At 41.7% G+C, this 56,890-nt stretch carries 60 protein-coding genes, 1 pseudogene and 2 other annotated features (1 of these 63 cut by a window edge); of the genes and pseudogenes, 49 read left to right on the forward strand and 12 right to left on the reverse strand.

Annotated elements, in window-relative coordinates:
* Positions 1–122: 122 nt before the first annotated feature.
* From DW738_RS00005 to recX, 3 genes are all read right to left on the reverse strand, one after another.
* The gene (locus DW738_RS00005; protein ID WP_023022377.1) at positions 123–440 is read right to left on the reverse strand and encodes a DUF960 domain-containing protein; all 318 of its coding nucleotides are present in this window, start codon (positions 438–440) and stop codon (positions 123–125) included.
* A 99-nt stretch (positions 441–539) separates the two neighbouring features.
* Positions 540–1,073: a DUF402 domain-containing protein gene (locus tag DW738_RS00010; protein ID WP_006596828.1), complete on the reverse strand. Its 534-nt coding sequence runs from the start codon at positions 1,071–1,073 to the stop codon at positions 540–542.
* Positions 1,074–1,160: 87 nt separating this feature from the next.
* Positions 1,161–1,937, reverse strand: a complete 777-nt coding sequence (gene recX / locus DW738_RS00015) for a recombination regulator RecX (protein ID WP_123159988.1) — start codon at positions 1,935–1,937, stop codon at positions 1,161–1,163.
* Between the two features lie 158 nt (positions 1,938–2,095).
* On the opposite strand from recX, the gene rlmD reads away from it, so the two are divergent.
* From rlmD to DW738_RS00095, 16 genes and pseudogenes are all read left to right on the forward strand, one after another.
* Entirely contained in the window at positions 2,096–3,451 is a 1,356-nt protein-coding gene (gene rlmD / locus DW738_RS00020) for a 23S rRNA (uracil(1939)-C(5))-methyltransferase RlmD (protein WP_123159989.1), read from the forward strand.
* Positions 3,452–3,468: 17 nt separating this feature from the next.
* Positions 3,469–3,920 (forward strand): annotated as a pseudogene (locus DW738_RS00025) (cytidine deaminase).
* Positions 3,921–3,963: 43 nt separating this feature from the next.
* Positions 3,964–4,197: a DUF1858 domain-containing protein gene (locus DW738_RS00030; protein ID WP_006596822.1), complete on the forward strand. Its 234-nt coding sequence runs from the start codon at positions 3,964–3,966 to the stop codon at positions 4,195–4,197.
* The gene (locus DW738_RS00035; protein WP_123159990.1) at positions 4,197–5,543 is read left to right on the forward strand and encodes a DUF438 domain-containing protein; all 1,347 of its coding nucleotides are present in this window, start codon (positions 4,197–4,199) and stop codon (positions 5,541–5,543) included. Before DW738_RS00030 ends, DW738_RS00035 begins: the two co-directional genes overlap by 1 nt.
* 2 nt (positions 5,544–5,545) lie before the next feature.
* Positions 5,546–5,800 carry a DUF1912 family protein gene (locus DW738_RS00040; protein WP_123159991.1) on the forward strand — a complete coding sequence of 85 codons (255 nt, stop codon included), beginning with the start codon at positions 5,546–5,548 and terminating at the stop codon, positions 5,798–5,800.
* Positions 5,801–5,981: 181 nt separating this feature from the next.
* Entirely contained in the window at positions 5,982–6,329 is a 348-nt protein-coding gene (locus DW738_RS00045; protein WP_048715836.1) for a helix-hairpin-helix domain-containing protein, read from the forward strand.
* A 258-nt stretch (positions 6,330–6,587) separates the two neighbouring features.
* On the forward strand, positions 6,588–7,151 hold the full coding sequence (locus DW738_RS00050) for a GNAT family protein (RefSeq protein ID WP_123159992.1): 564 nt from the start codon (positions 6,588–6,590) through the stop codon (positions 7,149–7,151).
* Between the two features lie 15 nt (positions 7,152–7,166).
* Positions 7,167–7,958 carry a DNA/RNA non-specific endonuclease gene (locus DW738_RS00055; protein ID WP_123159993.1) on the forward strand — a complete coding sequence of 264 codons (792 nt, stop codon included), beginning with the start codon at positions 7,167–7,169 and terminating at the stop codon, positions 7,956–7,958.
* On the forward strand, positions 7,951–10,602 hold the full coding sequence (locus tag DW738_RS00060; RefSeq protein ID WP_123159994.1) for a valine--tRNA ligase: 2,652 nt from the start codon (positions 7,951–7,953) through the stop codon (positions 10,600–10,602). The genes DW738_RS00055 and DW738_RS00060 overlap by 8 nt, the downstream gene beginning before the upstream one ends.
* Before the next feature lie 88 nt (positions 10,603–10,690).
* Positions 10,691–11,671, forward strand: a complete 981-nt coding sequence (locus DW738_RS00065; RefSeq protein WP_123159995.1) for a hypothetical protein — start codon at positions 10,691–10,693, stop codon at positions 11,669–11,671.
* A 10-nt stretch (positions 11,672–11,681) separates the two neighbouring features.
* Complete coding sequence (locus DW738_RS00070) at positions 11,682–12,203, forward strand: hypothetical protein (RefSeq protein WP_123159996.1); 522 nt, start codon at positions 11,682–11,684, stop codon at positions 12,201–12,203.
* Positions 12,204–12,373: 170 nt separating this feature from the next.
* Complete coding sequence (locus tag DW738_RS00075) at positions 12,374–12,958, forward strand: DarT ssDNA thymidine ADP-ribosyltransferase family protein (protein WP_123159997.1); 585 nt, start codon at positions 12,374–12,376, stop codon at positions 12,956–12,958.
* Positions 12,948–13,871: a macro domain-containing protein gene (locus DW738_RS00080; RefSeq protein WP_123159998.1), complete on the forward strand. Its 924-nt coding sequence runs from the start codon at positions 12,948–12,950 to the stop codon at positions 13,869–13,871. The genes DW738_RS00075 and DW738_RS00080 overlap by 11 nt, the downstream gene beginning before the upstream one ends.
* Before the next feature lie 56 nt (positions 13,872–13,927).
* Entirely contained in the window at positions 13,928–15,148 is a 1,221-nt protein-coding gene (locus tag DW738_RS00085) for a DNA cytosine methyltransferase (RefSeq protein WP_123159999.1), read from the forward strand.
* Between the two features lie 77 nt (positions 15,149–15,225).
* Positions 15,226–16,815: a hypothetical protein gene (locus DW738_RS00090; RefSeq protein WP_123160000.1), complete on the forward strand. Its 1,590-nt coding sequence runs from the start codon at positions 15,226–15,228 to the stop codon at positions 16,813–16,815.
* A gap of 225 nt (positions 16,816–17,040) precedes the next feature.
* Positions 17,041–18,330, forward strand: coding sequence for a DUF6161 domain-containing protein (locus tag DW738_RS00095; RefSeq protein WP_123160001.1), 1,290 nt, complete (start codon positions 17,041–17,043; stop codon positions 18,328–18,330).
* 215 nt (positions 18,331–18,545) lie between these two features.
* On the opposite strand, the gene DW738_RS00100 is transcribed toward DW738_RS00095, so the two are convergent.
* From DW738_RS00100 to DW738_RS00115, 4 genes are read right to left on the reverse strand one after another with little or no spacing between them, the layout of a single operon-like run.
* Complete coding sequence (locus DW738_RS00100) at positions 18,546–18,851, reverse strand: DUF5960 family protein (RefSeq protein WP_123160002.1); 306 nt, start codon at positions 18,849–18,851, stop codon at positions 18,546–18,548.
* Complete coding sequence (locus DW738_RS00105; RefSeq protein ID WP_123160003.1) at positions 18,832–19,203, reverse strand: hypothetical protein; 372 nt, start codon at positions 19,201–19,203, stop codon at positions 18,832–18,834. The genes DW738_RS00100 and DW738_RS00105 overlap by 20 nt, the downstream gene beginning before the upstream one ends.
* Positions 19,200–20,612 carry a Y-family DNA polymerase gene (locus DW738_RS00110; protein ID WP_123160004.1) on the reverse strand — a complete coding sequence of 471 codons (1,413 nt, stop codon included), beginning with the start codon at positions 20,610–20,612 and terminating at the stop codon, positions 19,200–19,202. The genes DW738_RS00105 and DW738_RS00110 overlap by 4 nt, the downstream gene beginning before the upstream one ends.
* Before the next feature lie 2 nt (positions 20,613–20,614).
* The gene (locus tag DW738_RS00115; RefSeq protein WP_061563659.1) at positions 20,615–21,292 is read right to left on the reverse strand and encodes an XRE family transcriptional regulator; all 678 of its coding nucleotides are present in this window, start codon (positions 21,290–21,292) and stop codon (positions 20,615–20,617) included.
* 182 nt (positions 21,293–21,474) lie between these two features.
* Between DW738_RS00115 and rsmD the strand changes: the two genes are divergently transcribed.
* From rsmD to trpB, 13 genes are all read left to right on the forward strand, one after another.
* The gene (rsmD, locus tag DW738_RS00120) at positions 21,475–22,014 is read left to right on the forward strand and encodes a 16S rRNA (guanine(966)-N(2))-methyltransferase RsmD (RefSeq protein WP_048715851.1); all 540 of its coding nucleotides are present in this window, start codon (positions 21,475–21,477) and stop codon (positions 22,012–22,014) included.
* On the forward strand, positions 22,004–22,477 hold the full coding sequence (gene coaD, locus DW738_RS00125; RefSeq protein ID WP_123160005.1) for a pantetheine-phosphate adenylyltransferase: 474 nt from the start codon (positions 22,004–22,006) through the stop codon (positions 22,475–22,477). The genes rsmD and coaD overlap by 11 nt, the downstream gene beginning before the upstream one ends.
* 77 nt (positions 22,478–22,554) lie before the next feature.
* Positions 22,555–23,589, forward strand: coding sequence for a SepM family pheromone-processing serine protease (locus tag DW738_RS00130; RefSeq protein WP_195563594.1), 1,035 nt, complete (start codon positions 22,555–22,557; stop codon positions 23,587–23,589).
* Between the two features lie 161 nt (positions 23,590–23,750).
* A complete protein-coding gene (ccdA2, locus tag DW738_RS00135; RefSeq protein WP_123160007.1) occupies positions 23,751–24,461 on the forward strand; it encodes a thiol-disulfide oxidoreductase-associated membrane protein CcdA2 in 711 nt (236 codons plus the stop codon).
* A gap of 26 nt (positions 24,462–24,487) precedes the next feature.
* Complete coding sequence (locus DW738_RS00140; protein WP_023026435.1) at positions 24,488–24,793, forward strand: hypothetical protein; 306 nt, start codon at positions 24,488–24,490, stop codon at positions 24,791–24,793.
* 65 nt (positions 24,794–24,858) lie between these two features.
* Entirely contained in the window at positions 24,859–25,419 is a 561-nt protein-coding gene (locus DW738_RS00145) for a TlpA disulfide reductase family protein (protein ID WP_023026437.1), read from the forward strand.
* A gap of 12 nt (positions 25,420–25,431) precedes the next feature.
* Positions 25,432–26,553 (forward strand): peptide-methionine (R)-S-oxide reductase MsrB, encoded by a 1,122-nt coding sequence (gene msrB, locus DW738_RS00150; RefSeq protein WP_023026439.1) that lies wholly within the window; start codon positions 25,432–25,434, stop codon positions 26,551–26,553.
* 58 nt (positions 26,554–26,611) lie between these two features.
* The gene (locus DW738_RS00155; protein WP_123160008.1) at positions 26,612–27,346 is read left to right on the forward strand and encodes a response regulator; all 735 of its coding nucleotides are present in this window, start codon (positions 26,612–26,614) and stop codon (positions 27,344–27,346) included.
* The gene (locus DW738_RS00160) at positions 27,343–29,055 is read left to right on the forward strand and encodes a sensor histidine kinase (protein ID WP_123160009.1); all 1,713 of its coding nucleotides are present in this window, start codon (positions 27,343–27,345) and stop codon (positions 29,053–29,055) included. Before DW738_RS00155 ends, DW738_RS00160 begins: the two co-directional genes overlap by 4 nt.
* Before the next feature lie 359 nt (positions 29,056–29,414).
* A complete protein-coding gene (locus DW738_RS00170; RefSeq protein WP_123160010.1) occupies positions 29,415–29,993 on the forward strand; it encodes a YutD family protein in 579 nt (192 codons plus the stop codon).
* 18 nt (positions 29,994–30,011) lie between these two features.
* Complete coding sequence (gene rlmN, locus DW738_RS00175; protein ID WP_023022438.1) at positions 30,012–31,100, forward strand: 23S rRNA (adenine(2503)-C(2))-methyltransferase RlmN; 1,089 nt, start codon at positions 30,012–30,014, stop codon at positions 31,098–31,100.
* Positions 31,078–31,611 carry a VanZ family protein gene (locus DW738_RS00180; RefSeq protein WP_023022440.1) on the forward strand — a complete coding sequence of 178 codons (534 nt, stop codon included), beginning with the start codon at positions 31,078–31,080 and terminating at the stop codon, positions 31,609–31,611. The genes rlmN and DW738_RS00180 overlap by 23 nt, the downstream gene beginning before the upstream one ends.
* 77 nt (positions 31,612–31,688) lie before the next feature.
* Positions 31,689–31,924: a binding site (T-box leader), on the forward strand.
* Between the two features lie 121 nt (positions 31,925–32,045).
* A complete protein-coding gene (trpB, locus tag DW738_RS00185; protein ID WP_123160011.1) occupies positions 32,046–33,233 on the forward strand; it encodes a tryptophan synthase subunit beta in 1,188 nt (395 codons plus the stop codon).
* Positions 33,234–33,239: 6 nt separating this feature from the next.
* Here trpB and DW738_RS00190 read toward each other — a convergent pair whose 3' ends face one another.
* Positions 33,240–33,899 carry an A24 family peptidase gene (locus DW738_RS00190; RefSeq protein WP_042507437.1) on the reverse strand — a complete coding sequence of 220 codons (660 nt, stop codon included), beginning with the start codon at positions 33,897–33,899 and terminating at the stop codon, positions 33,240–33,242.
* A gap of 152 nt (positions 33,900–34,051) precedes the next feature.
* Here DW738_RS00190 and DW738_RS00195 point away from each other — a divergent pair, with 152 nt between their 5' ends.
* From DW738_RS00195 to DW738_RS00210, 4 genes are all read left to right on the forward strand, one after another.
* Positions 34,052–34,579 (forward strand): Dps family protein, encoded by a 528-nt coding sequence (locus tag DW738_RS00195; RefSeq protein ID WP_006596795.1) that lies wholly within the window; start codon positions 34,052–34,054, stop codon positions 34,577–34,579.
* Between the two features lie 123 nt (positions 34,580–34,702).
* A complete protein-coding gene (locus DW738_RS00200; protein WP_023022447.1) occupies positions 34,703–34,921 on the forward strand; it encodes a YqgQ family protein in 219 nt (72 codons plus the stop codon).
* 38 nt (positions 34,922–34,959) lie between these two features.
* Positions 34,960–35,304 (forward strand): rhodanese-like domain-containing protein, encoded by a 345-nt coding sequence (locus DW738_RS00205; RefSeq protein ID WP_123160501.1) that lies wholly within the window; start codon positions 34,960–34,962, stop codon positions 35,302–35,304.
* 75 nt (positions 35,305–35,379) lie between these two features.
* Positions 35,380–35,613, forward strand: a complete 234-nt coding sequence (locus tag DW738_RS00210; protein ID WP_023022451.1) for a hypothetical protein — start codon at positions 35,380–35,382, stop codon at positions 35,611–35,613.
* A gap of 193 nt (positions 35,614–35,806) precedes the next feature.
* Here the strand turns inward: DW738_RS00210 and DW738_RS00220 are convergent, their stop codons facing one another.
* Positions 35,807–36,529 (reverse strand): 16S rRNA pseudouridine(516) synthase, encoded by a 723-nt coding sequence (locus DW738_RS00220; RefSeq protein ID WP_123160012.1) that lies wholly within the window; start codon positions 36,527–36,529, stop codon positions 35,807–35,809.
* A 238-nt stretch (positions 36,530–36,767) separates the two neighbouring features.
* Between DW738_RS00220 and typA the strand changes: the two genes are divergently transcribed.
* From typA to DW738_RS00295, 14 genes are all read left to right on the forward strand, one after another.
* Positions 36,768–38,615: a translational GTPase TypA gene (gene typA / locus DW738_RS00225; protein WP_123159429.1), complete on the forward strand. Its 1,848-nt coding sequence runs from the start codon at positions 36,768–36,770 to the stop codon at positions 38,613–38,615.
* 22 nt (positions 38,616–38,637) lie between these two features.
* On the forward strand, positions 38,638–38,904 hold the full coding sequence (locus tag DW738_RS00230; protein ID WP_023026447.1) for a DUF3165 family protein: 267 nt from the start codon (positions 38,638–38,640) through the stop codon (positions 38,902–38,904).
* Between the two features lie 178 nt (positions 38,905–39,082).
* Positions 39,083–40,435, forward strand: coding sequence for a UDP-N-acetylmuramoyl-L-alanine--D-glutamate ligase (gene murD, locus DW738_RS00240; RefSeq protein WP_123159428.1), 1,353 nt, complete (start codon positions 39,083–39,085; stop codon positions 40,433–40,435).
* 1 nt (position 40,436) lies between these two features.
* Complete coding sequence (locus tag DW738_RS00245) at positions 40,437–41,507, forward strand: UDP-N-acetylglucosamine--N-acetylmuramyl-(pentapeptide) pyrophosphoryl-undecaprenol N-acetylglucosamine transferase (protein WP_123159427.1); 1,071 nt, start codon at positions 40,437–40,439, stop codon at positions 41,505–41,507.
* Positions 41,504–42,721: a cell division protein FtsQ/DivIB gene (locus tag DW738_RS00250; RefSeq protein WP_123160013.1), complete on the forward strand. Its 1,218-nt coding sequence runs from the start codon at positions 41,504–41,506 to the stop codon at positions 42,719–42,721. Before DW738_RS00245 ends, DW738_RS00250 begins: the two co-directional genes overlap by 4 nt.
* 140 nt (positions 42,722–42,861) lie before the next feature.
* The gene (gene ftsA, locus DW738_RS00255) at positions 42,862–44,214 is read left to right on the forward strand and encodes a cell division protein FtsA (RefSeq protein ID WP_023026449.1); all 1,353 of its coding nucleotides are present in this window, start codon (positions 42,862–42,864) and stop codon (positions 44,212–44,214) included.
* Between the two features lie 15 nt (positions 44,215–44,229).
* Positions 44,230–45,507, forward strand: coding sequence for a cell division protein FtsZ (gene ftsZ, locus DW738_RS00260; protein ID WP_120701160.1), 1,278 nt, complete (start codon positions 44,230–44,232; stop codon positions 45,505–45,507).
* Between the two features lie 2 nt (positions 45,508–45,509).
* Positions 45,510–46,178 carry a YggS family pyridoxal phosphate-dependent enzyme gene (locus tag DW738_RS00265; protein ID WP_042507438.1) on the forward strand — a complete coding sequence of 223 codons (669 nt, stop codon included), beginning with the start codon at positions 45,510–45,512 and terminating at the stop codon, positions 46,176–46,178.
* A gap of 9 nt (positions 46,179–46,187) precedes the next feature.
* Positions 46,188–46,817, forward strand: coding sequence for a cell division protein SepF (locus DW738_RS00270; protein ID WP_123160014.1), 630 nt, complete (start codon positions 46,188–46,190; stop codon positions 46,815–46,817).
* 1 nt (position 46,818) lies between these two features.
* Positions 46,819–47,079 (forward strand): YggT family protein, encoded by a 261-nt coding sequence (locus DW738_RS00275; protein ID WP_006596781.1) that lies wholly within the window; start codon positions 46,819–46,821, stop codon positions 47,077–47,079.
* Positions 47,076–47,864 (forward strand): YlmH/Sll1252 family protein, encoded by a 789-nt coding sequence (locus tag DW738_RS00280; protein WP_023022477.1) that lies wholly within the window; start codon positions 47,076–47,078, stop codon positions 47,862–47,864. The genes DW738_RS00275 and DW738_RS00280 overlap by 4 nt, the downstream gene beginning before the upstream one ends.
* Before the next feature lie 9 nt (positions 47,865–47,873).
* Positions 47,874–48,719 carry a DivIVA domain-containing protein gene (locus DW738_RS00285; RefSeq protein WP_023022479.1) on the forward strand — a complete coding sequence of 282 codons (846 nt, stop codon included), beginning with the start codon at positions 47,874–47,876 and terminating at the stop codon, positions 48,717–48,719.
* Positions 48,710–48,926, forward strand: a binding site (T-box leader). Its footprint overlaps the gene before it by 10 nt.
* Before the next feature lie 51 nt (positions 48,927–48,977).
* The gene (gene ileS / locus DW738_RS00290; protein WP_123160015.1) at positions 48,978–51,770 is read left to right on the forward strand and encodes an isoleucine--tRNA ligase; all 2,793 of its coding nucleotides are present in this window, start codon (positions 48,978–48,980) and stop codon (positions 51,768–51,770) included.
* Between the two features lie 215 nt (positions 51,771–51,985).
* Positions 51,986–52,420 (forward strand): GNAT family N-acetyltransferase, encoded by a 435-nt coding sequence (locus tag DW738_RS00295; protein ID WP_023022484.1) that lies wholly within the window; start codon positions 51,986–51,988, stop codon positions 52,418–52,420.
* An 83-nt stretch (positions 52,421–52,503) separates the two neighbouring features.
* Here the strand turns inward: DW738_RS00295 and DW738_RS00300 are convergent, their stop codons facing one another.
* The 3 genes from DW738_RS00300 to DW738_RS00315 form a co-directional block, all read right to left on the reverse strand.
* A complete protein-coding gene (locus DW738_RS00300) occupies positions 52,504–52,806 on the reverse strand; it encodes a DUF1827 family protein (RefSeq protein ID WP_006596776.1) in 303 nt (100 codons plus the stop codon).
* Between the two features lie 67 nt (positions 52,807–52,873).
* Positions 52,874–53,323, reverse strand: a complete 450-nt coding sequence (locus tag DW738_RS00305; protein ID WP_023022485.1) for an NUDIX hydrolase — start codon at positions 53,321–53,323, stop codon at positions 52,874–52,876.
* A 260-nt stretch (positions 53,324–53,583) separates the two neighbouring features.
* The gene (locus DW738_RS00315) at positions 53,584–55,851 is read right to left on the reverse strand and encodes an ATP-dependent Clp protease ATP-binding subunit (protein ID WP_023022487.1); all 2,268 of its coding nucleotides are present in this window, start codon (positions 55,849–55,851) and stop codon (positions 53,584–53,586) included.
* Between the two features lie 229 nt (positions 55,852–56,080).
* On the opposite strand from DW738_RS00315, the gene DW738_RS00320 reads away from it, so the two are divergent.
* Positions 56,081–56,311 (forward strand): DUF1797 family protein, encoded by a 231-nt coding sequence (locus tag DW738_RS00320; RefSeq protein ID WP_006596773.1) that lies wholly within the window; start codon positions 56,081–56,083, stop codon positions 56,309–56,311.
* 156 nt (positions 56,312–56,467) lie between these two features.
* Positions 56,468–56,890: the start of a bifunctional methylenetetrahydrofolate dehydrogenase/methenyltetrahydrofolate cyclohydrolase gene (locus tag DW738_RS00325; RefSeq protein ID WP_165852115.1), read on the forward strand. 432 nt of this gene lie beyond the right edge of the window; the window shows 423 of its 855 coding nt (coding positions 1–423); the start codon lies at positions 56,468–56,470; the stop codon falls past the right edge of the window.

Below are 56,890 nucleotides of genomic sequence, written 5' to 3' on the forward strand. Positions count from 1 at the left end.
TTGGTAGAGTACTTGGTTTGGGACCAAGGTGTCGCAGGTTCGAATCCTGTCTTCCCGATACTATTGAAAGGTCATATGACCTTTTTTGTTTTGTAAAAAAAAAGGCCATTAGGCCTTTTATTTTATAAGAGTTGGTATTCATCAATCAGCATGATTGTTTCTCTTCCCTTGTTATCAACAATTCGTACTTGTCTTGGATAATAGGGGTCGAAAGGAATCAGGAAATCAACTGCGATTTCTAAAGGAAAGTCTTTTTGACTGAAGCGCAGGGTTGTTTTTCCTTTCCGATTGATGAGTTCAAATTTTAAAACGGGGTTCAAGGGATAGACATGTTTGAGGTAGTTGTCAATGACAAACCAGAAACTATCGATGATATCATCCGGTAAGCTGGTTACGACCCCAAAACTTGCATAGCGGCCTCTTGTATTTGTAAACGCCATAGTGTCTCCCTTCCTGTTTTTATTAAGTACATAGTACTTGTTTTACTTGGATATTGCAAGTATTAAGTTCGAAAAAAAGAGCTTTCGCTCTTTTCAACTTTATTTATTTCGCAGTTCAACATAACGGTTGTACCAAATTTTAATGTATTCCTCAGAGAACGGACCTAACTGGTTGTTAATCCAGTCTACAAGGATTTTGACATTTTCTTTTAGGATAAAGTCAATGTCATCTGAATAGTTCATTTTGCGTTTGTGCTGTTCGTATTCTTCTACGTCCAGCAGTTTTTTATCACCATCCGGAAAGACTTTGACATCAAGATCATAATCAATATACTTTAGTGCCTCTTGGTCCATATAATAAGGACTGGCAAGATTACAATAATAGGATACTTCATTATCTCGGATCATAGCAATGATATTAAACCAGTACTTCTTATGAAAGTAGACGATTGCTGGCTCTCGTGTAATCCATCTTCTACCATCGCTCTCTGTAACGAGAGTATGATCATTGACGCCGATAAGTGCGTTTTCCGTAGTTTTTAGTACCATGGTGTCCCGCCAGGTTCGGTGGAGACTTCCATCATGTTTATAACTTTGAATTGTAATAAAGTCGCCTTCTTTAGGTAGTTTCATAACTTACCAACTTTCTACAATCTAAGCACATCCTCTATATTGTATCATATTTTCATGAAAATAAGGGATTTTCATGTGATTTTTTATTTAAAGGAATTCGCGAAGTGCTGTAGAAATGTCTGAGTAGTCGTATCCCTTGCGCGCAAGGGCTTGAGTGAGGCGTTGTTTAAGCTCGTAGCCCTCGTATTTTCGGGAGTATTTCTGGTGCTGTTTTTCTAGTTCCTTCATAATCAGGTCAAGAGTTTGTTCCTCGTTTGGTTCGATATCTAATTGGTGATAGGCTTGCTTGACAACTTCATAACTAAAGCCTTTATTGATAAGAGTTTGTGTGATTTTATCTTTTAAGGCTCTTGGTGGAAGTTTCTTAACGTATTGCTTAGCCAGTTTCTGAGCAGTTCGTTGAGCCACTTCGGAGAAATCAAATTCTGAGGTGATTTTGTCGATATAGTGGGAAGAGACACCTTTTTGAATGAGCTTTTGCTTGAGGAGATAGGGGCCCTTGTCTCCTGAGAGGTGATTGGATTGAAAGATAGCCCGAGTATAGGCCAAGTCATCGATCCATTTGTCTTCTTTTAGGGTGTTAATGACGGTTTCGATGGTAGATTCGTCGATTTCGTGCTTGATTAAGTAGTCTCTAACTTCGCGAGCTGTTCGTGCCTTAAAGGAAAGGTGATAGAGGGCCAAGTTTTTAGCATGGGAGATCTGGGCATAGCTTTGGATTTCCTTGAGTTCTTCCTGGCTTATTTCCTTGTCTCGCGAGAGCATGAAGCGGACGATGGTGTCTTCAGTAATGTAGAGGGATTCGGCTTGATCCAGCTCTAGAAGGTAGAGACGCTTTTTCTTTTCTAATTTGGTAATTTTCATAGGATTCCTGTTTCGTTCGTGTTTTATTATGGGAAATGATCAGTCTTTCTCTTTATATTATTCGTAGTCCTTTTGAGAAATGGTCCCTGATTCCTTGTTTTTCTTTTCAATTCTATCATATTCTAAACGAATGAGAAACTACATGGTATAATAGACATATGGATTTAAAAGTTAAACAAAGAATTCCTTTGAAAATCAAGCGAATGGGAATTAATGGTGAAGGGATTGGCTTTTACAAGAAGACCTTGGTCTTTGTGCCTGGGGCTTTAAAGGGTGAAGATGTCTTTTGCCAAATTACGGCGATTCGGAAGAATTTTGCAGAAGCCAAGCTCTTGTCCGTCAACAAGGCTTCCAAGTATCGGGTAACGCCAACCTGTGATATTTATGAGACCTGTGGGGGCTGCCAAATCATGCATCTGAAGTACAGCAAGCAGTTGGAGTTCAAAACAGACTTATTACAGCAGGCCTTGAAAAAATATGCTCCTAAAGGGTATGAAAACTATCTGATTCATCCGACGCTTGGGATGGAAAAACCTCAGTATTATCGGGCCAAGCTCCAATTTCAGACACGTAAATTTAAGGGGCATGTCAAGGCTGGTTTGTACGCTCAAAATTCCCATTATTTGGTGGAATTAAGGGACTGTCTGGTCCAGGATCCGGTCATTCAGGAAATCGCTAATCACGTAGCTGAGCTATTGACCTACTACCAGATTCCAATTTCAGATGATCGGAAGCAATTGGGAGTTCGAACCATTATGGTGCGTCGGGCTCGCAAGTCAGGTCAGGTCCAAATGATCGTGGTGACGAGTCGACAAATTAATTTAACAGCCTTGGTCGCAGACCTAGTAGAAAAATACCCTGAAATTGTAACGGTGGCAGTCAATCTGAACACTTCTAAATCAAGCGAGATTTATGGAGAGAAGACGCAGATTATTTGGGGACAGGAGACCATTCGTGAAGGGGTCTTGGATTATGAATTTTCCTTGTCTCCTCGGGCCTTTTACCAGTTAAATCCTGAGCAAACTGAAGTCCTCTATAGTGAGGCTGTCAAGGCCTTAGATGTATCACCAGAGGATCATTTGATTGATGCATACTGCGGGGTTGGAACTATTGGTTTTGCCTTTGCGGACAAGGTCAAGAGTGTACGGGGGATGGACATTATCCCTGAAGCGATTGAGGATGCTAAATACAATGCTAAGCAGATGGGATTTGATAACACCCACTACGAAGCTGGGACGGCTGAGGAAATCATCCCTCGCTGGTACAAAGAAGGCTATCGGGCGGATGCAGTTATTGTGGATCCACCACGGACAGGACTGGGGGTTCAATTGATTGATACCTTGTTGCGCTATGCCCCTCAAAAGATGGTCTATGTCTCTTGTAATGTTTCGACCTTGGCGCGAGACCTTGTAGACTTGACCAAGGTGTATGATGTTGTCTACATCCAGTCAGTAGATATGTTTCCCCATACAGCTCGGACAGAAGCTGTGGTGAAGTTAGTCAAGAAAGCTTAATAGAACAGGAATCAACAATGGATATTTGGGAAATCATGTATGAAAAGGCCAAGGCCCTCTATCGTCCCCATGAAGTATCTGATTTTGTCTATGCGCAACACGTGGTTGCGGCTATTGAGGCAGAGATGGGCAAATCTATACAGGCTTTTGTATGGAAGGGACCTGTGGAGTCTTCCATTTGTGTGCAGAACGAGCAGCTCTCTTTAATATGTACCAAGCATCTGGTCAAACCAAGGTGAAACGAATTTTAGCCTTCCGAGATCGACCACCTTATGGTGGCGGATCTGGAATGCCTTGTGGGGCTTGTCGAGAGTTCTTAATGGAACTTGATCCAGCCAATAGCTAGTTGGAGTTTATGGTCGATTATGAGAGTCGGAAGACTATTACTCTGGGAGAATTGATGCCCTTTTGGTGGGGAGAAGAACGGGCCAAACAGAGGGCTGAGGAGCTTCCCCAGGAGGAATCTTAGTTTCCCAGGAGCTAAGATGAGAGAAGAAATGTGAGAGTGAGAGATGGACAATAAAATTGATGTATCGATTCCAGTTGCTCAAGTCATTGATCAACATCCGGAAGTATTAGACTTGTTGGTGGAATTGGGCTTTAAACCCTTAGCCAATCCGATCATGCGCAATACAGTTGGGCGCAAGGTTTCTTTGAAACAAGGATCAAAATTAGAAGGTACGCCCATGGAGAAGATTGTGCGAACATTAGAGGCCAATGGCTATGAAGTAGTGGGGCTAGACTAATGAGCGATAATCGAATTCATGTCTTGAGAGACATCTTATTAGATCTTCATCATGGAGCCTCTCCTGAGTCGGTCCAAGAGCGCTTTGATGCGACCTTTAGCGGGGTGTCTGCGATTGAGATTTCCCTCATGGAGCATGAGCTGATGAACTCTGATGCAGGCATTACCTTTGAGGATGTCATGGAGCTTTGCGATGTCCATGCCAATCTCTTTAAGAACGCTGTACAAGGGGTTGAAGTAGCAGATACTGACCATCCAGGCCATCCGGTTCAGATCTTTAAACAGGAGAACCTGGCCCTTCGGGCGGCTATGATGCGGGTCCGTCGTTTGCTGGATAATTATGAGACGACAGAGGATCCTGAGATGATCCAGGAGATTCACAAAGGCTTGTTGCGTCAGCTGGGCTTGGTGGGTCAATTTGATCGGCATTACCGCCGAAAGGAAGAGTTGATGTTTCCTATTATGGAACGCTATGGACATGATTCCCCTCCCAAAGTCATGTGGGGGGTAGATGACCAGATTCGAGACCTCTTTGCGAAAGCCTTGGAAGTGGCTAAGGAACTTCCTAATTGTGCCATTTCGGAGGTCAAAGAGCGCTTTGAAGCCTTTGCGCAAGAGTTTGAAGCCATGATCTTCAAGGAAGAGTCCATCCTCTTGATGATTTTGCTGGAGGCCTTTAGCCAAGATGATTGGCTCTCCATCGCGGAAGAAAGTGAGGCTTACGGTTATGCCATTATCATTCCGAGTGAGAAATGGGTGCCGAAACGTGTGGACTTTAAGGAAGAGGAAGCAAGAGAGACAGAAGGTTTAGGTGAAGCCCTTCCTTCTTCAAATGGAGGCGAACAGCGACAGATCATTGAGACTCCAGAGGGGCAGTTGACCATTACCTTCACGCCTAAGAAAAAAGAAGAGAGCTTCGATCGTCAGCAACCACAGGCTTTTGGCCATGGCTTCCTCTCTGTGGAGCAGGCTAACTTGATCTTAAACCATCTACCGATGGAGATCACCTTTGTTAATAAGGATGATATTTTCCAATATTACAATGATGCAGCGCCTTTTGAGGAGATGATTTTCAAACGGACACCGTCGCAGGTAGGACGCAATGTCGAACTGTGTCACCCGCCAAAATACTTGGAGAAGGTCAAAACAATCATGCAGGGGCTTCGAGAAGGGAAAAAAGACAAGTACGAAATGTGGTTCAAATCAGAATCACGTGGGAAATTTGTCCATGTTACCTATGCAGCAGTGCGCGATGAAGCAGGGGAATTTCAAGGTGTTTTGGAATATGTCCAGGATATCCAACCCTATCGGGAGATTGATAGTGAGTTTTATAGAGGATTGGAGTAAGAATGAGCTACGAAAAAGAATTTATGAAAGAATTTGAGGCTTGGATCAAGACCCAGGTCATGATCAATGAGATGGCCCTGACAGAAAGCAAGAAGGTCTATGAAGAGGATCAGGATGAGCGGGCCAAGGAAGCCATGATCCGCTATGAGAGTCGTTTGGATGCCTATCAATTCTTGCAAGGGAAGTTTGCCAACTACCACGCAGGGAAAGGTTTCCACGATCTTCCAGATGGCTTATTTGGAGAGAGAACCTATTAAAGGCTCTCTGTAAAGGCTTTTGACTAGCTGGATTTGGCTGAAAATAGTGCAATAACTTGATTTTTCGAGGGATTGTGTTACAATAAAAAAGTTGAACAGACATCAACGAATTATTGAAAGTAATATTGGTGATGAAACCTTGTTGCCTTAGGGATTGATCACTGGATACGTAGGAGGAAAAATGGCAAAGAAGAACGTTAACCGTGCGAAACAATACAAACATCAAAATAGACATCTTTTGAAAAAAGCTGTCGCAACTGTAGGAGCAGCTGTTAAAGAGGCACCTAAAAAGGTTGAGAAAGCAGCAAAAGCAGTAGCGAAAGAAGTGAAACAAGCAGCTTCTTCAGTGGAAGAATTCGCTGCAAGCTTGGAAGGTGTAGCCCTTGATCGTGCGCAAACATTCTATGATGAAGGTATTCGCTCTGTTGCGGACTTCGCAAACTGGACAGAGAAAGAGTTGTTGGCCCTTAAAGGAATCGGCCCAGCAACTATCAAAAAATTGCAAGAACTTGGTGTCAAGTTTAAATAATCGCTTTTGTGATTTCTTGCTATTTCCGGGAAAACTTGATAAAATGAACCTGTTAGAGGTGTTTTGAATTCCACATTTTACAGAAAGTGGCGGTGCTGAGAAGTCCACAAATGTGTCAAAACTAGTTGCTAATGGATGAAAATGAAATAAACAAAGATGCGGGCAAGGGCCCGAAATTGGGTGGTACCGCGGATAAACACATTCGTCCCTGTCAGATTGATGGCAGGGACGTTTTTTTTATAGAAAGCGAGGGAAAGGATGACAAGAGCAGAGTTACCAGAACAAATAGAAACCGAGCGACTGGTCTTGCGAGTCCGTAGAGTGGCGGATGCCGAGGATATCCATGCCTACGCTAGTTTGCCGGAGGTTGCCTACCCAGCGGGCTTTCCACCCGTCAAGACCCTGGAAGATGAGATTTATTACCTAGAACATATCCTTCCCGAGCGCAATCAAAAAGACAATCTCCCAGCGGGTTATGGGATTGTGGTCAAAGGGACGGATAAGATCATCGGCTCTGTTGATTTCAATCACCGCCACGAAGATGATGTGCTGGAGATTGGCTATACCTTGCACCCAGACTATTGGGGTCGAGGATATGTGCCTGAAGCAGCGCGTGCTTTGATTGATCTAGCTTTCAAAGAATTGGGTCTTCACAAGATAGAATTGTCTTGCTTTGGCTACAATGTTCAAAGTCAACGAGTTGCAGTGAAGCTTGGCTTTACCCTCGAAGCTCGCATAAGGGACCGCAAAGATGCCCAAGGCAATCGTTGTGATAGTCTCATATATGGCTTGCTTAAGAGTGAGTGGGAAGCTATACTATGAATGGGTTGAAAAAATATGAGTTATGAATTATTTGATGCCGTACTCACTAAAACAGTTCTTAAACAACTGGGTGTGAGTTCTAAATATAGATTAATTTTTGATAATGGTAGCTTTCATATTAGAAGAAAAGTTAGATTGACTATTTCTTCTCAAGGTTTAGACTTTCATCAATCTAAAAAAATCGTGAAAAGTAAGGAAGAAGTCCTATTGCCTATAGGATGCAAGGTTTTGCTTACTAAAAATTTTTTAGCAAACAAACCAAGGCCAAAAGAATTTAGTAAAAAAGTTACACCAGTTGGGTGGGATAAGAAACTTAATGGTAGTGTCACTTATATTAACAGAGGTCATATAATTGCTCATGAATTATATCCAGATGACAATTGGAAATGTGATAAGGATAGGAAGTATTTTACTCAAACTGAATGGAGTAATCTAACTAGTAAACCAGATAAGCATGGTAAATTAAAACTATCTAAAAATCTTGCTTTTTATGAGTCAACAGTTAAATCATTTTTAGAAAACAACCCCGATGGAAAAGTATTTTATTCGGTAAAATTGCTTTATGATAGAGATGATTTGATACCTAGGGGGATTCATATAAAGTATAAATGTTTTAAAAAAATAATATGTCACGAAAAATGTGTTTGTGGAAAAAAGTGTTTACATAACAAAAAATGTAATAATAAATATTGTCAATCATTCAAAACTGTAAACTCTTGTAATATTTTTATTCCAAATGCTGATCCTCGATTAGATATTAATTATGAAAAAGCAGATTTTAAAATAAAGGAGAACACACATGTCTAAAGAACTTTCACCTAAATACAATCCAGCCGAGGTTGAGGCTGGTCGTTACCAAAAATGGCTTGACGAAGATGTTTTCAAGCCTTCAGGCGATCAAAAGGCTAAGCCTTATTCGATCGTTATACCACCACCAAACGTAACTGGTAAACTTCACCTTGGTCACGCTTGGGATACGACTTTACAGGATATCATCATCCGTCAAAAAAGGATGCAAGGTTTTGATACCCTTTGGCTTCCTGGTATGGACCACGCGGGGATTGCGACTCAGGCTAAGGTTGAGGAGCGCTTGCGTGGTGAGGGCATTACGCGTTACGACCTGGGTCGTGAGAAATTTCTCGAGAAGGTCTGGGAATGGAAAGACGAATATGCCACTACCATCAAGGAACAATGGGGCAAGATGGGCCTCTCTGTAGACTACTCTCGTGAGCGTTTCACTCTTGACGAAGGTTTGTCGAAAGCCGTTCGCAAGGTCTTTGTGGACCTTTACAAGAAAGGCTGGATCTACCGTGGTGAATTTATCATCAACTGGGACCCAGCAGCCCGCACAGCCCTTTCTGATATTGAGGTAATCCACAAGGACGTCGAAGGTGCCTTCTACCACATGAACTACATGCTAGAAGACGGCTCACGCGCCCTTGAAGTTGCGACAACTCGCCCTGAGACCATGTTTGGGGATGTTGCAGTTGCGGTCAATCCAGAAGACCCACGTTACAAGGATTTGATTGGTCAAAACGTAGTCCTTCCAATTGCTAATAAACTGATCCCAATCGTTGCCGACGAACACGCAGATCCTGAGTTTGGTACGGGTGTTGTGAAAATCACACCTGCCCATGATCCAAACGACTTCTTGGTTGGTCAACGCCACAACTTGCCACAAGTCAATGTCATGAACGACGACGGAACCATGAACGAACTTGCCTTCGAATTTGCAGGCATGGATCGTTTTGAAGCGCGTAAGGCAGTCGTTGCTAAGTTAGAAGAAATCGGTGCCCTTGTTAAAATCGAAAAACGTGTCCATAGTGTTGGTCACTCAGAGCGGACTGGTGTTGTGGTTGAACCACGCTTGTCTACTCAATGGTTCGTCAAGATGGACCAATTGGCCAAAAATGCCATTGCCAACCAAGATACAGAGGATAAGGTTGAATTCTACCCGACTCGTTTCAACGATACCTTCCTCCAATGGATGGAAAATGTCCACGACTGGGTCATCTCTCGTCAGCTCTGGTGGGGGCACCAAATCCCTGCTTGGTACAATGCTGAGGGTGAAATGTACGTTGGAGAAGAAGCTCCAGAAGGTGACGGTTGGACTCAGGACGAAGATGTCTTGGATACTTGGTTCAGTTCTGCCCTTTGGCCGTTCTCAACCATGGGCTGGCCAGATGTGGACTCAGAAGACTTCAAACGTTACTTCCCAACTTCAACCTTGGTTACAGGTTACGATATCATCTTCTTCTGGGTGTCTCGTATGATCTTCCAATCTTTGGAATTCACTGGCCGTCAGCCATTCCAAAACGTTCTAATCCACGGGCTCATCCGTGACGAGCAAGGACGCAAGATGTCTAAATCTCTCGGGAACGGGATTGACCCAATGGATGTCATCGAGAAATACGGTGCCGATGCCCTTCGTTGGTTCCTTTCAAACGGTTCTGCACCAGGACAAGACGTCCGCTTCTCTTACGAGAAAATGGATGCTTCATGGAACTTCATTAACAAGATCTGGAACATCTCTCGCTACATCCTCATGAACAATGAAGGCTTGACTCTTGAGCAAGCAACTGCTAATGTCGAAAAAGTGGTCAATAAGGAAGCTGGAAATGTCACAGACCGCTGGATTCTCCACAACCTCAATGAAACTATCGGAAAAGCGACCGCTAACTTTGACAAGTTTGAGTTTGGTGTCGCTGGTCACCTCCTATACAACTTTATCTGGGATGAGTTTGCGGATTGGTACGTTGAATTGACCAAGGAAGTCCTTTATAGCGATAACGAAGAAGAGAAAGTTATCACACGTTCTGTTCTCCTTTACACCTTGGACAAGATCCTTCGTCTCCTCCACCCAATCATGCCATTCGTGACAGAGGAAATCTTTGGACAAATCTCAGAAGGTTCTATCGTGACAGCAGAATACCCAACTGTCAACCCAGCCTTTGAAGACCTTGCGGCTCACACTGGTGTCGAAAGCCTCAAAGACTTGATTCGTGCCGTTCGTAATGCGCGTGCGGAAGTAAACGTAGCACCAAGCAAGCCTATCACGATTCTTGTTAAGACTAGCGATAGCGACTTGGAAGCCTTCTTTAACAGCAATGTCAACTATATCAAACGTTTCACAAATCCAGAACACCTGGAAATTGCATCAAACATCCCTGCACCTGAACTCGCAATGTCAAGCGTCATCACAGGAGCTGAAATCTACTTGCCACTGGCAGACCTCCTCAATGTCGAAGAAGAACTGGCTCGTCTCGACAAAGAACTGGCTAAATGGCAAAAAGAACTGGATATGGTCGGTAAGAAGCTCTCTAACGAACGCTTCGTAGCCAATGCCAAACCAGAAGTCGTCCAAAAAGAACGCGACAAACAAGCCGACTACCAAGCCAAGTACGATGCGACCGTCGCACGTATTGATGAGATGAAGAAGTTGGTGAAATAATTATATAAATATAGCAAAACACAGTGAAAAAACTGTGTTTTTTTGCTATAATAATATAAATTCCCTATATAGCAAAGGAAGTCTATCAATGGAAAAAAGAAATTATATTTTTAAATTGAATGTACAACCACATATCTTAAAGAAATATTATAACAAGATAGATGAATTAAAATCACAAATAATTCCTAATACTATTTTCAATGCCTACAATGATTTGTTTTCTAATCCTGTAATGAAAAAAGATGAAATGAGTTTAGTAATTTTTCAAGACTTTAAAGAAATCGCTGAATCTGAGGAATATAGAAATCTTATAAAAATTACTGAGGAGATTACTATCGAATATAAAACAATTACAAATGAGTATAAGAAAGGAAATGGTATACACTATAACCCGGATTTTTTATTTAAATTAGAAAATGCGATTTATGATAGAAAAATACTACTATCTAAATTCATTGTTTTGAATCAGGCTAATTCCAGATATACAAGTAGTCAAGTTTATGAGGAAATTGAACGTTTATATGATTTTAATATTGATTCTGAAGTTGGGAAAGGTTTAGATCATTTAAGAAGAGTAAGAAAAATTATGTTGTACCTCAAAGAACAAATTCAAAATGGTACGACTGATATAAAAGTTGATTATTCATTTAAAAGCGAGATACTTACTATCAATAACGTGACAATTTATGAAGCGCTAGATTCGTATAAGAAAATCGAAACTCAGATAAATGATATAAAGAGTGATATAGGCTATATTAAAATTAATCCAATTTATGAAGATATCGTATTAAACACTACTGAAAATATGAAATCTATTGAAATTATTACAACTTATCCTAATGGAAATACTGACGATGAACTTGATATATTACTCAAGCTTCCAATGATTACTGATGCAAAAGAATCAAGAACAACCTTTATTTGTCCAGATACGGTAGATAATAAAGATTTTTTACAGAAAATACAAAAGCTTTTAATTATTCCTGGCATTAAAGGATATATAATAGATATAAAGAGCAACGGAATTACAATAATTAATTTTTTAAATTCAATTATAAAATCTAAGTGAGGATAAAATTATGCTCGTTGAGAAAAATCCAATAAAGATTATTTACATAGCAAGAAATAAACTCCTTCCGATGAGTGTGTGGATTTCTTATTTAATATTCATAATTCTTTTGTTGATTGTAACATTTGCTATTCCAAATGAAATTATAACAATCAATTATCAGGCATTTAAAACTACTCAATTCATTTTAATTTCAGTATCTGCATTAGCTTTCATATTATCAATGTATATGTTTGGTAGAGAAGTTTATTCAGTAGAAGATTTTGCAAGTTTTTATACAATTAAACCTGACGTATATTATGGGTATCTTGCGGATTATTTATTTCCAGCTTTTCTTTGGTGTGTAATTATTATATTTTCTATTCTTAAAATGATTATTGTAGTTATTATTGCTCAATGGCTTTTGGAACTGTTGCGAATCATTTTTCTATCGCTTGTAGTTTTAGCTTTTTTGTCAACAATAACATTGGTTATCCATAATATGAATAGAGTTTCAAACAAGATTGTGCAAAAAAGTAAGGAACTTCATTAATTTATAAGGTAGTTACATTTAACTAAAAAATCATATTAAAGCTGTTTTAGTCAAATTTTAAGCATAATAACTATCTTTACACTTTTTGCGTAATTTTTCAAACAAGTCCATATACAAATTGGGCTTGTTTTTTGGTATACTAAGAGTGATTAATAGTCGAGGTGAAATATATGAATATCAGGGGAAAGAAATTATTGTATCATCTAACTCACATTGATAATTTAGACAGTATTATTGAAAATGGGTTGTTATCTAGAAATCAAGCGATTCAGAGAGGGTTACTAAATAAAGATATAGCTAATCACGATATTCTAGAAAGTCGTCAACTCAATCACTTGGATGATTACGTATTATTTCATTTCTCCCCTTACACAGCATTCGATAATGCTGTTCGATATGAGCATGGAGCAGAAAATTTTGTATATATAACTGTTTATAGAAGATACGCGGAAGAAAATGGATTTCAAATAGTTCCACGGCACCCGTTGAATGGTGAATTTGAGCTTTGTGATTATAACGAAGGAATGAACATAATTGATTGGGAAACGATGGAGAGGAGAATGAACGAGATTGCCCCTACTAATCAAGGTTATGCGAAGGAGGTTAAAATGGCTGAATGCATAAGTAGTGAACCTATTTTGCCACAAAATTTTGCTTATATATACTGTAATGAAAGGTATACTGAAGATTTAAGGGGCAGATACCCAATAATAGTTGATAAAATTCAAAGTGGAGTTTGGTTAAATGGTGATTAAATATACACAAGGAGATATTTTCGAATCTAAATGTCAAGCGATCATTAATACAGTTAATTGTGAAGGGAAAATGGGGAAAGGTCTTGCTTATCAGTTTAAGAAGAAATTTCCTAAAATGGAACAAGACTACGTTAAAGTTTGTAAAAATGGAGAATTATATCCCGGTAAATTACATATTTATCAAGAAAATAAATTTTTAATAATAAATTTCCCAACAAAGAATAAATGGCGTGAAAAATCTAAGATAGAATATATTATTAATGGCTTGAAAAAATTAAAAGAAGAGGTCGTTAAAAGAGACATTAAGTCAGTTGCTATTCCTCCATTAGGATCTGGCAATGGTGGATTAAATTGGAATGAAGTAAAATCAGAAATAAACAAAGAATTGTTTGGGATGAAAAATATTGTTTTTGAGGTATATGAGCCATCAACCAATATTAATAAAACAGGAGAAGAACCTGAGGTTAATTTTGATGTGCTTCTCTTAGCATACATTTGCAAGGAGTTAAAAAAAGTTAATCCAAGCAATTTAAAATCAATGGTAAAGTTATTATCAATATTTTCTCAAAACAATATGAAAATTGCTGATTTAAAAAATAGCACTAAAACCATGAAAGATTTTAAAGAATTCTATTCTTTAAAAAATTATTCAGAAATATATAAACTAATAAACTCGAAGTTGATTAGTAACTCAATTGAATTGAAGAAAAGAAAATGGGAAAATGTAGATATCTTAATAGAACTAGTGAATACTTATCCTGAATATATAAACGATATCATTAATTTTCTTTACACGATAGAAAATAGATCAATTATTGATAATAAAAATACAGATGAAATTAAAGAGATATTGATAAAGAATCAGTTGCTCTCTATCAACTTACTAGAGGAATTAGAAATTAATTATTTTTAATAATTTGTACGAATAAAGTTTACAATAACTAACATTTCTAGAAAGCAGGTTACTACATGACAAATTCTGTAAGTTCGAACCGCTCTGAGAAGTACAACATTGCAGCTTTCTTCTCAGGTGTGGGGGGAATTGAGTTGGGTTTTGAACAGACCAACGAGTTCAGAGTGGTGTATGCCAATGAGTTTGATAAGTATGCACGCCAGACTTATCAGTTAAACTATCCAGATACCTATTTGGATGGTCGTGATATTCATGCTGTTCAGCCAGAGGATATTCCAGCTGAGCGCGTGGATGTGATTATGGGAGGCTTCCCTTGTCAAGCCTTTAGTATTGCGGGTTATCGCAAGGGCTTTGATGATGATCGTGGCGATCTTTTCTTCGAATTGCTTCGGATGATTGAGGGATGTAAACCTCGTGCCATTTTCATCGAAAACGTTAAGAACATGGTCGGTCATGACCATGGAAATACCTTCAAGGTTATTCGTGAAGCTTTGACGGAGAACAACTACTTTATCAAGTGGAAGGTCCTCAACGGGAAAGACTATGGAAATATCCCACAAAACCGTGAGCGGATCTACATAGTTGGTTTTGATACCAAGGAAGCTTATGATTTGTTTGAATTCCCAGAGGAAATCAAACTAACAACGACCTTGAGTGATGTTATTGATTTTGGTGCTAAGCCAGATGAGGCCTATTACTACCGTGAAGGGAAGCAGAATTTCTACGACCAGTTGAAGTTTGAAGTGACTAGCCAAGATACGGTTTATCAATGGCGCCGTCAGTATGTCCGTGAAAATAAAAATGGAGTCGTACCTACCCTCACAGCCAATATGGGGACAGGTGGACATAACGTTCCATTGATCCTGACGGACAGTGGCGAGATTCGGAAGTTGACTCCCAAAGAGACCTTTAATGTCCAAGGCTATCCTAAATCCTTTAAAATCCCAGAAGGGGTTTCTAACGGTCAGCTATACAAGCAGGCTGGAAACAGCGTAGTCGTTCCCGTGATTAAACGCATCGCGGAGAATGTTGCCAAGGCCTTGAATGAAAGCCAAGGGCTGTCTCAACTTGACCGTTCAGGAAAATTTGCGATTATCTATACCAAGATGAATGGCCAGTTTGAAGGCCAGTCTTATGTGAAAGACTTTGTCTCCACTTATGAGGAAGCAGAGAAGAAGATTGCCTCCTATGAGGATGGTCTTGCAATTTTATCAGACGAAGATTATTTCAGATTGGTAAAAAAACGTGGAAATTTAGAGTTTTACAGCATTATTTAACGAATTATATAAGTAAGGGGACTAGTGAAAAACTAGTCTTCTTTTGATATACTTAAATAAGAAGTGAGGATTGATTTATGTGGGAACACCTAAAACAAGAACAAAAAGAGAAATATAAGACTCTCATTACCAACTTTGCCAGTCTGAGTGAGGCCTTTTCTCAGAAAGCAGAAAACGAAGATTCTGATGATCGAGAGAGCTATGTTGCTCCGATCGTCAATTCAAAATTTCAAGAGACTGTTTTTCAAAAGGCTTTTCATGCCGTTGGTGAGGATATTGCAAATACCTCTTATGATGCTTCGCTTGTCGTTGATGAGCAACATAAGTATTTGGTTGGGATTAAATCCTTTGGTTTGGATTCAGGGGATCAAAAGATTGCTCAGTTCAAGAAAGATTCACAGTCTTGGAATGAGCTATTGAGTGAAATCCGATTTCATGCTGAGATTTCACCGGACAAGGAGACAGCCGATAATGAGAATCGTGCTCGCTATGAAAAACTGGCCCGTGAGATTGCGACCTTGCGAAATCAACGGATTGAATCCTCAAAAGCACTGATAAGGGGATTTCATTCTGATTCTAGTCATGTGGAAGCCGTCTATCATGTTTTGATGCCGACTTCCAAGGGACACAAGCCTCAGATCCATGTAGGAGAGACAACTTATCTGCCTGTAGACCTAGACAATCTCAAAATTCTAGGATCTACGACCAAGAATAATCCGACCAATTTCCGTTTTACAGATGGCCAGCATGATTACAAATACACGGCTGCAGATAGTCAGCTCCATATGACCTTTAGGAATAAGGAGATTGTGGTTGATACCTGGGATGTGAATTATGTCGAAGATCCCTTTTATCTTTTTGAACACCTTCATTTATTGACCTCGGAAAAAAGTGATTCGGAGATTCTTGAGACGGTGTCGTGGGTGATCACAGATCAGCACGGAAATGTAGAAGAAAATTCTGGCTTTAATGCTTTTAATGGTGGTTCAAAGTTGGCTAAGAAGGACCGCTTGCCACGGATTTTAAAGATTCAGGAAAAATTTAAAGACAGTCTCGCTCCAGAAGAACTAGCTTTTGTGACCTTTTCTTTAGAAGAAATCCTCTTGAAAAAATGGTCTACCAAGGAAGAAAAAGCTCAGATGAAGTCCATTCGCGAGGACTTGATTCGCTTTGTACACGAGACGGGGAATGAAAAACTAATCAAAGAAATTGAACAGCTGGTGTATCGTCCAGTCAGTGAAGTGTATATTCCTCTTCCAGACTCCAAACATTTTCATGAGGAGCGTCCGGATTTTTTTGGTAAAGATATTGGAAGGTTTGAGCCTGGTACAAGTAAACTTGCACTCCCAAAAGAAGAGCGGACCTTTAAGCTACGATTTTTATCATCAGGTGATGTAATTACTGCCTATATCAACCAAGAAGCTGGGAAGGCCATTCAATCAACTGATAAGCAAGAAATCCTTGGCAATTGGATTCTTCGTGGGGTCTTTCAGCTAAAAGATAGAGAGATCCTAACGGGTAAGAAATTGTCTCAGTTAGAAATTAACGGTATCCGTCTTACTAGATTCAAAAACGGTGAAATCGGTATTGACTTCATCTGGATTGATGTGGACAATCCTCCTGCAGATGCAATTGGTTGGGTTGCAAAATCCTCTTCATCCACATGATAAAAGAACCTCCTATTTCTAATTCCGAGAATTTACTTGAAATGAAAAAGAATGCTAATAAATCAACATTCCTTTGATGTTAATTTTGAAAGAAGTAATTTATTTTGTATGTTTAGATACCAAAAAGCTACCAAAAATTTTCCATCTATACGATTTATTTTATACAATCTTTCTGTGATATAATAGTTAGTAATAACTAATTACTTTGTAATATAGGGGGATTTAATGGGTTTAACTAAAGGTCAAGTAGCAAATTTTCTAAATGATGAGATTCTCTTTAGATTCTCTATTTCTAACGATTTTATAATTAATTTTAGCGAAGAAAAAGAAATTTTTACATTTAACGAGCTTGAAGGAATTATAAACAGTAACTTTACCTATTGGAGTTCGATTAATGATAAAGCTCCCAACAGTTTTTTGTCAAATTGGCAAAATTTGAAAGATAAGTTTAATGAGGTAAAAGATTATATTTTCAATCTTGAAGAATTAAATATAGACAACATAAATTTCTACATTTACAACAATCTATCAAGTAATTCTGAATATGGAGAACAAGGTGAGAAGGTATACATATTATCGATAGCTTCTCCTATTGATAGAGATTCTGAAATTCGTAAAATAAAAAGTTTTGTTTCTTTCTATACTCAACAGTCTCAAAACAATCTTGTTGAAGCTATAAAAAGTTATATATATCTTTCTAAGAATCCAAGTTACATTGGTAGTTATTTTTCAAACCCTTATGAGGATAAATTTTATCCAGCCCTATTTCTACTTAGAAAAAACTTTTCAAACATTAAAGAGAATATCTCTGATTTTGAAACAAATATAGTCGCTCCTATAACAGACAAGTTAAGAGATATTTCAGTTCAATCCGATAAACAGTATAGAGAAATTACGTCGTTCACAGAAGATAAACATAATGAAATTCAGAAACAGTTTGATAAAAAAGCTTCTGAATTTGCTGAATTTCAAAAATCTCTTAACGAATGGCAAGAAGAAAAGCAAAACAATCTGAACGACTTGGAGGAAACCTATAAAAACAAGCTTTCTTTAGAAGCTCCGGAGCAACTTTGGAATGAGCGTGCTATAGAACATAAAAGACGAGCTACAATATGGACATGCTTACTTATTGCTGTAGTCTTAATTTTAATATTTGCATTAAGATTCTTAGTTATCGCTGTCCATGATTATTCTGTAAATACTATCAAAAAAGACCTTCCATTTATATCTGAGTCGTTTATACTTATTTCAGTTATTTCATTTTTTATCTATATTATTAGAGTATTGATAAAAATCGTTATGTCAAATCATCATTTAGCCACCGAATATAAACAAAAAGCTGCTTTGACAAGATTCTATCAAGCTCTTACCAAAGCCGGAACTAACATTGATAAAGATGAACGATTAATTATTATTAACTCATTATTTGGTAAAGTTGAAACAGGACTAGTAAAGACAGATACCTCAAATGATAGTGATGCAATTTTAGCTATTTTATCAAAGAATATAAACTGAAATAACTAATTCCCTAAATATCTAATTACAAGAATACATTTTAAATAAAAAAGAATGCTGATATTTCAACATTCTTTTTTTGCCAATTGATAAAACTGATATCTTTTTTCTATTATTTTCCAAGCGTTTTATAAATCCTTTTGAGTAAGTCCTCCATGAACTGCACCCCAAAATCCCTATTTTAAAGGGATTTTTCATATTTTCCCACTAGTTTTCTAGGAGGTTGCTTTGTATTCTGTGGTGGGACTGTGGCCTAGGTAGGTATAAATCCGTGTCAGTGGAGATTGGGGATGGGTGGAGACTCGAAAGTGAAAGTAGTGGTCACGGTGGTCGCGACTCTGGGTATGGTGGAGTCTGAAGTAGTTGCGCTGACCTGTCGACATGGATCTCAGCAGGTCATCTTCTAAAAAGACCAAGGGGGTCGCAGTCGTTGCCAATCGGTAAAAATCATGCTCGAACTGCTGGTAATTGTCTGAAAAATAATCGAATTGGAGTTCGTGTTTATTCAGGGCTGGTTTCATAGCTATAATCTCCTGGTTCAATAGAAAAAATAGTCGAAAGAAGGAGAGAGTGGTAGTGCTGGCCATTTTTAATGAGGACTTCGGAAGGGCTTAAGGTATAGACCTGACCGCAGTAGACGGCGACTTGATTGTCCTGGAGGGTAGAGAGGGAGAGGTGAGTCTCTTGCTGATAAGCCTGCTCGAGGAGGTGACGGATTTCTTGATTTGAGAGGAGGCGAAGCTCTTCGAGAGAGAGCTGGTTTGTTTGTAAGGCTGTCGAATGCTCAGAGAGGAAGAAGCCGGCCCACTTGGCCATGCCCCGGTCTTGGAAGTCGCGTGCCGACTGATAGGGGAGATAAGAACGATCAATCATGCTAAGCCATCTAAACCTCCTGCAGAGTGGCCTCCGGTCAGTTTGCTTCGAGCCAGAGCGCGCGAATTTTCTAATAGGGCAGATCCCTTCTGTAGAGAAGCAAAGCCAAATCGGTTACGGATGTGGTCAATGGTCTCTTGGAGAGTTTCTTCTCTTTGGGTTTGCACAGGATCATCAAATAGGGAGATCAGCTGGAAGCTCTCTTCTACGAGCTTCCCATAAAAGACTCCGATCTGCCGGATAGCTCCTCCCTGGTAGTGGGAGCGAAAGAGCTGGATGACTTCCTTGGCTAATTGAGCGGTAGAGTTGGTCGGCTCGATCTTTCGCTGGCAGTGGATGGAGGGGAGCTGTTCCTGCTTGGAGTAGCTGACGTGGATGGAGACCAATTGTGTCTTTTTCTTTTCTCGACGTAAGCGGATAGCAACTTGCTCAGCCATCTCTCGAAAGACTAGTTCAATATCGCTTTGGCAGTGGTAGTCACGGGGAAGGATTTGCGAATTTCCTAGACCGTGAGACTTTGGCCGATAGGGACGATGGACATTGCTTTCATCAATCCCATGGGCATGAAACCAGAGCTGAACGCCCATGACTCCAAATTCTTTTTTGAGATAGTCTGGATTGGCCTGGGCCAGCTCATAGATGGAGTGAATGCCGAGCTTGTTCAGGCGTTTTTCTGTTCGATGGCCAATCCCCCAGAAATCAGTTAGTTTTTTTATCTGCCAGACACGACTGGGGACGTCTTCGTAAGACCAGTTAGCCCGCATGGTTTTCTGGTGCTTGGCTTCGTTGTCTAGAGCCAATTTGGCCAGGAGCGGATTGGCATTGCTCATCCCGACAGTAGCATAGATCCCAGTTTGCTGCCAAATACGCTTTTGGATCCGAGCAGAAAGGAGATCTAGCTTGGAGCGTCGGTCTAGCTGAGGATCAGGAATAAAGTAGTTGAGAGAGCTGGTCAAATCGATAAATCCCTCATCGATAGAATAGGGGTAGATATCATCTGGAGCCGCAAATTCTTGAAAGACTTGCTGAATTTCCATATTGACATGGATATAGGCATTCATGCGAGGGGGCACGATAAAGGTGCGCTTGGCCCAACTTTCGATATAGTGGACAAAGGCTGGATCTGTAGGTAGACCTTGCTTACGGGCCAGGTAGTAATTGAATTTCCTAGTCTTGAGATCAAAGGGCAGATCGTAGCTACGCCCGACATTTTTCTTTCCAAAGACCTGCTTAAAAACGGGGGAACTGGCTAAGATGAGGCCAGCAGAATTGTCGCTCCGACTCATGACACAAAGAGAAGTCGTCAAGGGATTGAGGCCGAGGCGGACACACTCACAACTGGCATAGAAACTTTTCATATCCACAAAAGCAATATCAGACCTTGGCTCACGTGAATAATCAAAAAGCATGTCTAGACCTCCAGAGGGAGGAAGTGGCCGACCACGATACCGACAATTTTTGGTTCATCTTCGTAGGGAGCAAAGAGGTCATCATAGGCTGGGTTGATAGACTCTAGGCGGAGGCCCTCCTCTTCCCGATAGACTTTTTTGATATAGGTCTTCCCGTTCCACATAAGGGCGTAGACCGCTCCATCATAGTCAAATCCAGTCTGTTTCATCAAGGCAACAGAACCGTTTGGATAGCTTGGTTCCATCGAATCACCAGAGACCCAAGAGGCAAAGTCGTGTTGGATCTCTTGGTCAAAATAAACGGTCTCGTAGTCGGTCTCATTGTCATAAAAGGTATGACCATGTCCGGCTGCCAAGTCGATAGAGAGGACACGGTAAGGGACCAAAGAGACCACCTTCTCTTGCTCTGCTAAGAGTTGGCTAGCCAAAAGATCGACCTTTTTCTGATGGGGCGGGGTTAATAAAGGGTAGGTGAAAAGCGCTGAGGTCTTGTCGACAAAGTAGTCCTCTTTAACGGAGAGGCGCTTGGCCAACCTCCTGAGATTTTTATCGTGTGGCTCTGCTAAGCCATTCTCCCAACTAGAGTAGGTCTTGCGACTAATCTCTAAGGATTCGTAGACCTGGGCTTGGGTTAGGCCGAGCTCCAGTCGCCGGTCTTTTAATTTTTTTGCATCAAACATCTGTATTCTCCTGTGTAACGTTTTAAAAGTTACATATAGTATAACAAAAATAAATTCGGACTTCAAGAGAAAAGTGAGAGGATTTTTCTTTGGTAACGAAAGGGATTTGGTTCAGCAAATCTCAGATTGGAGAGTGTGGGTGTTTTTGTATCTTTTATCCAAATTTTGATATAATAATCTCTATGAAGATTGTATCAGGTACCTATGGAGGGCGTCCTCTTAAGACGCTCGAAGGAAAGACAACAAGGCCCACTTCAGATAAGGTGAGAGGGGCTATGTTTAATATGATCGGTCCTTATTTTGATGGGGGTCGGGTCTTGGATTTATATGCTGGCTCAGGCGGTCTGTCCATCGAGGCGGTGTCTCGGGGGATGGAGCAGGCTGTCTTGGTCGAGAAAGACCGCAGAGCCCAAGGGATCATTGCTAGCAATATCCAAATGACCAAGGAAAGCCACAAGTTTCAATTGCTGAAGATGGAGGCTCACCAAGCTCTCAATCAATTGCAGGGGACCTTTGATCTTATTTTCCTGGATCCTCCCTATGCAAAAGAGCAGATTGTAGCCGATATTGAGGCCCTGGCTGAACGTGGTTTACTTGGAGAAGAGGTCATGGTCGTCTGTGAGACGGACAAGGCAGTAGACTTGCCTGAGGAGATTGCTTGTCTAGGAATCTGGAAAGAAAAAATCTACGGAATTAGTAAGGTGACGGTTTATGTCAGATAAAATCGGATTATTTACAGGTTCATTTGACCCAATGACCTTGGGACACTTGGATTTGATAGAGCGGGCTAGTCGCTTGTTTGATCACTTGTATGTCGGCATCTTCTTTAATCATGAGAAGAAGGGCTATTTTACCATTGAGCAAAGGGAAACCATGGTGACAGAAGCAGTGGCTCATTTGCCCAATGTAAGAGTTATCACCGCAGAGGCAGAGTTGGCAGTAGAGGTGGCTAGACGGTATGGGGTGACCAGTTTGGTCCGAGGCCTGCGAAATAGCCAGGACTTCCTCTATGAAAGCAATATGGACTACTTCAATCACCAGCTGGCTCCAGAGCTTGAGACCATCTACCTCTGTGCCCAGCCCCAGTACCAGGCCTTGAGCTCGACGAGAATCCGCGAGTTGCTGACCTTCCAGCAGGACGTCAGTGTCTATGTCCCAGAGAGTGTTATAAAGGAGATGAAATAAAACGAATGAAAGAATTTGAGAAACCAAGGGCTCAGCTACCAGAAAGCCCATTTGAACCTGTGCGCAAAAAAGATAGCGTGTGGAGAACCTATCGTTGGCCGATGATTGGGACCTTGCTTCTGATTTTGGCCTTGCTAGCTTTCTTTGTTCCCCTGCCTTACTATCTGGAAATGCCCGGGAGTTCGGAAGATATTCGCCAAGTCATGCGTGTCAACCAGAAAAATGATGAAGCATCCGGTTCGTATGATTTTGTCACTGTTGCCGTCAAGCAAGCGACCTTCTCGGATATAGTCTATGCTTGGGTGACTCCTTTTACAGATATCTACTCTGAAAAAGAAATGACAGGTGGCAGTTCCAGTGAGGAATTTTTCCGGATCAATCAATTTTATATGGAAACCTCTCAAAATACTGCTAAGTATCAAGGATTGAAAACGGCTGGGAAAGAGACAGAGATGGAATTCTTAGGTGTCTATGTCATGCAAGTGGCAGAAGACTCTACCTTTAAAGGCGTTCTAAATATTGCGGACACGGTTACGGCTGTGAATGACAAGACCTTCAAGAGCTCAAAAGAGCTCATCGAGTATGTTGGTTCCCAAAAAATCGGGGACAAGGTCTCAGTGACCTACACAGAAGATGGTCAGACCAAGACAGCTGAAGGAAAGATTATTAAGTTGGTCAATGGCAAGAATGGGATTGGGATTAGCTTGATTGACCGGACAGAAGTGAAGAGTGACGTGCCAATCGAGTTTGCGACAGCTGGCATCGGTGGTCCAAGTGCCGGGATGATGTTTAGTTTGTCCATCTATACCCAAGTAGCGGATCCAGACCTTCGTCAGGGACGCCATATCGCGGGGACAGGGACCATTAACCATGATGGGACTGTCGGAGATATCGGTGGAGTGGATAAAAAAGTCGTAGCAGCAGATCGCGCTGGTGCTGAAATCTTCTTTGCCCCTGATAATCCGGTGACAGAGGAAGTTAAAAAGAACAATCCGAATGCCAAGAGCAACTACGACGAAGCGGTAGAAACAGCTAAGAAAATTAAAACCAAGATGAAAATTGTTCCTGTCAAAACCTTGCAGGATGCCATTGACTATTTGAAAAAGAATTAAAGTAGCTTGTTTGACAAATTTCGTACTTGAACGTATGACATCGTGTTAGCAGAGGGGAACATTCACCTTCTAATTAAATTCAAGTTTTTGCTTATCAATCTCTCTATTTTTAGAGGGATTTTTTCTTTATACTGGTGTCAGAAAGAAAGGGAGGTAGTGAAATGATTCAAACCAGTTTGTTTTCCATTTCAGTATTCTTAGCGGGAGTTCTATCCTTTTTCTCCCCGTGTATTTTGCCACTGATGCCAGTCTATGTAGGGATTCTATTGGATTCTGAGCATGAAAAAACGGTGCGTATTTTTGGAAGAGACATTTCTTGGTATGGCCTGGTGAAGACTCTTTGTTTTATCGCAGGTCTATCAACTGTTTTCCTGATTCTAGGATACGGTGCAGGGGCCCTTGGCCAGGTGCTTTATGCTCCCTGGTTCCGTTACCTACTAGGAGGGATTGTCATCTTATTGGGAATCCATCAGATGGGCCTCATCAATCTTCAGCAACTCCAAAAACAAAAGAGTATCCAACTGAAGAAGGACGAAAAACGCAACGAATTCTTCAATGCCTTTCTAATTGGAGTGACCTTTAGTTTTGGGTGGACTCCTTGTGTCGGACCTGTATTGAGCTCCGTTTTAGCGATTGCGGCTTCTGGAGGAAATGGTGCTCTACAAGGAGCGCTCTTAATGCTGGTTTACACCTTGGGCTTAGCTCTTCCCTTCCTACTCTTGGCCCTGGCTTCAGGCTGGGTCTTGCAACGCTTTGCCAAACTCAAGCCTCATATGGGGACCTTGAAAAAAATCGGTGGTGCTCTCATCGTCTTGATGGGCATCTTGCTCATGCTGGGTAATCTCAACAGCCTAGCATCCCTGTTTCACTAATCTTGAATGATTAAAGGAGAAAAATCATGAAAAAAATTCTTGCACTTACTATTGCTACCCTTAGCATCGTCACTTTAGCAGCTTGTTCTGGAAAAAAATCTGATTCAGATATGAAAAAAACGGACGATAGTAGTATGATGAAGAAGGACGATATGAAGGATTCGTCCATGTCCGATGATAAAATGAAAAAAGACGATATGAAAGATTCATCTATGATGTCTGACAGCAGTTCTGAAATGAAAGACGACATGAAAGAAGATAAGATGAAATCGAGCGATTCAGAGATGAAGGACGACATGAGTGACTCATCTGACATGAAATCAGACCAATAAAGGACAATAGGAAGAGGAGGTCGTCTGCTTGGGCGACTTTCTCCCAATTTAGAGAGGAGGAAGACATGAAAAAAATAGCCTTAATAGCGACAGGACTTTTCTGTGTTGGATTGTTAGGGGCCTGCTCCGCCCAGGGGATGGAGTCATCCAATAAAAGCGAGACTAAGCAGACAGCCAAAACGGGAGATTCAGAGCAAGCTGGCAAGAAGGTTCTGGATTTTAGCCTGCAAGGAGTAGACGGCAAGACCTACCGCTTATCAGATTACAAAGGGAAGAAAGTCTATCTCAAGTTTTGGGCTTCCTGGTGCTCAATCTGTCTTTCAACATTAGGTGACACAAATGATTTAGCAAAGGCAGAGGAGGGGAAAGATTATGTAGTTCTAACTGTTGTCGCTCCGACATTTAATGGGGAAAAATCAGCCGATGACTTTAAAAATTGGTACCAGGCTTTGGACTACAAAGATTTCCCAGTCTTGATGGATAGTAAGGGCGACTTGCTCAAAGAGTACGGGATTCGCTCTTATCCATCTGCTCTCTTTATTGCGAGCGATGGAACTCTCGCCAAGACCCATATCGGCTATATGAGTAAGGAAGACATCGTCCAGACTCTAAAAGAAATGAAGTAAGGAGGACATAAAATGGAAACAAAATGGAAACTCATTTCCGTTCTTTTAGTGGGCCTGCTTTGTTTTGGACTCTTTTTCCTTATCAAAGGATCCATGGCCTTGGATACATCAGATGCGACGACTGAGCAGATCAAAAAAGCGTCCATGAGTCAGACACCAGTAGCAAACAAAAAGAAGGAAGAAAAAGTCAATCCAGAAGACCAACGAGAAATCTATCTAGCTGGTGGCTGCTTCTGGGGTGTGGAAGAGTATTTTTCCCGTGTTCCAGGCGTCATTGATGCCGAATCAGGTTATGCCAATGGAAAAGGGGATACTACCAAGTATGAACTGGTCAACCAAACAGGGCATGCCGAAACGGTACACATCACCTATAATGTCAAGAAGGTTTCCTTGAAAGAACTGCTTCTACACTATTTCCGGATTATTGATCCAACATCAAAAAACCGTCAGGGAAATGATCAGGGAAGTCAATATCGGACAGGAGTTTATTACACCGATCAAGCAGATTTGCCAACCATAAACCAAGTATTTGAAGAAGTGGCAAAGAAATATGATAAGCCTTTGGCTGTAGAAAAAGAAGAACTTGCTAATTATATCAAGGCGGAAGACTACCATCAGGACTATCTACAGAAACATCCGAATGGCTATTGTCACATTGATGTGAATCAAGCTTCTTATCCGGTTATTGACGCTAGTCGTTATCCAAAACCAAATGATGAAGAGATCAAGAAGAAGTTATCGCCCGAAGAATATGCAGTGACGCAAGAGAATGATACAGAGCGTGCTTTTTCTAACCGCTATTGGGATAAGTTTGAAGCGGGCATCTATGTGGATGTCGTAACAGGAGAGCCCCTCTTTTCCTCAAAAGATAAATTTGATTCTGGTTGTGGTTGGCCAAGCTTTAGCCGGCCGATCAGTCCCGATGTGGCAACCTACAAGGAAGATAAGAGTTTCAATATGACTCGGACAGAGGTTCGGAGTCGAGTAGGAAATTCCCATCTAGGCCACGTCTTTACGGATGGACCTAAGGAAAAAGGTGGCCTTCGCTACTGCATCAATAGTTTGTCAATTAAATTCATTCCTAAAGCAGAGATGGCAGAAAAGGGCTACGGCTATTTGTTGGACTATGTCTGAGACTTTTTGCGACCTACTTTGATATAATGAGTATAACAAGGATAAGTAGGTGAAACACATGTATTCAATCATGATTGTAGAAGACGAAGAGCTGGTTCGGCAGGGACTTACTTCTCTAGTGAATTATGAACAGTTTGGGATGAAGGTCATTGACCAAGCGGAAAATGGGCGAATAGCTTGGGAAAAATTTCAAGCACAACCGGCTGATCTTCTCTTAACTGATATTAATATGCCACAGTTGAATGGCTTAGATTTGGCCCAACTAGTCCGAGAGAAAGCTCCGTCCTGCCATATCATCTTTCTAACAGGCTATGATGATTTTGAGTTTGCTCAGAAAGCCATTCGACTCGGAGCAGATGACTATCTCCTCAAGCCCTTTTCAAAAACAGATATTGAAGAGATGCTGGGGAAAGTTAAGAATAAGCTAGACGAGGAAGGAAAGAAAGCCCAGGTTGAAACCTTGGTGGATCAGGGGCATTCGACAGAATTGGAAGAGGCTATTCATTCCCGCTTAGCGGATTCCCAATTAACCCTCAAGGACTTGGCTCTTCAACTGGGTTTTAGTCCCTCTTATCTGAGCGTCCTAATCAAGAAAAAATTGGGCCTCCCTTTTCAAGAATACTTGATCCAAGAACGGATGAAGAAGGCCAAACTTTTACTCTTGACGACTGATCTCAAGATTTATGAAATTGCAGCCCAGGTTGGCTTTGAAGATATGAACTATTTTTCTCAACGCTTTAAACAAGTAGTCGGTGTAACCCCAAGACAATACAAAAAAGGAGAGTATGAATGAAACGATACCCTTTGCTGATTCAGCTGATTGTTTATGTATTTGTCTTCATTCTCTTGCTCTTGGGTTTAGTCGGTAGTCTATACTATCAAACTAGCTCAGCAACCATTGGCCAACTGACAGAGCGAACAACCCGCAATAGTATCGACCAGAGTAGTCAGTTTATCACCTCCTATCTGAAAAAATTGAAGCAGACCACCTCGATCCTCAGTAAAGAAGAGACCGTTCGTCAGTTTGCTCAAGACAAGGAGGAGAGCCCAGAAGCCGTTCAAAGTCTGATGCGAACCATTATTGAGACAGACCCAGATCTGGTTTCGGCTGTCTTAGTAACTAAGGATGGACGCCTTGTTGCTACGGATTCTCAAATTAGCATGCAGACCTCATCGGATATGATGAACGAAAGCTGGTATCAGGAGGCTATCAAGAAGAGGGCCATTCCTGTCTTGACGCCAGCCCGGAAGGAATCTTTGTCTTCAGAGAAGGACAAGTGGGTGATTTCTATCACCCAGGAAGTGGTGGATGCTTCTGGTCAAAATCTAGGAGTTTTGCGCCTAGATATTGGCTATCAGAGCCTAGAAGCTTATCTGGATCATCTCCAACTGGGCAAAAAAGGCTTTAGTTTCATCATCAATCAGAAGCATGAATTTGTCTACCATCCTAAAAAGACAGTCTATTCTTCTAGTCAGGAAATGCAGGCCATGCAACCCTATATTGCTGTCAAGGATGGCTATGCCCAAAAGGGACAGAACTTTGTCTATCAAATTGCTATACCAGAGAGTGATTGGACCTTAATTGGAGTGGCTTCTCTGGAAGGTCTCCAGATGCTTCAGTCGCAAATGCTCTATTCCTTTATAGGTTTAGGAGCTCTCGTCCTCATCATGTGCTGGCTGGGAATCTGGTTCATTCTGCGCTTGTGGATTAAACCCCTACAAGATTTACAGGCCGTCATTCTGAAAATAGGAGCTGGTGATTCCCACTTGCGGGCGACTACCAAAGGATCGCCTGAATTGGTAGATCTTGCTCAAGCCTTCAACCGTATGTTGGATCAAATTGAAAACCTTATGCAATTGGTTAAAGAAGAGGAACAAAATGCACGACGCTATGAACTGCGAGCTCTTGCAGCCCAAATTAATCCTCATTTCCTCTATAACACCTTGGATACCATTGTCTGGATGGCTGAGTTTAATGATGGTCAGCGGGTGGTTGACCTGACCAAGTCCCTAGCCAAATATTTTCGCCTTGCTCTCAATCAAGGACAAGAACAAATTAGGCTTCAGGATGAAATAGACCATGTGCGCCAGTATCTCTTCATTCAGAAACAACGCTATGGGGATAAGTTGAATTATGAAATTTTAGAAGAGGGGACGTTGGGAGATTATCAGCTTCCTAAACTGGTCCTACAACCCTTAGTGGAAAATGCCATCTATCACGGCATCAAGGAGATGGATCGGCCGGGCGTGATACGAGTCACTTCGGAAATTAGAGAAGAACAAGTGGTCCTGACGATTTACGATAATGGACGAGGCTTTGCTTTGTCTGAGTCGACAGACCAAACTCTTCTTCGACTAGGAGGCGTTGGTTTGAAAAATGTGGATCAACGCTTGCGGTTACAGTTTGGGGCTAGCTATCATATGGAGATTGATTCTAAGGCTAATAGCTATACGAAAATCACTCTTTATTTACCCCTCACATCACGAGATGAACATTCATAGGAGAGTGGGACAGAAATCGGTTATTCGTTAGAATTCGATTTCGTCGTCCCACCTCCGCACAGTTGAGTAGGGGTGTAAAAGCTGATGAAATCAGCGTAGTAGACCCCACTCAACCACTGCGTCTTGCTCGACAATCCAAAGATAATTGAGAGGCTAGGACTTTTGTCCCAGCCTCCTTCTTATTTTCCGTTTGAGTAAGCTTTGAAAAAGCCTATTTTTTCTGATGAGACAGGAAGAAGAGGTAAATTAAATCGTCAGACTTTTTACAGAATCTCTCTTTTCCGTTGAAATTCTATCTAAAGCTAGGGATTTATGATAAAATAAAGTGTTACAACTAAAGGTATGAATAAAGGAAGGCTATGCGCAAAGAAATATCCCCTGAATTATTTAATTATAATAAATATCCTGGACCGGAATTTCGTCTGGTCGGCAATCAAGTGCTAGCAGAACAATTGACATTTGAGCTGGTTGAGAACCAAAATGAAGCCTTTGATGCGACGGTCTTTGGTCAGCGTTTTTCAGAGGTTTTAACCAAATTTGATTATATTGTCGGTGATTGGAGCAATGAACAGTTGCGTCTACGTGGCTTCTATAAAGATGATCGTCCGGTCACAGATGCAGAGAAAATTAGCCGCCTGGAAGATTATTTATTAGAATACTGTAGCTATGGCTGTGCTTATTTTGTCCTAGAAAATGCAGAACCCCGTCGAGCATCCTTTGACAAGAAATCTTCTCCAAAACAACAGGAAGAGGGCAACCGTTCTGCTAAGCGTGGCGGTCGTCAAAATCGCCGAAATCGTTCTAAAAATCAGCAACGAGAACGTGAACAAGAGCAAAAACAAAAGACTTCTCAACCAAAGAAAAAGAACCGTCAGCGGTCTAGAAAAAAAGATGCACAGGGTGGGCAAGAACGCCACTTTGTCATCCGTCAAAAGTAAAGAGAGAAAAGAGATAAGATGAAACCTTCAATTTATGGCCTGACTCGACAAGAACTGATCGAGTGGGCAGAAGAACATGGTGAAAAGAAATTCCGAGCAACCCAAATCTGGGAATGGCTCTATCGGAAACGTGTCCAGTCATTTGAAGAAATGACCAACCTATCTAAGAGCTTGATCGAAACATTGAATGATCAGTTCGTGATCAATCCTTTGAAACAACGGATTGTGCAAGAATCAGCAGATGGAACTGTCAAATACCTTTTTGAATTGCCAGATGGCATGTTGATCGAGACAGTTTTGATGCGCCAACATTATGGCTTGTCAGTCTGTGTCACCACTCAGGTAGGATGCAACATCGGCTGTACCTTCTGTGCATCTGGTTTGATCAAGAAGCAACGCGACTTGAACAGTGGGGAAATCGTTGCCCAAATCATGCTAGTTCAAAAGTACTTTGACGAGCGTGGTCAAGATGAACGCGTCAGCCACATCGTTGTGATGGGAATTGGTGAGCCCTTTGATAACTACAAGAATGTCTTGAGCTTTGTCCGTACGGTCAATGATGACAAGGGACTAGCTATTGGTGCCCGCCACATTACCGTCTCAACTTCTGGCTTGGCTCATAAGATTCGTGATTTTGCTAATGAAGGGGTTCAGGTCAACTTGGCGGTATCACTTCATGCTCCAAATAATGACTTGCGTTCCAGCATCATGAAAATCAACCGCGCTTTCCCAATCGAGAAATTATTTGCGGCTATTGAGTACTATATTGAAACGACCAACCGCCGGGTAACCTTCGAGTACATCATGCTTAATGAAGTCAATGATGGTGTCGAACAAGCCTTAGAATTGGCAGAACTCCTTAAAAAGATCAAGAAGTTATCTTATGTAAACTTGATTCCTTACAACCCAGTTAGTGAGCATGATCAGTATAGCCGGAGTCCAAGAGAGCGCGTGATGGCCTTTTATGACACCTTGAAGAAAAACGGAGTCAACTGCGTGGTTCGTCAAGAGCATGGTACGGATATTGATGCTGCTTGTGGCCAATTGCGTTCCAATACGATGAAGAGAGACCGGGAGAAAGCCATTGTTGAACAAGTTCAACCGTAACAACGGGCTGATAGAACAAGGTCAATTAACAAATAAAGGAAGACAACTGCTACTAGGTGGCAGTTTCTTCTATTTTGTCTTGCTCTGTCTCATGTGTTTTCTCCCCCAACGGCCTGAACCAGGAATGGAAACACCTGGTATCCAACATTTTGGGCGAGTAGTCGTATTGCTGGTTCCCTTTAATTCCCTCATCAACCTAGCTCAAGTGACCAGCCTGGTCCAGCTGATCAAGGTGTTTGTACAAAATATAGCCAACATCTTTCTCTTATTCCCTTTGGTCTTTCAGCTGCTTTGGCTCTGGCCTTGGCTAGGCACTCGGAAACGCGTCCTTTGCTTTAGTCTAGGGATGAGTTTATGGATCGAGCTCAGTCAGATTGTCCTAGACCTCTTGTTTGATTTCAATCGGGTATTTGAGATAGATGATCTGTGGACCAATACCCTGGGAGGCTACCTAGCCTATCTGTGTTTTAAATGGCTGCAAGCTTCTATGAGTAAGGACAAGCCATCTTAGTTTGGTCCAAAATCCGAACGATTGAAGACGATTTCAAATTTTGGGTTGACAAACGATAGGTAGGAAGCTATAATAGCTTCAAGACATCAGAAAAGTAGAGATTTTTCTCACTTCCAGGGAGCTTGTGGTCATTGTGAACAAGCAGTGGTGGATCTTGAAATGGGCTGATGCGTTTATGATGATGAATTTGAAACAATAAAAATTCGGTGAGCACACCTTATCGTGCAGCCTGTTGCTAGACAGGTCAGAGATGTAGGAGAAAGTATGTTTTCCTACAATTGAGGTGGCACCGCGGTATCGAATCGTCCTCACACAGATTTTTCTGTGTGAGGTTTTTTGTATCTCAAAAGGACCCTGTGAGACTGCAGCTCAAAGGACCAGAGAGAGAAAAAGATCATAAACAGAATTGAAGATATAGAAAAGAGGACACAATCATGACAGAAACAAAAGGCTATTTCGGACAATTTGGTGGGTCTTTCGTACCAGAACCTATTCAAAACTTGCTCGATCAATTAGAGGCAACCTTTGAACAGTACAAAAATGACCCAGAATTTATCGCAGAATACAAGCATTATCTGAAAGATTATTCTGGACGGGAAACACCGCTCTACTTTGCGGAAAGTTTGACAGAGCATTTAGGTGGGGCGAAAATTTATTTGAAGCGCGAAGACTTGAATCACCTAGGTTCGCATAAATTGAATAACGTCTTGGGGCAAATCCTCTTGGCTAAGCGTATGGGCAAAACCCGCGTGATTGCTGAAACAGGAGCCGGTCAACATGGTGTGGCTACAGCAGCTGCGGCAGCTAAGTTTGGCATGGCCTGTGATGTCTACATGGGGGCAGAAGATGTTGAGCGCCAACGTCTCAATGTCTTCCGCATGGAAATGATGGGGGCAACAGTTCATGCCGTTGAAACAGGTACGAAGACCTTGAAAGATGCTGTTGATGCTGCTTTTGGAGCATGGATGGCGGATCTAGATGCTTTTTATGTCTTAGGTTCTGCTGTTGGCCCTCACCCTTATCCAACCATTGTGCATGAATTCCAAAAAGTCATCAGTGAAGAATCGAAACGTCAAATCTTGGAAAAAGAAGGTCGTTTACCGGACTATGTCATTGCCTGTGTCGGTGGTGGATCCAATGCCATTGGTGCCTTCTCCCAATATGTGGGCGATGAGGAAGTCAAATTGGTCGGTGTTGAAGCTGCTGGACATGGCTTGGATACAGACCAGCACGCAGCAACCATGACCAAGGGGACTGTTGGTGTTGTCGATGGGATGAAGACCTATGCTGTTTTTGGTGAAGATGGAAAAGTAGCACCAGTGTACTCGATCTCTGCCGGTTTGGACTACCCAGGGGTTGGACCGGAACATGCCTTCTTTAAAGATTCTGGTCGTGTCGAATATGTGGCAGCGACAGATGATGAAGCCGTTCAAGCCCTTCTTCTTCTCAGTAAGACAGAAGGAATCCTCCCAGCTATTGAGAGTTCACATGCCATTGCAGAAGCCGTTAAACGTGCTCCACAATTGGACAAAGATAAGATTATCATCATCAATGTTTCTGGACGTGGGGATAAGGACGTGGCTGCGATTGCCGATTATCTAGAAGCCAAAGCTACAAAATAAGAAATCTTATCTGCTAAAAATTGTAAAAAACAGTAAAGCCTGATAACTCAGAAAAAGACAGGGAACAAAAGGAATCCGGTCTTTTTCTTTTTTTAAGAGGAAGACCAGGAGACCAATGAGGGAAGCCCCTTGCATGACGAGGAGGACTTGGACAGCTGAGAGGGTCAAAGAAAAAGTAGCTAGTAAGAGAAAGTCCCCTGCTCCAATGCCGATGGAGTAAACAGCTGACAGGACTCCTAAGAAGAGAAAGACTCCCATCAAGAGGGTAGGGCTGGTGAAAAACAGGCAAAGAGCGTGGAGCACCAGCCAGAGGAGAAGCGGATACTCCATGGAGCGCAAATCGTAGATGGCCAAAACACAACTACCAAGCAGAACGAAAAGATGAGAAATAGGAAGAAGGCCCTGATAGCACAGCAAAAAAAGGAGGCCAGACCAGGCTTCAAAGAGAGCATACCAATAAGGAAGCGGGCTCTGGCAATAGCGACAACGGAATCGAAAGAGGACTTGTGAGAGGATAGGAATCAGGTCCAGAGGTCTCAAGGTCTGTTGGCAATGGTCGCAATGGCTTCTTGGACGAATGATGGAGCTTTCTGGAAAGCGGTCGATGACGAGTCCTAAAAAGGAGGCAATACAGGAACCGACTGTAAAAAAATAAAAGTTGATCATACTTATAGTATTCGTAAAAAAGATGACTAATAACGATTAGAAATGAAACAATTTTCTAACTTTTCTTATTTAAGCATTTTCTCTTGCATTTCTTAATTAGAAGGATTATAATATAACTAAATTAGAATAATTCTAAAAAGGAGAATTTATTTATGACAACAATCAAAAAAGAAGCAGCAAAAGATGTAGCAACATTTGCAACCATCAGTGAAGTAAGCAAGAGTTTAACCGATACAAAAGCGGTTTTGAATCAAGTGGTGGCAGACCTTTATGTCGCTCATATTGCCTTGCACCAAGTACATTGGTATATGCGTGGTCGTGGCTTCCTCGTATGGCATCCAAAAATGGATGAATACATGGAAAGCTTGGATGCGACTCTTGATGAAGTGAGTGAACGCTTGATTACCTTGGGTGGTGCCCCATATGCTAGCATGGTTGAGTTCTTGGAACACAGCAATATCCAAGAAGAAAAAGGTTCATTTGAACGCTCTATGGAAGAAAATTTGGGACGTGTCCTTTCTATCTTCCGCTATTTGGTAAGTCTTTATCAAAAAGCCTTGGATATCACAGACGCTGAAGGAGATGATGTGACCAACGATATCTTTGTCGGTGCAAAAGCTGAATTGGAAAAACATATCTGGATGATTGCCGCTGAATTAGGTCAAGCACCAGGTTTGTAATCTGAAAAGAAACAAACGAGCCTTCCTTGATGGGGAGGCTCGTTTTTGCTCGACAGTGATTTTTCCTGTAAATAAAACAGGGACCATCTTGAAAATACTTGAAAGATTTGATAGAATAAGCACATGAAAACCCTGTACGATGTTCAACAATTTCTGAAAAAATTTGGAATCATCATTTATGTCGGAAAACGGCTTTACGACATCGAATTGATGAAGATTGAATTGAAAAGAATCTATGACGCTGGGCTGATGGAAAAGCTAGATTATCTAGAAGCAGAAGCTGTCTTACGCAGAGAACACGCACAGGAATTACGTTATTTAGAAGAGGATAAAGAAAAGTGAGTTTAGTAAATATTTTAGTATGGTTGATTGTTTTAGCAATGTTCGGCTGGATGGGTTACAATTACTTCCGTATCCGTCGTGCTGCAAAAATTGTGGACAATGTAGAGTTTGAAGAATTGATCCGCAAAGGCCAATTAGTAGACTTGCGTGAACCGAATGAGTTCCACGCTAAGCATATTTTAGGGGCTCGGAACATTCCATCCAACCAATTGAAAGTGAGCTTGGCGGCTCTTCGAAAGGATAAACCAGTCTTGCTTTATGAGAACAGTCGTGGTTCCCGTGTGACCAATGCGGCCCTCTTCTTGAAAAAACAAGGCTATAAAGATATCTATATCTTGTCCTACGGTTTGGATTCATGGGATGGAAAGGTAAAGACTAGTTAAGATCAAGGAAAATGTTGCTAAAGATGCTTGATGTATCATAATAAAATGATATTAATTTTAAGGAGTTTCTAGAAATTGCAAGAAAAGAACAATGCCTCATTTGTTTTGGGTATCATATCTATCATAGTTGCCTTTATATTTCCATTGATCAGTATTATTTTTGGTGTTTTTGGTTTGGGCTCGGCTATTTTAAATCAAAAAGAGTCTGGACTAGACTATACGACAGAAATAATGCTCTCTATTGTAGGGATTGTGCTTTCTGTAATTTTCTGTCTCGTGTTTATCTCACAACTTTCGGGGATTAATTAAAAAAAAGAGAGTGGGACAGAAATCGGTCATTCGTTAGAATTCGATTTCGTCGTCCCGCCTCCGCACAGTTGAGTAGGACTGTAAAAGCTGATGAAATCAGCGTAGTAGAGCCCACTCAACCATTGCGTCTTGCTCGACAATCCAAAGACAATTGAGAGGCTAGGACTTTTGTCCCAGCCTCTTTTTTGTTTTGTCAACTGTTTTCTAAATAGTTTTTAATAGTCTGTAATTCATCTTGGTTCAAAGAGCGGTATTGACCCTCTGCTAGCTCCGAATCTAATGTAAAATCCCCAAACTGAACTCGTTTTAGAGCAGTGACCTTGACACCGACTGAGAGGAACATTTTTTTCACCTGATGGAATTTCCCTTCAGACAGGGTGACTAGTGCTCGGCTTTCTTTGGGACTGGAGGTAAGGATTTCGAGTTTGGCAGGCTTACACCTGGTCCCATCTAAAAAAGTGATCCCTTCTTGAAAACGATTGATATGAGCGGGTTCGAGAGGGCCATTAACTGTTACTGCGTATTCTTTTTCAATATGGTATCGAGGGTGAAGGAGTTGGAAACCTAGCGGTCCATTGTCTGTGAGTAAGAGAAGACCGGTGGTATCCCGATCTAGCCGGCCGATAGGATAGGTATTGGGTGTTCGATCTTCTGCTCGAAGGAGGTCCAGCACTGTAGGATGCTGGGCATCCTTGGTAGCCGTCACCAGCCCTTGGGGCTTGTGGAGAAGAAAATAATGATGGGAACAGTCGGTAAGGACCCGATTTTTCCAGCGAACCTCTTGGAGACCTGTATCGACATTTTGGGATAATTTTGTTGCAGCAAGCCCGTCGACTAGAATCTGCCTTTTAGCCAGGCTCTGTTTGATTTCCTTACGAGGAATTTGGTAGTGGGCCAGTAATTGATCTAATCTCATAAAAAACAGGATAGCATGAAATGAAGAGAATCACAAGTATTCGGAAAAAGGGTGAAGAAAAGAGATTGAAGACTTGAAAGATTTTCATGAATAGAGTGGTTAGGAGTGGGAATGAGAAAGAAGATTTTCGAAAGAAAGCATGAAAACATTTACACTTGTCAGAGTTATGCCATTTGCTTAAAATTGTGGTATAATTGCTCAGTTAGAAAATAAATTTTTGAATACTATAGAGGAAATCATGACAAAATTAAGAGAAGATATCCGTAATATCGCGATTATCGCCCACGTCGACCACGGAAAAACAACCCTTGTTGACGAATTATTGAAACAATCTGAAACTCTTGACGCGCGTACAGAGTTGGCAGAGCGTGCTATGGACTCAAACGATATCGAAAAAGAGCGTGGAATCACCATCCTTGCGAAAAATACAGCAGTTGCCTACAACGGAACTCGTATTAATATCATGGACACGCCAGGACACGCGGACTTCGGTGGAGAAGTTGAGCGGATCATGAAAATGGTTGACGGTGTTGTTTTGGTCGTAGATGCTTACGAAGGGACTATGCCACAGACTCGTTTCGTATTGAAAAAAGCTTTGGAACAAGACCTTGTGCCGATCGTTGTCGTTAACAAAATCGATAAGCCATCAGCTCGTCCAGCAGAAGTTGTAGATGAAGTCTTGGAACTCTTCATCGAGCTTGGTGCGGATGATGACCAGCTTGACTTCCCAGTCGTTTATGCGTCAGCTATCAACGGAACATCTTCATTATCTGATGATCCAGCAGATCAAGAAAAGACGATGGCGCCAATTTTTGATACCATTATCGACCACATTCCGGCTCCAGTTGATAACTCAGATGAGCCTCTTCAATTCCAAGTGTCACTCTTGGACTATAATGACTTCGTTGGTCGTATCGGTATCGGTCGTGTCTTCCGTGGGACAGTAAAAGTTGGTGACCAAGTTACTCTTTCTAAATTGGACGGTACAACCAAGAACTTCCGTGTGACCAAACTCTTTGGTTTCTTTGGTTTGGAACGTCGTGAAATCCAAGAAGCAAAAGCTGGTGACTTGATTGCCGTATCTGGTATGGAAGATATCTTCGTTGGGGAAACCATCACTCCAACAGACGCAGTTGAGGCATTGCCAGTTCTTCACATCGACGAACCGACTCTTCAAATGACCTTCTTGGTCAACAACTCACCATTTGCTGGTCGCGAAGGGAAATGGGTGACCTCTCGTAAGGTTGAAGAACGTTTGCAAGCTGAGTTGCAAACAGACGTTTCACTCCGTGTAGACCCAACGGATTCACCAGATAAATGGACAGTTTCAGGACGTGGTGAATTGCACTTGTCTATCTTGATTGAAACCATGCGCCGTGAAGGTTATGAACTTCAAGTATCTCGTCCAGAAGTGATCATCAAAGAAATTGATGGTGTCAAGTGTGAGCCGTTTGAACGCGTACAAATCGATACACCTGAAGAATACCAAGGATCTGTTATCCAAAGCCTTTCTGAACGTAAAGGTGAGATGTTGGATATGGTGGCTACTGGAAACGGGCAAACTCGTTTGGTCTTCCTTGTTCCTGCGCGTGGTTTGATTGGCTACTCAACTGAGTTCTTGTCAATGACTCGTGGTTACGGAATCATGAACCATACTTTTGATCAATACTTGCCATTGATTCCAGGTGAAATCGGTGGACGTCACCGTGGTGCCCTCGTTTCTATTGATGCTGGTAAAGCAACAACCTACGCAATCATGTCTATCGAAGAACGCGGTACGATCTTTGTTAACCCAGGTACTGAGGTTTACGAAGGAATGATCATCGGTGAAAACTCTCGTGAAAATGACTTGACCGTTAACATCACGAAAGCAAAACAAATGACCAACGTTCGTTCAGCTACCAAGGACCAAACAGCGGTTATCAAGACTCCTCGTATCCTGACTCTTGAAGAATCACTTGAGTTCTTGAATGACGATGAATACATGGAAGTAACGCCTGAATCTATTCGTTTGCGTAAGCAAATCTTGAACAAGGCAGAGCGCGAAAAAGCAAACAAAAAGAAAAAATCAGCTGCAGCTGAATAAGAAATAAGAAAGGAGTGACAAAATGGTTTATTTAATTATAGGTATTTTGATCCTCCTTTTTTATCTTTTTGCAGCTCCAAAGAGTATTAGAGGAACTCTGAATGTAGTAACCCTGGTCGTATTGTTGGTCTCTTTGGTGATTCTGCTTTGCTTAGCAATTTTCCAAATCTTCCAATTACCTTCAGAATTTTTTGTTGGTGCCTTCCTTGCTTTTGTAGGCTACCTGGCCCTTGTTGATATCTCGCGGTTGCCAACCAAGTCTTCTAAACGCTTGGATAAATCAGAATAAACTGGAGATTTTCACTCCAGAAATAGAGTCGTTGTGATGTAAAATCATGGCGACTTTTTTATGAAAGAAGGGGAAGAGGTCATTTTTGTAAGGTGTTGCTTCTTTTGCTGTCTTAAGGCTTTTTAAATTGTCTAAAAAAGGGTAAAATAGAAGGTGAACAAATTGGAGTAAAAAAGCTATGAACATCATTGAAACATTTAAAAATAAAAAAGTCCTTGTTTTAGGATTGGCGAAATCCGGAGAATCTGCAGCACGTTTACTAGATCGCCTAGGAGCTATCGTAACGGTGAATGATGGAAAAGCCTTTGAAGAAAATCCTGCAGCCCAGAGTTTGCTGGAAGAAGGAATCAAAGTCGTGACAGGAGGACATCCTCTGGAACTCTTGGATGAAGACTTTGCGGTGATGGTGAAGAATCCTGGAATTCCATACACGAATCCCATGGTCCAACGGGCCCTTGAAAAAGGCATCCCTGTTTTGACTGAGGTTGAATTGGCTTACCTCATTTCAGAAGCGCCGATCATCGGCATCACTGGTTCAAATGGAAAGACAACCACCACTACCATGATTGGGGAAGTGTTAACTGCCGCTGGACAAAATGGTCTTTTGTCTGGGAATATTGGTTTTCCAGCTAGTCAAGTCGCTCAAACAGCGACAGCTAAAGACACATTGGTGATGGAATTATCTTCTTTCCAATTGATGGGAATTGAAGCCTTCCATCCAGAAATCGCAGTGATTACTAATCTCATGCCAACCCACTTGGATTATCATGGATCCTTCGAAGGTTATGTAGCTGCAAAATGGGCTATTCAAAAGAATATGACTGCCAAGGATTTTGTGGTACTGAACTTTAACCAAGATCTCGCTAAAGATTTGGCTAAGCAAACGCAGGCTACTGTGGTGCCATTTTCAACTCAAGAAAAGGTGGACGGAGCTTATTTAGAGGATGGTGTCCTTTACTTCCGAGGTGAAGCCGTTATGCGAGCAGATCAAATCGGTGTACCAGGTAGCCACAATGTAGAAAACGCCTTAGCTACCATTGCAGTGGCCAAACTTCGTGGCATTGACAATCAAACAATCCAAGAAACCTTATCTGCCTTTGGCGGGGTGAAGCACCGCTTGCAGTATGTGGCTGAGATTGAAGGGGTGAAATTCTACAATGATAGTAAGTCTACCAATATCTTAGCAACCCAAAAAGCCTTGTCTGGATTTGATAACGCTCATGTCATCTTAATCGCTGGTGGTTTGGACCGAGGCAATGAATTTGATGAATTGGTGCCAGATATTACCGGTCTAAAAAAAATGGTCATCCTCGGAGAGTCTGCTGAACGGGTGAAACGGGCAGCGGATCAAGCGGGTGTGGCCTATCTAGATGCGACGGATGTGGCGGACGCAACGCGCAAAGCCCTTGAAATAGCTGAGTCAGGCGATATCGTCTTGTTTAGTCCAGCCAATGCCAGCTGGGATATGTATGCGAATTTTGAAGTGCGGGGCGATGAGTTCCTAAAAACAGTAGAAGAGTTGAAAAAATAATATGAAAAAAATAGTATTCACAGGGGGAGGTACAGTTGGCCACGTCACCTTGAACCTTCTCCTTATCCCTCGCTTTATCGAGGACGGTTGGGAAGTTCATTATATTGGGGATAAGAAGGGAATTGAGCACCAAGAGATTTTGAAGTCTGGCCTGGACATTCATTTCCACTCGATTGCGACGGGTAAGTTGCGCCGTTATTTCTCTTGGCAAAATATGTTGGATGTCTTCAAGGTCTTCTGGGGGATTCTCCAATCGATTTGGATCATGCTGTGTGTACGGCCACAGGTCTTGTTTTCTAAAGGAGGCTTCGTTTCGGTTCCTCCGGTAGTGGCTGCACGACTTTGTTTCGTACCTGTATTGGTACACGAATCAGACCGTTCCATGGGCTTAGCTAACAAAATTGCTTATAAGTTTGCGACGAAAATGTTCACGACCTTTGAGCAACCGAAAAGCCTAGTCAAAGCCCAACATGTAGGAGCTGTGACCAAGGTTCATCAGGGACAAGTTCCAACCCCAGTAGAATTAGAAGCAGTATTTGCTCAATTTGATTCACAGTTGCCAACCCTTCTCTTTGTGGGGGGCTCTGCTGGTGCACGAGTGTTCAATGAGTTTGTTACAAATAATCGAGAAGCCTTGTTGGCAAGCTACAATGTCATTAATTTGACAGGGGACTCCTCCTTAAATGAGCAAGCTCCTCATCTTTACCGCGTGGATTACGTGACAGATCACTATCTTCCATTACTCCAAAAGGCAGACCTAGTGGTAACTCGTGGTGGTGCCAATACGATTTTTGAACTCTTGGCCATGAATAAGCTACATATCATCGTTCCTCTAGGGAAAGAAGCTAGTCGGGGAGATCAGATCGAAAACGCTCAATATTTCGTTGAGAAAGGTTATGCAGAAACCATCGCTGAGCCAGAATTGAGCATGGATCGTTTGCAAAATACGATGGATAAAATGTTCCAAGGGGCAGAAAGCTATCATCAAGCGATGAAGTCTTCGAATGAGCTGCTTTCCTTGGATGAATTTTACAGTCTGGTCCATCAAGAAATTAATAAAAGGAAAAAATGACGGATAAGAAGAACCAAAAAACTCCTAAGGAAGTCACTAAGCTCTCTGAGTGGCAGAGACGAAACCAGGAGTATCAAAAGAAAAAACAATTAGAAGAGCAAGAAGAAAAAGAAAAGAAAGCACAAGAAGAGAAGGAAAGACAAGAACTTCTGAATCAAAAAACTCCCTCTGAAGATCTAGATGCCGTAGAGCAAGACGCTGAGACTATAGATGAAGAGGAAGATGAGAATGCGGCCGATGTAGCTGAGGAGGAATTGCAAGAAACTCTTCCTGAAGAAACAGAAGAAGATGCTGAAGAAGAAAAAATCATCTACCTAACAGAAGCTTCAGAAGCTATGTTCGAAGAAGAGGAACTAGCGAAGAAGGCTAAAAAGGAAGGCCAAGTTGCGAGACGTCACATCTACAGAGCTATTCCAGTTTTGGTTATCAGTACCCTTATTGCTCTCTTTTCTGCCTATCTTTTAACACCCCTAGCGAAGCAAAAAGTGCTCGAATTTTCAGGGAATAAAAATGCGGATCAGACCCTGTTGTTCGAAAAAAGTCGCATCCAAGATCGGGATTATACCTTGACAACTTTCTTAAATCGGGATCGTTATCTTGCTAATATGAAGGCAGCGAGCCCCTGGGTCAAGGATATTTCAATGACTTATGCCTTCCCTACGACTTTCAAGGTTCAGGTTGAGGAATACCAGGTTTTTGGTTACTATGTGACTGAGGAAGATCACTATCCCATTTTAGAGAATGGGGAAGTCGTGGAGACACCGGTTGCTACGGATCAGCTTCCCAAGTCTTACCTAAGCGTTCGTTTTTCTGATCGAGAATTGGTCCGACAATTTGTCAAACAACTCGGGAAAATACCATCTTCTGTACGAGATAAAATTGAGTCAGTGGACTTGACACCGAGCAAGGTGACTAAGGATTTGGTGACGCTAACCATGAAGGATGGCACCAAGGTTTTAGTGCCTGTATCTCAGATCAAGCGAAAATTGCCTTATTACGATAAGATTCGTAAACTGATTGAAGATGACAGTGTCATTGACATGGAAGCGGGTATATACAGTTATAATGCAGAAACCATGGCCACTTTAGCTCAGGAAAAGAAAGAAGAAGAGCAAGGAGAAGGGAACAAAACGGAGGAAGCGGACGCCAACTCGACAGATTCTGATGAGAGTGCAGTCGTAACCGAGCAACACGAAGAAGTTCCCGCTGAGTAAGCCCTCATAAATTATCTGAAATAAATGAAGAAAATATGCCCACTATGGGCATATTTGTGTTATAATGAAATTTGGATAGTTCTAACTAAATGGAGCTACTAACTGACGTATAGGAAAACAAAAGAGAGAGGACTGGTGTAATGGCTAGAAACGGCTTTTTTACAGGTTTAGATATCGGTACTAGTTCAATAAAAGTATTGGTGGCAGAACATGTCAATGGAGAAATGAATGTAATTGGAGTCAGCAATGCGAAAAGTGCTGGCGTCAAAGATGGAATTATTGTTGATATTGAGGCTGCTTCGAATGCGATTAAAAATGCAGTAAGTCAGGCAGAAGAAAAAGCAGGAATTTCAATCAATCTTGTCAACGTTGGATTGCCAGCGAACCTTCTTCAAATTGAAGCAACTCAAGGAATGATTCCTGTAACCAGTGATTCAAAAGAAATTACGGATGCAGACGTGGAAAATGTTGTAAGGTCTGCTTTGACGAAGAGTATGACGCCTGACCGTGAAGTCATTACCTTTATTCCAGAAGAATTCACAGTCGATGGTTTCCAAGGAATTCGTGACCCACGTGGTATGATGGGGATTCGTTTGGAAATGCGTGGACTCTTGTATACTGGTCCAAGAACTGTCCTCCATAATTTACGGAAAACAGTTGAACGTGCTGGTTTACAAGTTGAAAACATCATTATTTCACCGCTTGCAATGATTAAGTCTGTATTAAACGAAGGAGAACGTGAGTTTGGTGCGACTGTCATTGATTTAGGTGGAGGACAAACGACAGTAGCTTCTGTTCGTAATCAAGAACTTCAATTTACAAATATCTATCAAGAAGGTGGCGACTACGTTACTAAGGATATTTCTAAAGTATTGAAAACTTCTCAAAAATTAGCAGAAAGTTTGAAGTTCAACTATGGAGCAGCTTATGTTCCTGCAGTTGGTGATGAAGTCTTCCATGTTGAAGTGATTGGTGAAGTAGAACCTGTTCAAGTATCTGAAAAATATTTGGCAGAAATTATTTCAGCTCGGATTAAACACATCTTCGACCAAATCAAACAAGATCTTGAAAGAAGACATTTGCTTGATTTGCCTGGAGGAATTGTCATCATCGGTGGTGGCGCTATTCTCCCTGGTATTGAAGAGTTGGCACAAGAAGTCTTTGGTGTAAATGTGAAATTGTACGTTCCAAATCAAATTGGTATCCGCAATCCAGCTTTTGCCCACGTGATTAGCTTGTCTGAATATGCAGGAAATCTAACAGATGTAGATATTCTTGCTCAGGCTGCTGTACATGGGGACCAACGTCTTCGTCAGCAACCAATTCAGTTCGAACGCCCAACACAGCAACCAGTAGTTCCAGCTTATGTACCGGACGAAATTGAACCTGTAGTAAACGTCGAGCAACAACATCCAGTTGAAGAACAAAAACAAGAAGAAAAAACTACCTTTACAGACCGAATGAAGAATTTAATCGGTAATATGTTTGATTAAGGAGTGTAAGTATTTATGACATTTTCATTTGACACAGCAGCGGCACAAGGTGCAGTTATTAAAGTAATCGGTGTCGGTGGCGGTGGCGGTAATGCCATCAACCGTATGATTGACGAAGGAGTTGCTGGTGTAGAATTCATCGCAGCAAACACAGACGTACAAGCACTTTCAAGTGCAAAAGCAGAAACAGTTATCCAATTGGGTCCTAAGTTGACTCGTGGTTTGGGTGCTGGAGGTCAACCTGAGGTTGGTCGTAAAGCCGCAGAAGAAAGTGAAGAAGTATTGACGGAAGCTTTGCAAGGTGCAGACATGGTCTTCATCACAGCGGGAATGGGTGGAGGATCTGGTACAGGTGCTGCACCAGTTATCGCTCGTATTGCTAAAGCTGTTGGTGCTTTGACAGTAGCCGTTGTGACTCGTCCTTTCGGATTTGAAGGAACCAAACGTAGCAACTATGCAATCGAAGGGATCAATGAACTTCGCGAGCATGTGGATACCTTGTTGATCATTTCTAACAACAACTTGTTAGAAATTGTTGATAAGAAAACACCACTTCTTGAAGCATTGAGTGAAGCAGATAATGTCCTTCGCCAAGGGGTTCAAGGGATCACTGACTTGATCACAAGCCCAGGATTGATTAACCTTGACTTCGCTGACGTGAAGACTGTTATGGAAAACAAAGGAAATGCCTTGATGGGTATCGGTGTTGGTAATGGTGAAGAGCGTGTGATTGAAGCAGCTCGTAAAGCCATCTACTCACCACTCCTTGAAACAACCATTGACGGTGCTGAAGATGTGATCGTCAACGTTACTGGTGGTTTGGATATGACCTTGATTGAAGCAGAAGAAGCTTCTGAAATTGTTAACCAAGCAGCTGGTCATGGCGTAAACATTTGGCTCGGTACATCTATTGATGAATCAATGAAAGATGAGATTCGTGTAACGGTTGTCGCAACTGGTGTTCGTCAGGACAAAGTTGAAAAAGTTAGTGGAATTGCATCTCATGCACCAAGTTCAGCACGTTATTATCAAACTGGACCACGTGAACAACGTCCACAAACTCCACAATTTGATCGCGAATTCGATTTGAAGGAAGAAATCGACATGCCTACTCCTCAATCACGTGCTAAACAAGAAAAACCTCGTGGATCTGCGTTTGGAGATTGGGACATTCGTCGTGAAAACATTGTACGTCAGTCTGATACTAGCACTGGTCGTCAAGTTGAGCGCTATGTGGATTCTTCTTCAGAAGATGATGAGTTGGAAACACCACCATTTTTCCGTAACCGTTAAGAATGAATCTGATTGAAAATAAAGAGCGTATATTCTCGCAGGTTGCACAAGCAATGGAAACAGCAAACCGCACTGATCAGGTGAATGTAATTGCTGTTACTAAGTATGTCGGTATCGACCAAGCTAAGGCTCTGGTAGATACAGGAGTCCGTCATATCGGTGAAAACCGTGTTGATAAATTTCTAGAAAAATACCAAGCTCTAAAAGGTGAGGGACTTACCTGGCATTTGATCGGTAGTCTCCAACGTCGTAAAGTAAAAGAAGTTATCAATTATGTAGATTACTTCCATGCTTTAGATTCTATGAAGCTTGCCCAAGAAATTCAAAAAAGGGCGAGTCACCCAATTAAATGTTTTATACAAGTTAATATTTCTGGAGAAGAAAGCAAGCATGGATTTGCTCCGGAAGAGCTCGATGCTCTTCTTCCAGAAATGGAAAACTTGGATAATTTACAAATTGTTGGCTTAATGACGATGGCTCCTTTTGAGGCAAGTCAGGACGAGTTGCAAGCCATATTTGCAGCAACTCACCAACTTCAAAAAGAATTACAAAAGAAACAGTTGAAAAATATGCCCTTTACAGAGTTAAGCATGGGAATGAGTCGTGATTATGATGTAGCAATTGCTAACGGTGCGACTTTTGTGCGAATTGGGACCTCATTTTTCAAATAGGAAAGAATTATGTCATTTAAAGATAGATTTGATCGATTGATTGATTATTTTACTGAAGATGGAGATGAGTACGATGTGCAAGAAGCGCCTGCTCAAGCAGTCGGTGCTAGCCAACCTGTATCATCCCCTAAACCAGTACAACCATCATCAAAACCACGTCCAAAAGCTGTGGTAGCTGCCAAGGAGCAGAAATCTACTCCTGTTGCAGCAAGTCGTCCACAAGTAGCTTCTACAGCAGTGGTTGAATCAGCTTCATCTCAAAAATCATCTTCTGAAAATATTACTCGACTTCATCAACGTCAACAAGAGTTGGCAAGAAATCGTTCTGCTGCAGATGAAAAGATTACAATTGATGTCCGCTATCCTCGTAAATACGAAGAAGCAACTGAAATTGTTGACTTGTTGTTGGCAAACGAAAGTATTCTCATTGACTTCCAATACATGACTGAAGTTCAGGCGAGAAGATGTTTGGATTATTTGGATGGTGCTCGCTATGTATTAGCCGGGAATCTACGTCGTGTTGCAAGTACTATGTACTTACTAACACCAATCAATGTCGTTGTGAATATTGAAGATATTCGCCTTCCAAATGATGTCGAAATTGCTGAATATGACTTTGATATGAAACGAAATCGTTAATATGTTTGTCCTACAATTAGTTAGAAATTTCTTTCAGGTTTTTGAGCTAGTATTAATCATCTATGCGTTGCTTAGTTGGTTTCCAAATGCATCAGAATCGGCTTTAGCTAAAATGGTTCAACGGATCGTCGAACCATTTTTGAGCCTATTTAGAAAGATTCCTTTGCAATTTGGTGGGTTAGACTTTACGGTCATGTTTGCCTTGCTCGCTCTGTCCGTAGTGGAACGATTTGTCCTTCAATTTTTGGTACAATTTATATGACCAAGGGATTTTATCAACACTATAGTCAAGAAGATCACGTATTTATCGATCGAGTCCTAGAATTAGTGGCTCGGGTGGAGCAACAGTATAGTTTTGAACTGACCTCTTTTTTAAATCCACATCAGGTTGATATTTTACAACAAATTGGTGCCCACCACGGTTTGCAGGTATTCTCAAGTTCAGAAATTTATCCAACAGAATATGCACGGGTGATTCTTGCTCCTAGCTACTATGTGTTGGATGCATCTGATTTTGAGATTGCCTTATTAGAAGTTCTCTATCCGGATAAATTCTATCGATTAAGTCATTCTCAAGTTTTGGGCTCGCTTCTCCATCAGCTAGGCTTGGAAAGAAAGTCTTTTGGAGATATCGTGGTTGGGCAGGGGAAAATTCATATTTATGTGGATGCACGTTTCTCTTCCTACTTCAAAGAGAATCTTAGAAAAATTGCAAAAGCCTCTGTGAAGATTCGTGAGATCGACTGTCGAGACAGGATTTTTGTAGAAGAACCATCCAAGATCAAAGACCTATTGGTTACTAGTGTACGGCTTGATAAGCTAGTAGCCTCGACTTTTAAGCTTGCTCGGTCTGTTGCTGTTCAATTGATTCAGTCTGGCCAAGTAAAGGTAAACTATGCGCCAATTGATAATCCTAGTCGGATGATTCAAGTAGCAGATTTAATTAGTGTTCGAAAATATGGCCGCTTTAAATTTCTATCAGAAAACGGCCAATCAAAAAGCGGGAAATACAAAATAACAGTTGAAGTATTTTCCAGTAGAAAATAAGGAGTAACTATGGCACTTACAGCTTTAGAAATCAAAGATAAACGCTTTTATGTAAAATTTAGAGGCTACGATGCTAAAGAAGTTGAAGAGTTTCAAGACATGGTCTACCGAGACTATGAAAAATTAGTTCGTGAAAAACATGAATTGGAAACAAAAATTAGTGCGTTGGAAGAACGCTTGAATTACTTTGATGAAATGAAAGACTCTTTGAGTCAATCAGTATTGATCGCTCAAGATACTGCGGAACGTGTGAAGCACGCAGCAAATGAGCGTTCAGAAACGATTATTCGTCAAGCTGAGCAAGATGCTCACCACCTAGTCGAAGAAGCAAAAGCGAAAGCGAATGAGATTCTCCGTCATGCTACAGACAATGCCAAGAAAGTTGCAGTAGAAACGGAAGAATTGAAGAATAAGACACGTGTCTTCCACCAACGTTTGAAATCAACTATTGAAAGTCAATTGAGTATCATTGATACACCAGAATGGGATGAAATTCTTCGCCCAACTGCTATGTATATTCAAACAAGTGATGAGGCTTTCCGTGAAGTAGTCGAAAAAGCTTTGGAAGAAACGGTTCATCATAACTACGATGATGAAGCAATTGATTTAACTCGTCAATTCTCACGTGCTGAAATTGAAGAATTGCAAAAACATATTGAAGCTGTAAACCGTGAATTGTCTGCGACTCAAGCTTTTGAAGGATTGAATGAAAAGGTTCAAGAAGCTTTGGAAGAAGCAGAAAAAAATCAAGTAGATCAAGATTCTATTGAAGAAATTGTTGTAGAAACTCCTGAAGTTGATGATATCGACGCTCCAGAAGGGGAAGAACAACGGGAAACTGTTTCAATTTTATAATCTGTAAAAACAGTGACCTTATCAAATAGTTTTAGCGAGCAGGTGATGGTGGAAGACCTGTACTCCCTTTGTTAAGGTAGATCCTTTTACAAATCTTAGTGGCGAAATGAGTAACCACTAACGCTGGTCAGCGTTAGCGACAAAAGAGGAGAAAGAGACTAGTCTCTTTCTTGAATGAAGGTGGTACCACGACTTGTCGTCCTTTTTGGCGAGGTCGTGGTCTTTTATTTTGTATCATAATTTTTTATAGGAGACTCCATGAAACTCAAAGAGACACTAAATTTAGGTAAGACAGAGTTCCCGATGCGGGCAGGTCTTCCCACAAAAGAACCAGTATGGCAAAAAGAATGGGATGAGGCAAAGCTTTATCAACGCCGTCAAGAATTGAACCAAGGGAAACCTCATTTCACCTTGCATGATGGCCCTCCGTATGCTAACGGGAATATCCACGTAGGACATGCCCTGAACAAGATTTCAAAAGATATCATTGTTCGTTCGAAATCTATGTCAGGATTCTACGCACCATACATCCCAGGTTGGGATACACACGGATTGCCAATCGAGCAAGTTTTGGCAAAACAAGGTGTCAAACGCAAAGAGATGGACTTGGTTGAATACTTGAAACTTTGCCGTGAATACGCCCTCTCTCAAGTAGATAAACAACGTGAAGATTTCAAGCGTTTGGGTGTTTCAGGTGACTGGGAAAATCCGTATGTAACATTGACACCTGACTATGAAGCAGCGCAAATCCGTGTCTTCGGTGAAATGGCTAATAAAGGCTATATCTACCGTGGAGCGAAGCCTGTTTACTGGTCTTGGTCATCTGAGTCAGCTCTTGCTGAAGCGGAAATTGAATACCATGACTTAGTTTCTACGTCCCTTTACTATGCCAACAAGGTTAAAGATGGGAAAGGTGTCCTAGATACAGACACATACATCGTTGTCTGGACAACAACACCATTCACCATCACAGCTTCTCGTGGTTTGACTGTTGGTGCGGATATTGATTACGTCTTGGTGCAACCAGCTGGCGAAACTCGTAAGTTTGTGGTAGCTGCAGAATTGTTGAACAGTTTGTCTGAGAAGTTTGGTTGGGCTGATGTTCAAGTTTTGGCAACTTACCGTGGACAAGACCTCAACCACATCGTGACAGAACACCCATGGGATACAGCAGTAGATGAACTCGTGATCCTTGGTGATCACGTTACAACAGACTCTGGTACAGGTATTGTCCATACAGCCCCTGGTTTTGGTGAGGATGACTACAATGTCGGTGTTGCCAATGGTCTAGAAGTTGCCGTAACGGTTAACGAACGCGGGATCATGATGGCGAATGCTGGCCCTGAGTTTGAAGGTCAATTCTATGATAAGGTTGTCCCAACGGTCATTGAAAAGCTTGGTGATTTGCTTCTTGCTCAAGAAGAAATCTCTCACTCCTACCCATTTGACTGGCGTACAAAAAAACCAATTATCTGGCGTGCGGTACCACAATGGTTTGCCTCAGTTTCAAAATTCCGTCAAGAAATCTTGGACGAAATTGAAAAAGTGAAGTTCCATTCAGAATGGGGGAAAGTTCGTCTTTACAATATGATTCGTGACCGTGGTGACTGGGTCATCTCTCGTCAGCGTGCTTGGGGGGTACCACTTCCAATCTTCTACGCTGAAGATGGCACACCAATCATGACAGCTGAAACCATCGAGCATGTGGCTCAACTCTTTGAAGAGCATGGTTCCATCATCTGGTGGGAACGTGATGCCAAAGACCTCTTGCCAGAAGGATTTACGCATCCAGGTTCTCCAAATGGAGAGTTCAAGAAAGAAACAGATATCATGGACGTATGGTTCGACTCCGGTTCATCATGGAATGGAGTAGTTGTCAACCGTCCAGAACTCAAATACCCAGCTGATCTTTACCTAGAAGGTTCTGACCAGTACCGTGGTTGGTTCAACTCCTCACTCATTACATCTGTGGCAAACCATGGCGTAGCACCTTACAAACAAATCTTGTCACAAGGTTTTGCCTTGGACGGTAAAGGTGAGAAGATGTCCAAATCTCTTGGAAACACAATTGCTCCAAGCGATGTTGAAAAACAATTTGGTGCTGAAATCTTGCGTCTCTGGGTAACCAGTGTGGATTCAAGCAACGACGTACGTATCTCTATGGATATCTTGAGCCAAGTTTCTGAGACTTACCGTAAGATCCGTAACACCCTTCGTTTCTTGATTGCGAACACATCTGACTTTAACCCAGCTGAGGATGCAGTAGCTTATGAAGAGCTTCGTTCTGTCGATAAGTACATGACCATTCGCTTTAACCAGCTTGTTAAGACCATTCGTGATGCTTATGCAGATTTCGAATTCTTGACCATCTACAAGGCTTTGGTGAACTTTATCAATGTTGATCTGTCAGCCTTCTATCTTGATTTTGCCAAAGATGTTGTCTACATCGAAGGTGCGAAATCACTTGAACGCCGTCAGATGCAAACAGTCTTCTATGACATTCTTGTGAAAATCACCAAACTTTTGACACCAATTCTTCCTCACACTGCAGAGGAAATCTGGTCTTATCTTGAGTTTGAAGCGGAAGACTTCGTTCAATTGTCAGAATTACCAGAAGCTCAAACATTTGCTAACCAAGAAGAAATCTTGGATGCCTGGTCAGCCTTCATGGACTTCCGTGGCCAAGCTCAAAAAGCTTTAGAAGAAGCACGGAATGAAAAAGTGATCGGTAAATCTCTTGAAGCTCACTTGACGGTGTATCCAAACGAAGTAGTGAAGACTCTTCTTGGGGCAGTGGATAGCAATGTTGCTCAACTCTTGATTGTCTCAGAATTGACCATCGCAGAAGGTCCAGCTCCAGAAGGTGCGGTGGTCTTCGAAGATGTTGCCTTCACTGTTGAACGTGCAGCTGGTGAGGTTTGTGATCGTTGCCGTCGTATCGATCCAAGTACAGCAGAACGTGGCTACAACGCAACCATCTGTGACCACTGTGCAAGCATCGTAGAAGAAAACTTTGCAGACGCAGTAGCAGAAGGATTTGAAGCCAAATAATAAGAAGTGAAAAAATCGAGAGTGGGACAGAAATCGGTCATTCGTTAGAATTCGATTTCGTCGTCCCACCTCCGCACAGTTGAGTAGGGCTATAAAAGCTGATGTAATCAGCGTAGTAGAGCCCACTCAACCACTGCGTCTTGCTCGACAATCCAAAGACAAAAAAGAGGCTAGGACTTTTGTCCCAGCCTCGACTTTTCAATAAAGAGGAACTGATGTGGTACCGGAAAGAATTTAAAGAACTAGAACTAAAAGAGTTTTACGAGATCGTTCAATTGCGTTTGGAAACCTTTGTCGTGGAACAGACAAGAATCTACAATGATCTTGATGCTATTGATCTTAGAGCTCTTCACCTTTTTCATCAAGACGAAAAGGGAAATGTAGATGCCTATGCACGGATCTTTGAGACGGGGACTACGATTCATTTTGGCCGAGTTGCTGTAGCCAAAGACAGTCGTGGCCAAGGACTGGGAAGGGCTATGGTGGAGCAGATTTTGGATCTGTGTGAACAGAGCTTTCCTGGGCGGGCCATTGAAATTGAGGCCCAAGAACAGGTAGTTGGCTTGTATGAAAAGCTAGGTTTTCAAAGGGTGAGCGAGCCTTTTATCTTGGCTTCTACCCCTCACGTAAAAATGATCTATCAGAAATAAAACATCCGTTCATCTCATTATCGAGGTGAACGGATGTTTTTTTAAAAAAAAGATAGCAAAGAAAAAAGTAAGGTAGAAGAACCTTACTTAGCAATTGGGAAAGAAATTTCGATCAGTTTATCAGAGTAGAGGGTCTTTATAGCAGATTGGTCAATAATTTGAAGATCAATCTTGCGTTTTAAAAAGAACTCACGAATTTTTTCAACTTCTGTTTCACGAATGGCACGGTGTTTGTTACTAATCAGCAATTCGTAATGTGTAGGAGCTTTGGTAAAGATAACGTCGGTGTTACCAGCTGAATAGACCTCAACAAGGGTAGCATCGGTACTTTCTAATTGACTTTTGACCAGAGTAGCATGACTATTTGTTGTATTCATAAGCTTCATGTGAGATCCTCCTAAGCTCTTTCTCCATTTATTATAACACTTTTTTTTATTTTGTGAAAGAAGTCGCTTACAATTTTTGGGCAGATTTCCACATTTTGATGCCCCACTTATGACTTCCTCTTTTTAATCTGTCAATGGCTTCGTCGATTGGGAACCAAGCAATGTTATTGAAATCCTCTAGCGGTTTTTGAGCTTCTACAAAGTCAGTTACTTCATAGATATAGGCAGGATTATAGTAGTGGGTGTCGCGGTGACTAGAATAGAAGTACTCGTCTGCTTGGCCATAATACTCGCCGATGGTCGCAGTGAAGCCCAATTCTTCGATCAGTTCGCGCTCGAGTGCCAAGAAATGATCTTCTCCTTCCTCGATTTCACCACCTGGTAGGAACCAAGCTCCATTTGGTGCTTGGACTAGGATGATTTTATCCTTGGTTGGATTTGGAATTACCGCATAGACTCCATAACGATTGACATAGTCAACATTTTCTTCTTTTGTCCCAAAAGTTGCAACAGTCATATTAAAACTCGCTTCTTATTTTTTTATCATTATAACATAGATAGACATAAAAAGCAGTAGGAGATAAAAATAAGAGAGAGGGACAGAAATCGGTCATTCGTTAGAATTCGATTTCGTCGTCCCACCTCCGCACAGTTGAGTAGGGCTATAAAAGCTGACGAAATCAGCGTAGTAGAGCCCACTCAACCACTGCGTCTTGCTCGACAATCCAAAGACAATTGAGAGGCTAGGACTTTTGTCCTAGCCTCTTTTAAATGCAATTATTCAGTTACTTTTTCTGCCTCGTTTGCAGGTTTGGTCTTTCCTTTAATGCTAATATTTCCATTGCTGGTCATGACTGCCTTGAGTTGTTTTTCATTTGGATTTTCAAGGTAGTAATCGGTAATCGCATCTTCAATATAGTCTTGAATGGTACGACGGAGTGGGCGGGCCCCCATTTTTGGATCGTATCCCAGATCGACCAATTTTTCTTTCACCTTCTCTGTCACATCCAGATGAATCTCATTTTGTGCGAGACGTTGATTGACTTCATCCAGCATGAGAGTAACGATTTGAAGCAGGTTTTCTTTTGAGAGAGGTTGGAATTCAATGATGCCATCAAAACGGTTCATGAATTCAGGGCTAAAGAAGTTCCCGAGTTCTCCAAGTACAGAGTTGGTGCGACCTTCACGAGCTGCTCCAAAGCCAACATTGGCCTCCGCTTTGCCAGTTCCAGCATTAGAGGTCATGATGATAATCGTATCTTTAAAGCTAACGGTACGGCCTTGACCATCTGTCAAGCGACCATCATCTAAGACTTGAAGGAACATATGCATGACATCAGGATGGGCCTTTTCTACCTCATCTAGAAGAATAAGAGAGTAAGGGTTGCGACGTACTTTTTCAGTCAGCTGGCCAGCTTCTTCATAGCCGACATAACCTGGAGGAGCACCGACCAATTTGGCAACGGCATGTTTCTCCATGTATTCACTCATGTCAAAGCGAATCATACTATCAGCAGAACCGAAGAGTTCGATGGCCAATTGCTTGGACAACTCGGTCTTCCCGACACCAGTTGGTCCAACAAAGAGGAAGCTACCGATTGGACGGTTTGGCGTTCCAAGTCCTACCCGATTACGACGGATAGCCTTAGCAATTTTTTCAACAGCCTCATCTTGGCCGATGACATGAGCTTTTAAATCAGCAGCCAAATTAATCAATTGAGACTGTTCTTTTTCTTTCAAATCTCCAACTGGAATATTGGTCTTTTGCTCAACAATGTGTTCGATAGTCTTTTCGCTAATGACGGGCGTATCTTGGTCGGTGACCTGTTGCCCTTGCATTTCTTTGTACTTAGCGATTTGGTCACGGAAGTAGGCTGCTTTTTCAAAATCTTCATCCCGCGTCGCTTGGGCCTTGAGATTTTCGGCTTCAATTAAGCGCTGGTCAATGACTTTGGGATCGACAAAATTGAGGGTCAAATTCATCTTAGAGCCTGCTTCGTCCAAGAGGTCAATGGCTTTGTCGGGCAAGAAGCGGTCTTGGATATAGCGATTGGAGAGGAGAGCTGCAGCCTCAATAGCACCATCTGTGTAGTGGACGTGGTGGTAGTCTTCGTATTTCTTTTGAATGCCTTTAAGGATGGTAATGGTTTCTTCAACCGTTGGTTCATCCACCTTGACTGGTTGCATCCGGCGTTCAAGAGCAGCATCTTTTTCGATAATACGATACTCATTGAGTGTTGTGGCACCAACTAATTGCAATTCACCACGAGCGAGAGCCGGTTTGAGGATATTTCCTGCATCCATGTTGCCATCACCTGCAGATCCTGCTCCTACAATTTCATGGATTTCATCGATAAACAAAATGACATCTTCACGGCGACGGATTTCTTCCATTAGTTGTTGCATCCGTTCTTCAAATTGTCCACGAATCCCAGTCCCTTGAACCAGGCTAACAACGTCTAACCGAATAACTTCCTTGTCTTGTAATTTATAAGGGACATCGCCATCGACAATCTTCTGGGCCAGGCCCTCTACGACAGCTGTTTTTCCGACACCAGGTTCTCCAATCAGAACAGGGTTGTTTTTGGTTCGGCGGTTTAAAATTTCAATAACTCGGAGAATTTCGTCGTCACGGCCAATGACTGGATCAATGTCCCCACGGCGAGCGATTTCAGTAACATTAATTCCAAACTCTTCTAGGAGTCCTTTTGGTTGTTGTTTGGCTTGAGGTCTATTTGGTCCAGTAGCTCGACCGTTCCCATTTTGTCCGTAGCCATTTCCACCTCCATATCCTCCTCCTGATTGGGTCGGTGGCGTTTGAGGTTCTTGGGGAGCTTGGAAGTTGCCCAGTTGATTGAAGAAATCTTCAAAAGGATCCCGCCCTCCGCGATTTTGTTGGTTTAATCCTGCCAGGAGACTATTGTTAGGATCGGTTTTCATAATTTGATAGCAGTTCTGGCAAAGGTCTACTTGTTGTTGGTGACCATTCACATTCGTATAAAGATGAATGGTTGAATCGTTGATTTTACAGTTTTGACAAAGCATTCTCTTACCTCTTTCTCTAGGGTAAAAAGTGTAGAAACTATTGGTCAGAAATAGTCAAACTTTTATAGTTTCATTATAACAGTATTCTAAAAGTTTGCAAGAATTTAGTATGAAGTCCGGTTTTAGGCATGGAATAAAGAGGAAAAAAGTGGAAAAGTTGATTTTTATTGGAATTTCCTCCTTCTTTTATGATAAAATAGGAGAGTAGAAAGTAAATAGGAGAATCAAAATGGAATCACATTTGGTACGAATTATCAGCCGTTTGGAAGCGATGACGAAAGACGGTGGAAACTTAAAACGTAATTTTGAACGTGAAGGGGTTGTAGTTGCTGAAGTAGCTTACAACTATGATGAAGAAAATGGATCAGTATTTACTCTTCGTGATGTAGAAGCGCGTGAGACCTATACATTCGATAGCATTGACTTAATTGCAATGGAAATCTACGAATTGTTGTACTAAGAAGTATCAATCAAGAGTCTAGAGCATCTAGTCTCTTTTTTGTTGGAAGAAAACTGTTATAGTTTCTTCCTATAATCTTATCTAATCAAGAAGTGTTAGGAGCAGGTCCACAAATCTGATATAATAGAGAAGATATTGAATAGAAAAGAGATTGAGATGACACATGTGATTGATGGGAAGGCCTTGGCAGTAAAATTACAGGGAGAATTAGCTGAAAATACAGCACGTTTAAAAGAGGAAACAGGGGAGGTACCTGGTTTAGTGGTGATTTTAGTGGGAGAAAACCCAGCTAGTCAGGTCTACGTACGAAATAAAGAACGCTCGGCTCTTGCTGCGGGTTTTCGTAGCGAGGTGGTCCGCTTACCAGAGGCTACTACACAAGAGGAACTCTTGGCACTTATTGACCGCTACAATCAGGAACCGCTCTGGCATGGAATTTTGGTCCAGTTGCCTCTACCAGCACATATCGACGATGAGGCTGTCTTACTAGCCATTGATCCCAATAAGGATGTCGACGGCTTCCACCCCCTTAATATGGGCCATCTTTGGGCGGGTAATCCGGTCATGGTTCCCTCAACT

This window comes from Streptococcus sp. AM28-20, from assembly GCF_003603595.1.
GTDB lineage: Bacteria > Bacillota > Bacilli > Lactobacillales > Streptococcaceae > Streptococcus > Streptococcus ilei.

Excerpts from the sequence above, each read along its gene's own strand:
- DW738_RS00005 (WP_023022377.1), bottom strand. The coding sequence starts at position 440 with ATGGCGTTTACAAATACAAGAGGCCGCTATGCAAGTTTTGGGGTCGTA.
- DW738_RS00010 (WP_006596828.1), bottom strand. The coding sequence starts at position 1,073 with ATGAAACTACCTAAAGAAGGCGACTTTATTACAATTCAAAGTTATAAA.
- recX (WP_123159988.1), bottom strand. The coding sequence starts at position 1,937 with ATGAAAATTACCAAATTAGAAAAGAAAAAGCGTCTCTACCTTCTAGAG.
- rlmD (WP_123159989.1), top strand. The coding sequence starts at position 2,096 with ATGGATTTAAAAGTTAAACAAAGAATTCCTTTGAAAATCAAGCGAATG.
- DW738_RS00030 (WP_006596822.1), top strand. The coding sequence starts at position 3,964 with ATGGACAATAAAATTGATGTATCGATTCCAGTTGCTCAAGTCATTGAT.
- DW738_RS00035 (WP_123159990.1), top strand. The coding sequence starts at position 4,197 with ATGAGCGATAATCGAATTCATGTCTTGAGAGACATCTTATTAGATCTT.
- DW738_RS00040 (WP_123159991.1), top strand. The coding sequence starts at position 5,546 with ATGAGCTACGAAAAAGAATTTATGAAAGAATTTGAGGCTTGGATCAAG.
- DW738_RS00045 (WP_048715836.1), top strand. The coding sequence starts at position 5,982 with ATGGCAAAGAAGAACGTTAACCGTGCGAAACAATACAAACATCAAAAT.
- DW738_RS00050 (WP_123159992.1), top strand. The coding sequence starts at position 6,588 with ATGACAAGAGCAGAGTTACCAGAACAAATAGAAACCGAGCGACTGGTC.
- DW738_RS00055 (WP_123159993.1), top strand. The coding sequence starts at position 7,167 with ATGAGTTATGAATTATTTGATGCCGTACTCACTAAAACAGTTCTTAAA.
- DW738_RS00060 (WP_123159994.1), top strand. The coding sequence starts at position 7,951 with ATGTCTAAAGAACTTTCACCTAAATACAATCCAGCCGAGGTTGAGGCT.
- DW738_RS00065 (WP_123159995.1), top strand. The coding sequence starts at position 10,691 with ATGGAAAAAAGAAATTATATTTTTAAATTGAATGTACAACCACATATC.
- DW738_RS00070 (WP_123159996.1), top strand. The coding sequence starts at position 11,682 with ATGCTCGTTGAGAAAAATCCAATAAAGATTATTTACATAGCAAGAAAT.
- DW738_RS00075 (WP_123159997.1), top strand. The coding sequence starts at position 12,374 with ATGAATATCAGGGGAAAGAAATTATTGTATCATCTAACTCACATTGAT.
- DW738_RS00080 (WP_123159998.1), top strand. The coding sequence starts at position 12,948 with ATGGTGATTAAATATACACAAGGAGATATTTTCGAATCTAAATGTCAA.
- DW738_RS00085 (WP_123159999.1), top strand. The coding sequence starts at position 13,928 with ATGACAAATTCTGTAAGTTCGAACCGCTCTGAGAAGTACAACATTGCA.
- DW738_RS00090 (WP_123160000.1), top strand. The coding sequence starts at position 15,226 with ATGTGGGAACACCTAAAACAAGAACAAAAAGAGAAATATAAGACTCTC.
- DW738_RS00095 (WP_123160001.1), top strand. The coding sequence starts at position 17,041 with ATGGGTTTAACTAAAGGTCAAGTAGCAAATTTTCTAAATGATGAGATT.
- DW738_RS00100 (WP_123160002.1), bottom strand. The coding sequence starts at position 18,851 with ATGAAACCAGCCCTGAATAAACACGAACTCCAATTCGATTATTTTTCA.
- DW738_RS00105 (WP_123160003.1), bottom strand. The coding sequence starts at position 19,203 with ATGATTGATCGTTCTTATCTCCCCTATCAGTCGGCACGCGACTTCCAA.
- DW738_RS00110 (WP_123160004.1), bottom strand. The coding sequence starts at position 20,612 with ATGCTTTTTGATTATTCACGTGAGCCAAGGTCTGATATTGCTTTTGTG.
- DW738_RS00115 (WP_061563659.1), bottom strand. The coding sequence starts at position 21,292 with ATGTTTGATGCAAAAAAATTAAAAGACCGGCGACTGGAGCTCGGCCTA.
- rsmD (WP_048715851.1), top strand. The coding sequence starts at position 21,475 with ATGAAGATTGTATCAGGTACCTATGGAGGGCGTCCTCTTAAGACGCTC.
- coaD (WP_123160005.1), top strand. The coding sequence starts at position 22,004 with ATGTCAGATAAAATCGGATTATTTACAGGTTCATTTGACCCAATGACC.
- ccdA2 (WP_123160007.1), top strand. The coding sequence starts at position 23,751 with ATGATTCAAACCAGTTTGTTTTCCATTTCAGTATTCTTAGCGGGAGTT.
- DW738_RS00140 (WP_023026435.1), top strand. The coding sequence starts at position 24,488 with ATGAAAAAAATTCTTGCACTTACTATTGCTACCCTTAGCATCGTCACT.
- DW738_RS00145 (WP_023026437.1), top strand. The coding sequence starts at position 24,859 with ATGAAAAAAATAGCCTTAATAGCGACAGGACTTTTCTGTGTTGGATTG.
- msrB (WP_023026439.1), top strand. The coding sequence starts at position 25,432 with ATGGAAACAAAATGGAAACTCATTTCCGTTCTTTTAGTGGGCCTGCTT.
- DW738_RS00155 (WP_123160008.1), top strand. The coding sequence starts at position 26,612 with ATGTATTCAATCATGATTGTAGAAGACGAAGAGCTGGTTCGGCAGGGA.
- DW738_RS00160 (WP_123160009.1), top strand. The coding sequence starts at position 27,343 with ATGAAACGATACCCTTTGCTGATTCAGCTGATTGTTTATGTATTTGTC.
- DW738_RS00170 (WP_123160010.1), top strand. The coding sequence starts at position 29,415 with ATGCGCAAAGAAATATCCCCTGAATTATTTAATTATAATAAATATCCT.
- rlmN (WP_023022438.1), top strand. The coding sequence starts at position 30,012 with ATGAAACCTTCAATTTATGGCCTGACTCGACAAGAACTGATCGAGTGG.
- trpB (WP_123160011.1), top strand. The coding sequence starts at position 32,046 with ATGACAGAAACAAAAGGCTATTTCGGACAATTTGGTGGGTCTTTCGTA.
- DW738_RS00190 (WP_042507437.1), bottom strand. The coding sequence starts at position 33,899 with ATGATCAACTTTTATTTTTTTACAGTCGGTTCCTGTATTGCCTCCTTT.
- DW738_RS00195 (WP_006596795.1), top strand. The coding sequence starts at position 34,052 with ATGACAACAATCAAAAAAGAAGCAGCAAAAGATGTAGCAACATTTGCA.
- DW738_RS00200 (WP_023022447.1), top strand. The coding sequence starts at position 34,703 with ATGAAAACCCTGTACGATGTTCAACAATTTCTGAAAAAATTTGGAATC.
- DW738_RS00205 (WP_123160501.1), top strand. The coding sequence starts at position 34,960 with ATGTTCGGCTGGATGGGTTACAATTACTTCCGTATCCGTCGTGCTGCA.
- DW738_RS00220 (WP_123160012.1), bottom strand. The coding sequence starts at position 36,529 with ATGAGATTAGATCAATTACTGGCCCACTACCAAATTCCTCGTAAGGAA.
- typA (WP_123159429.1), top strand. The coding sequence starts at position 36,768 with ATGACAAAATTAAGAGAAGATATCCGTAATATCGCGATTATCGCCCAC.
- DW738_RS00230 (WP_023026447.1), top strand. The coding sequence starts at position 38,638 with ATGGTTTATTTAATTATAGGTATTTTGATCCTCCTTTTTTATCTTTTT.
- murD (WP_123159428.1), top strand. The coding sequence starts at position 39,083 with ATGAACATCATTGAAACATTTAAAAATAAAAAAGTCCTTGTTTTAGGA.
- DW738_RS00245 (WP_123159427.1), top strand. The coding sequence starts at position 40,437 with ATGAAAAAAATAGTATTCACAGGGGGAGGTACAGTTGGCCACGTCACC.
- DW738_RS00250 (WP_123160013.1), top strand. The coding sequence starts at position 41,504 with ATGACGGATAAGAAGAACCAAAAAACTCCTAAGGAAGTCACTAAGCTC.
- ftsA (WP_023026449.1), top strand. The coding sequence starts at position 42,862 with ATGGCTAGAAACGGCTTTTTTACAGGTTTAGATATCGGTACTAGTTCA.
- ftsZ (WP_120701160.1), top strand. The coding sequence starts at position 44,230 with ATGACATTTTCATTTGACACAGCAGCGGCACAAGGTGCAGTTATTAAA.
- DW738_RS00265 (WP_042507438.1), top strand. The coding sequence starts at position 45,510 with ATGAATCTGATTGAAAATAAAGAGCGTATATTCTCGCAGGTTGCACAA.
- DW738_RS00270 (WP_123160014.1), top strand. The coding sequence starts at position 46,188 with ATGTCATTTAAAGATAGATTTGATCGATTGATTGATTATTTTACTGAA.
- DW738_RS00275 (WP_006596781.1), top strand. The coding sequence starts at position 46,819 with ATGTTTGTCCTACAATTAGTTAGAAATTTCTTTCAGGTTTTTGAGCTA.
- DW738_RS00280 (WP_023022477.1), top strand. The coding sequence starts at position 47,076 with ATGACCAAGGGATTTTATCAACACTATAGTCAAGAAGATCACGTATTT.
- DW738_RS00285 (WP_023022479.1), top strand. The coding sequence starts at position 47,874 with ATGGCACTTACAGCTTTAGAAATCAAAGATAAACGCTTTTATGTAAAA.
- ileS (WP_123160015.1), top strand. The coding sequence starts at position 48,978 with ATGAAACTCAAAGAGACACTAAATTTAGGTAAGACAGAGTTCCCGATG.
- DW738_RS00295 (WP_023022484.1), top strand. The coding sequence starts at position 51,986 with ATGTGGTACCGGAAAGAATTTAAAGAACTAGAACTAAAAGAGTTTTAC.
- DW738_RS00300 (WP_006596776.1), bottom strand. The coding sequence starts at position 52,806 with ATGAAGCTTATGAATACAACAAATAGTCATGCTACTCTGGTCAAAAGT.
- DW738_RS00305 (WP_023022485.1), bottom strand. The coding sequence starts at position 53,323 with ATGACTGTTGCAACTTTTGGGACAAAAGAAGAAAATGTTGACTATGTC.
- DW738_RS00315 (WP_023022487.1), bottom strand. The coding sequence starts at position 55,851 with ATGCTTTGTCAAAACTGTAAAATCAACGATTCAACCATTCATCTTTAT.
- DW738_RS00320 (WP_006596773.1), top strand. The coding sequence starts at position 56,081 with ATGGAATCACATTTGGTACGAATTATCAGCCGTTTGGAAGCGATGACG.